At 70.8% G+C, this 55320-nt stretch carries 55 protein-coding genes, 3 tRNA genes and 1 pseudogene (2 of these 59 running past the window's edge); 34 read left to right on the plus strand and 25 right to left on the minus strand.

What is annotated here, in order from left to right:
- Positions 1–853, minus strand: the 5' portion of a protein-coding gene (locus ABZS69_RS25175; protein ID WP_355376886.1) for an MFS transporter. The gene continues 380 nt to the left of window position 1, outside the view; the window shows 853 of its 1233 coding nt (coding positions 1–853); it begins with the start codon at positions 851–853; the stop codon falls past the left edge of the window.
- Positions 854–885: 32 nt separating this feature from the next.
- Here ABZS69_RS25175 and ABZS69_RS25180 point away from each other — a divergent pair, with 32 nt between their 5' ends.
- The 3 genes from ABZS69_RS25180 (at position 886) to mihF (ending at position 3035) form a co-directional block, all read left to right on the plus strand.
- Entirely contained in the window at positions 886–2103 is a 1218-nt protein-coding gene (locus ABZS69_RS25180) for an ROK family protein (RefSeq protein WP_355376761.1), read from the plus strand.
- 118 nt (positions 2104–2221) lie between these two features.
- Positions 2222–2626 carry a heme-binding protein gene (locus ABZS69_RS25185; RefSeq protein WP_355376763.1) on the plus strand — a complete coding sequence of 135 codons (405 nt, stop codon included), beginning with the start codon at positions 2222–2224 and terminating at the stop codon, positions 2624–2626.
- Between the two features lie 103 nt (positions 2627–2729).
- Positions 2730–3035: an integration host factor, actinobacterial type gene (gene mihF / locus ABZS69_RS25190; protein WP_355376765.1), complete on the plus strand. Its 306-nt coding sequence runs from the start codon at positions 2730–2732 to the stop codon at positions 3033–3035.
- 97 nt (positions 3036–3132) lie between these two features.
- On the opposite strand, the gene ABZS69_RS25195 is transcribed toward mihF, so the two are convergent.
- Complete coding sequence (locus tag ABZS69_RS25195; RefSeq protein WP_355376767.1) at positions 3133–3780, minus strand: response regulator transcription factor; 648 nt, start codon at positions 3778–3780, stop codon at positions 3133–3135.
- Complete coding sequence (locus ABZS69_RS25200) at positions 3771–5018, minus strand: sensor domain-containing protein (RefSeq protein WP_355376769.1); 1248 nt, start codon at positions 5016–5018, stop codon at positions 3771–3773. The genes ABZS69_RS25195 and ABZS69_RS25200 overlap by 10 nt, the downstream gene beginning before the upstream one ends.
- Before the next feature lie 185 nt (positions 5019–5203).
- On the opposite strand from ABZS69_RS25200, the gene ABZS69_RS25205 reads away from it, so the two are divergent.
- From ABZS69_RS25205 to ABZS69_RS25215, 3 genes are read left to right on the plus strand one after another with little or no spacing between them, the layout of a single operon-like run.
- A complete protein-coding gene (locus ABZS69_RS25205; protein WP_355376770.1) occupies positions 5204–6469 on the plus strand; it encodes an acyltransferase in 1266 nt (421 codons plus the stop codon).
- 58 nt (positions 6470–6527) lie between these two features.
- Positions 6528–7025: an N-acetyltransferase family protein gene (locus tag ABZS69_RS25210; protein ID WP_355376771.1), complete on the plus strand. Its 498-nt coding sequence runs from the start codon at positions 6528–6530 to the stop codon at positions 7023–7025.
- Between the two features lie 41 nt (positions 7026–7066).
- The gene (locus ABZS69_RS25215; protein WP_355376887.1) at positions 7067–9574 is read left to right on the plus strand and encodes a DUF3516 domain-containing protein; all 2508 of its coding nucleotides are present in this window, start codon (positions 7067–7069) and stop codon (positions 9572–9574) included.
- Positions 9575–9757: 183 nt separating this feature from the next.
- Here the strand turns inward: ABZS69_RS25215 and ABZS69_RS25220 are convergent, their stop codons facing one another.
- A complete protein-coding gene (locus ABZS69_RS25220; protein WP_355376773.1) occupies positions 9758–10321 on the minus strand; it encodes a hypothetical protein in 564 nt (187 codons plus the stop codon).
- Between the two features lie 8 nt (positions 10322–10329).
- Here ABZS69_RS25220 and ABZS69_RS25225 point away from each other — a divergent pair, with 8 nt between their 5' ends.
- Positions 10330–10833, plus strand: coding sequence for a DUF2087 domain-containing protein (locus ABZS69_RS25225; RefSeq protein WP_355376775.1), 504 nt, complete (start codon positions 10330–10332; stop codon positions 10831–10833).
- A 7-nt stretch (positions 10834–10840) separates the two neighbouring features.
- Here the strand turns inward: ABZS69_RS25225 and ABZS69_RS25230 are convergent, their stop codons facing one another.
- From ABZS69_RS25230 to ABZS69_RS25260, 7 genes are all read right to left on the minus strand, one after another.
- Positions 10841–12430: a beta-N-acetylhexosaminidase gene (locus ABZS69_RS25230; RefSeq protein ID WP_355376889.1), complete on the minus strand. Its 1590-nt coding sequence runs from the start codon at positions 12428–12430 to the stop codon at positions 10841–10843.
- A gap of 104 nt (positions 12431–12534) precedes the next feature.
- Positions 12535–14484: an NPCBM/NEW2 domain-containing protein gene (locus ABZS69_RS25235; RefSeq protein WP_355376777.1), complete on the minus strand. Its 1950-nt coding sequence runs from the start codon at positions 14482–14484 to the stop codon at positions 12535–12537.
- Positions 14485–14494: 10 nt separating this feature from the next.
- On the minus strand, positions 14495–16039 hold the full coding sequence (locus tag ABZS69_RS25240; RefSeq protein ID WP_355376778.1) for an alkaline phosphatase D family protein: 1545 nt from the start codon (positions 16037–16039) through the stop codon (positions 14495–14497).
- 8 nt (positions 16040–16047) lie between these two features.
- On the minus strand, positions 16048–17349 hold the full coding sequence (locus ABZS69_RS25245) for a sugar ABC transporter substrate-binding protein (RefSeq protein ID WP_355376780.1): 1302 nt from the start codon (positions 17347–17349) through the stop codon (positions 16048–16050).
- Positions 17350–17363: 14 nt separating this feature from the next.
- Complete coding sequence (locus ABZS69_RS25250) at positions 17364–18173, minus strand: carbohydrate ABC transporter permease (RefSeq protein ID WP_355376782.1); 810 nt, start codon at positions 18171–18173, stop codon at positions 17364–17366.
- 16 nt (positions 18174–18189) lie between these two features.
- A complete protein-coding gene (locus ABZS69_RS25255) occupies positions 18190–19191 on the minus strand; it encodes a sugar ABC transporter permease (protein WP_355376784.1) in 1002 nt (333 codons plus the stop codon).
- Positions 19188–20489 carry a glycoside hydrolase family 36 protein gene (locus ABZS69_RS25260; protein WP_355376786.1) on the minus strand — a complete coding sequence of 434 codons (1302 nt, stop codon included), beginning with the start codon at positions 20487–20489 and terminating at the stop codon, positions 19188–19190. Before ABZS69_RS25260 ends, ABZS69_RS25255 begins: the two co-directional genes overlap by 4 nt.
- 173 nt (positions 20490–20662) lie before the next feature.
- Between ABZS69_RS25260 and ABZS69_RS25265 the strand changes: the two genes are divergently transcribed.
- A complete protein-coding gene (locus ABZS69_RS25265; RefSeq protein ID WP_355376787.1) occupies positions 20663–21817 on the plus strand; it encodes an ROK family protein in 1155 nt (384 codons plus the stop codon).
- Between the two features lie 37 nt (positions 21818–21854).
- Here the strand turns inward: ABZS69_RS25265 and ABZS69_RS25270 are convergent, their stop codons facing one another.
- Positions 21855–22769: an AraC family transcriptional regulator gene (locus ABZS69_RS25270; protein WP_355376789.1), complete on the minus strand. Its 915-nt coding sequence runs from the start codon at positions 22767–22769 to the stop codon at positions 21855–21857.
- A 56-nt stretch (positions 22770–22825) separates the two neighbouring features.
- Here ABZS69_RS25270 and ABZS69_RS25275 point away from each other — a divergent pair, with 56 nt between their 5' ends.
- Together ABZS69_RS25275 and ABZS69_RS25280 are read left to right on the plus strand one after the other, a co-directional pair.
- Entirely contained in the window at positions 22826–23605 is a 780-nt protein-coding gene (locus tag ABZS69_RS25275) for a phytanoyl-CoA dioxygenase family protein (RefSeq protein WP_355376791.1), read from the plus strand.
- 31 nt (positions 23606–23636) lie between these two features.
- Positions 23637–24710 carry an alpha/beta hydrolase gene (locus tag ABZS69_RS25280; protein ID WP_355376793.1) on the plus strand — a complete coding sequence of 358 codons (1074 nt, stop codon included), beginning with the start codon at positions 23637–23639 and terminating at the stop codon, positions 24708–24710.
- 8 nt (positions 24711–24718) lie between these two features.
- Here the strand turns inward: ABZS69_RS25280 and dusB are convergent, their stop codons facing one another.
- On the minus strand, positions 24719–25831 hold the full coding sequence (gene dusB / locus ABZS69_RS25285) for a tRNA dihydrouridine synthase DusB (protein ID WP_355376794.1): 1113 nt from the start codon (positions 25829–25831) through the stop codon (positions 24719–24721).
- A gap of 79 nt (positions 25832–25910) precedes the next feature.
- On the opposite strand from dusB, the gene ABZS69_RS25290 reads away from it, so the two are divergent.
- The 8 genes and pseudogenes from ABZS69_RS25290 to ABZS69_RS25325 all read left to right on the plus strand — a co-directional run bounded on the left by ABZS69_RS25290 (position 25911) and on the right by ABZS69_RS25325 (position 29433).
- Positions 25911–26546 carry an ACT domain-containing protein gene (locus ABZS69_RS25290; RefSeq protein ID WP_355376796.1) on the plus strand — a complete coding sequence of 212 codons (636 nt, stop codon included), beginning with the start codon at positions 25911–25913 and terminating at the stop codon, positions 26544–26546.
- A 63-nt stretch (positions 26547–26609) separates the two neighbouring features.
- Positions 26610–26681, plus strand: a tRNA-Gly gene (locus tag ABZS69_RS25295).
- A 15-nt stretch (positions 26682–26696) separates the two neighbouring features.
- Positions 26697–26767, plus strand: a tRNA-Cys gene (locus tag ABZS69_RS25300).
- A 4-nt stretch (positions 26768–26771) separates the two neighbouring features.
- Positions 26772–26846: transfer RNA gene (locus ABZS69_RS25305), tRNA-Val, on the plus strand.
- A 268-nt stretch (positions 26847–27114) separates the two neighbouring features.
- Positions 27115–27504, plus strand: a pseudogene (locus tag ABZS69_RS25310) (DUF6879 family protein); the annotation flags it as partial.
- Positions 27497–28339, plus strand: a complete 843-nt coding sequence (locus ABZS69_RS25315) for a helix-turn-helix transcriptional regulator (RefSeq protein ID WP_355376797.1) — start codon at positions 27497–27499, stop codon at positions 28337–28339. The pseudogene ABZS69_RS25310 and the gene ABZS69_RS25315, both read left to right, overlap by 8 nt.
- A gap of 90 nt (positions 28340–28429) precedes the next feature.
- A complete protein-coding gene (locus ABZS69_RS25320; RefSeq protein WP_355376799.1) occupies positions 28430–28615 on the plus strand; it encodes a hypothetical protein in 186 nt (61 codons plus the stop codon).
- A gap of 191 nt (positions 28616–28806) precedes the next feature.
- Positions 28807–29433 carry a hypothetical protein gene (locus tag ABZS69_RS25325; protein WP_355376801.1) on the plus strand — a complete coding sequence of 209 codons (627 nt, stop codon included), beginning with the start codon at positions 28807–28809 and terminating at the stop codon, positions 29431–29433.
- 219 nt (positions 29434–29652) lie between these two features.
- Here ABZS69_RS25325 and ABZS69_RS25330 read toward each other — a convergent pair whose 3' ends face one another.
- The 3 genes from ABZS69_RS25330 to ABZS69_RS25340 form a co-directional block, all read right to left on the minus strand.
- Positions 29653–30204 (minus strand): GNAT family N-acetyltransferase, encoded by a 552-nt coding sequence (locus tag ABZS69_RS25330; RefSeq protein ID WP_355376802.1) that lies wholly within the window; start codon positions 30202–30204, stop codon positions 29653–29655.
- A gap of 72 nt (positions 30205–30276) precedes the next feature.
- Positions 30277–30429, minus strand: a complete 153-nt coding sequence (locus ABZS69_RS25335) for a hypothetical protein (RefSeq protein ID WP_355376804.1) — start codon at positions 30427–30429, stop codon at positions 30277–30279.
- Between the two features lie 11 nt (positions 30430–30440).
- Positions 30441–31088, minus strand: coding sequence for an MOSC domain-containing protein (locus ABZS69_RS25340; RefSeq protein ID WP_355376806.1), 648 nt, complete (start codon positions 31086–31088; stop codon positions 30441–30443).
- A gap of 494 nt (positions 31089–31582) precedes the next feature.
- Between ABZS69_RS25340 and ABZS69_RS25345 the strand changes: the two genes are divergently transcribed.
- Entirely contained in the window at positions 31583–32566 is a 984-nt protein-coding gene (locus tag ABZS69_RS25345) for a LacI family DNA-binding transcriptional regulator (protein WP_355376890.1), read from the plus strand.
- Positions 32567–32579: 13 nt separating this feature from the next.
- Here ABZS69_RS25345 and ABZS69_RS25350 read toward each other — a convergent pair whose 3' ends face one another.
- Positions 32580–33401, minus strand: coding sequence for an NAD(P)H-binding protein (locus tag ABZS69_RS25350; RefSeq protein ID WP_355376807.1), 822 nt, complete (start codon positions 33399–33401; stop codon positions 32580–32582).
- 119 nt (positions 33402–33520) lie between these two features.
- On the opposite strand from ABZS69_RS25350, the gene ABZS69_RS25355 reads away from it, so the two are divergent.
- Complete coding sequence (locus ABZS69_RS25355; RefSeq protein ID WP_355376809.1) at positions 33521–33997, plus strand: MarR family transcriptional regulator; 477 nt, start codon at positions 33521–33523, stop codon at positions 33995–33997.
- A 90-nt stretch (positions 33998–34087) separates the two neighbouring features.
- Here ABZS69_RS25355 and ABZS69_RS25360 read toward each other — a convergent pair whose 3' ends face one another.
- Positions 34088–35584 carry an alpha-N-arabinofuranosidase gene (locus ABZS69_RS25360; protein ID WP_355376811.1) on the minus strand — a complete coding sequence of 499 codons (1497 nt, stop codon included), beginning with the start codon at positions 35582–35584 and terminating at the stop codon, positions 34088–34090.
- Between the two features lie 207 nt (positions 35585–35791).
- Between ABZS69_RS25360 and ABZS69_RS25365 the strand changes: the two genes are divergently transcribed.
- The 3 genes from ABZS69_RS25365 to ABZS69_RS25375 all read left to right on the plus strand — a co-directional run bounded on the left by ABZS69_RS25365 (position 35792) and on the right by ABZS69_RS25375 (position 38941).
- Positions 35792–37126, plus strand: coding sequence for an extracellular solute-binding protein (locus ABZS69_RS25365; protein ID WP_355376813.1), 1335 nt, complete (start codon positions 35792–35794; stop codon positions 37124–37126).
- Positions 37127–37190: 64 nt separating this feature from the next.
- A complete protein-coding gene (locus ABZS69_RS25370; RefSeq protein ID WP_355376815.1) occupies positions 37191–38111 on the plus strand; it encodes a sugar ABC transporter permease in 921 nt (306 codons plus the stop codon).
- Positions 38108–38941: a carbohydrate ABC transporter permease gene (locus ABZS69_RS25375; protein ID WP_355376817.1), complete on the plus strand. Its 834-nt coding sequence runs from the start codon at positions 38108–38110 to the stop codon at positions 38939–38941. Before ABZS69_RS25370 ends, ABZS69_RS25375 begins: the two co-directional genes overlap by 4 nt.
- On the opposite strand, the gene ABZS69_RS25380 is transcribed toward ABZS69_RS25375, so the two are convergent.
- The gene (locus ABZS69_RS25380; RefSeq protein WP_355376818.1) at positions 38935–40107 is read right to left on the minus strand and encodes a hypothetical protein; all 1173 of its coding nucleotides are present in this window, start codon (positions 40105–40107) and stop codon (positions 38935–38937) included. The genes ABZS69_RS25375 and ABZS69_RS25380 overlap by 7 nt on opposite strands.
- Positions 40108–40196: 89 nt before the next feature.
- Here ABZS69_RS25380 and ABZS69_RS25385 point away from each other — a divergent pair, with 89 nt between their 5' ends.
- The 4 genes from ABZS69_RS25385 to ABZS69_RS25400 all read left to right on the plus strand — a co-directional run bounded on the left by ABZS69_RS25385 (position 40197) and on the right by ABZS69_RS25400 (position 44426).
- Positions 40197–41042 (plus strand): sulfotransferase, encoded by an 846-nt coding sequence (locus ABZS69_RS25385; RefSeq protein ID WP_355376820.1) that lies wholly within the window; start codon positions 40197–40199, stop codon positions 41040–41042.
- On the plus strand, positions 41039–42229 hold the full coding sequence (locus ABZS69_RS25390; RefSeq protein ID WP_355376822.1) for a glycosyltransferase family 4 protein: 1191 nt from the start codon (positions 41039–41041) through the stop codon (positions 42227–42229). Before ABZS69_RS25385 ends, ABZS69_RS25390 begins: the two co-directional genes overlap by 4 nt.
- Before the next feature lie 97 nt (positions 42230–42326).
- A complete protein-coding gene (locus ABZS69_RS25395) occupies positions 42327–43208 on the plus strand; it encodes a D-alanyl-D-alanine carboxypeptidase family protein (protein WP_355376824.1) in 882 nt (293 codons plus the stop codon).
- A gap of 159 nt (positions 43209–43367) precedes the next feature.
- A complete protein-coding gene (locus ABZS69_RS25400; RefSeq protein WP_355376826.1) occupies positions 43368–44426 on the plus strand; it encodes an oxidoreductase in 1059 nt (352 codons plus the stop codon).
- 114 nt (positions 44427–44540) lie between these two features.
- On the opposite strand, the gene ABZS69_RS25405 is transcribed toward ABZS69_RS25400, so the two are convergent.
- On the minus strand, positions 44541–45170 hold the full coding sequence (locus ABZS69_RS25405) for an alpha-ketoglutarate-dependent dioxygenase AlkB (RefSeq protein ID WP_355376828.1): 630 nt from the start codon (positions 45168–45170) through the stop codon (positions 44541–44543).
- Positions 45171–45340: 170 nt separating this feature from the next.
- On the opposite strand from ABZS69_RS25405, the gene ABZS69_RS25410 reads away from it, so the two are divergent.
- The gene (locus ABZS69_RS25410) at positions 45341–46108 is read left to right on the plus strand and encodes a VOC family protein (RefSeq protein WP_355376830.1); all 768 of its coding nucleotides are present in this window, start codon (positions 45341–45343) and stop codon (positions 46106–46108) included.
- A gap of 99 nt (positions 46109–46207) precedes the next feature.
- On the plus strand, positions 46208–47500 hold the full coding sequence (locus tag ABZS69_RS25415) for an MFS transporter (protein WP_355376832.1): 1293 nt from the start codon (positions 46208–46210) through the stop codon (positions 47498–47500).
- Here ABZS69_RS25415 and ABZS69_RS25420 read toward each other — a convergent pair.
- From ABZS69_RS25420 to ABZS69_RS25440, 5 genes are all read right to left on the minus strand, one after another.
- Complete coding sequence (locus ABZS69_RS25420; protein WP_355376834.1) at positions 47483–48028, minus strand: CGNR zinc finger domain-containing protein; 546 nt, start codon at positions 48026–48028, stop codon at positions 47483–47485. The two genes, ABZS69_RS25415 and ABZS69_RS25420, sit on opposite strands and share 18 nt — an antisense overlap.
- Before the next feature lie 60 nt (positions 48029–48088).
- On the minus strand, positions 48089–49057 hold the full coding sequence (locus tag ABZS69_RS25425; RefSeq protein WP_355376836.1) for a hypothetical protein: 969 nt from the start codon (positions 49055–49057) through the stop codon (positions 48089–48091).
- A 5-nt stretch (positions 49058–49062) separates the two neighbouring features.
- On the minus strand, positions 49063–50064 hold the full coding sequence (locus ABZS69_RS25430; RefSeq protein WP_355376838.1) for a hypothetical protein: 1002 nt from the start codon (positions 50062–50064) through the stop codon (positions 49063–49065).
- 79 nt (positions 50065–50143) lie between these two features.
- Positions 50144–50518, minus strand: a complete 375-nt coding sequence (locus ABZS69_RS25435) for a DUF2203 domain-containing protein (protein ID WP_355376840.1) — start codon at positions 50516–50518, stop codon at positions 50144–50146.
- Between the two features lie 10 nt (positions 50519–50528).
- Positions 50529–51203, minus strand: coding sequence for a GntR family transcriptional regulator (locus tag ABZS69_RS25440; RefSeq protein ID WP_355376842.1), 675 nt, complete (start codon positions 51201–51203; stop codon positions 50529–50531).
- Positions 51204–51296: 93 nt separating this feature from the next.
- Here ABZS69_RS25440 and ABZS69_RS25445 point away from each other — a divergent pair, with 93 nt between their 5' ends.
- The 5 genes from ABZS69_RS25445 to ABZS69_RS25465 all read left to right on the plus strand — a co-directional run.
- Entirely contained in the window at positions 51297–52631 is a 1335-nt protein-coding gene (locus ABZS69_RS25445) for an MFS transporter (protein ID WP_355376843.1), read from the plus strand.
- A gap of 67 nt (positions 52632–52698) precedes the next feature.
- The gene (locus tag ABZS69_RS25450; protein WP_355376845.1) at positions 52699–53631 is read left to right on the plus strand and encodes an SPFH domain-containing protein; all 933 of its coding nucleotides are present in this window, start codon (positions 52699–52701) and stop codon (positions 53629–53631) included.
- A gap of 163 nt (positions 53632–53794) precedes the next feature.
- Positions 53795–54502, plus strand: coding sequence for a hypothetical protein (locus ABZS69_RS25455; protein ID WP_355376847.1), 708 nt, complete (start codon positions 53795–53797; stop codon positions 54500–54502).
- Positions 54503–54738: 236 nt separating this feature from the next.
- Positions 54739–54933: a hypothetical protein gene (locus ABZS69_RS25460; protein WP_355376849.1), complete on the plus strand. Its 195-nt coding sequence runs from the start codon at positions 54739–54741 to the stop codon at positions 54931–54933.
- Positions 54934–55020: 87 nt separating this feature from the next.
- Positions 55021–55320: the 5' portion of a hypothetical protein gene (locus ABZS69_RS25465; protein ID WP_355376851.1), read on the plus strand. 171 nt of this gene lie beyond the right edge of the window; the window shows 300 of its 471 coding nt (coding positions 1–300); the start codon lies at positions 55021–55023; its stop codon lies off the right edge, out of view.

Consider the following 55320-nt stretch of genomic DNA (forward strand, 5'->3'; position numbering starts at 1 on the left):
CCGCCGTGGCGAACAGGCCCGCGAGCTGGATGGTGCGGACCGAGCCGAGCCGGGCGCGGATGGGGTCGCCGAGCAGGCGGACGGTGGTCATGGCCACCGAGAAGATCGTGTACGCGAGCGGCGCCATGGCCGGGTCCGTCTCCAGCACCCAGCGGGCGTGCAGGGCGGCCCAGTCGATGGCGGCGCCCTCGCTCAGGTGCCCGGCGAAGGCGGCCAGGCCGAGCAGGGCGATCAGGCCCCAGGCCAGCGACGAGCCGGACGAGGCGCCGGTCTCGGAGGCGCTGGCGTGCGCGGGCGGGTCGGGGAGCAGGAGGCGGGCCGCCGGCAGGTACAGGAGGGGAACGACCAGCGCCGCCGCGATGAGCAGCCACTGGGCGTCCACGCCGGTCTGCAGCGCGAGCGAGGTGAGCCCGCCTCCGGCGGCCCCGCCCAGGCTCCACGTGCCGTGGAAGGCGGAGATGATCGGGCGGCCGTAGCGGCGTTCGACCTCGACGGAGTGGGCGTTCATGGCGACCTCGGTAACCCCCAGCCCCATCCCGAACAGCACCGCGAGCACCGCCAGAGCCCAGTACGAGGACGCGAGGGCGGGCCCGAGCAGGACCAGCCCCGAGAAGGGACCGGCGAACCAGCACACCCGGCGGCTGGACCACCGATCCACCAGCGGCCCCGCGACCAGCATCGACACCAGCGCGCCACCCGAGATCAGCAACAGGACGCTGCCCAGCCTGGCCGGGCCGAGGTCGAGCCGGTCGTTCAGGGACGGGAGCCCGGCGGCCCACAAGCCCATCACGAACCCGGCAAGGAAGAAGAATCCGAAAACTCCGGCACGAGCGCGTCTGGCGTCAATGAGCATTTTGTTCACGGCTAGAGCATAAACTGTGGTCCGTGATCGGTGCTACGACGAGTGGCGAGCTTCGCGCGCACAACCGGGTCCGGCTGCTGCGTGCCGTACACGACTGCGGGGCGACCCGCACCAGGTCGCAGCTGACCCGCGACCTTCGCCTCGCGCGGGGGACGGCGTCGGTGCTGGTGGCCGGGCTGGCGGAGGACGAGCTGCTGCACGAGGAACCCGCCAGGGAGCACGCGCGGGGACGCCCGACGCAGGTGCCGGGCCCGCATCCGCGCGGCCCGCTCGCCCTGGCCGTGGACGTACGGGAGGACGCCTGGGAGCTGGCGGCCTGCGAGCTCGGCGGCCGGACCGAGACGCTTGACCTGCGCCCGCACGACGGCACCCCCGAGGGCGTCCTACGGCCCCTGGGCGAGGCCGTCGCCGCGCACCGGCGCCGCCTCGGGCACCGGGTGGTGGGGCTCGGGGTGGCCTTCGCCGGACCCGTCCGGCACGGCGGCCTGGTGGACATCGCCCACCTGGGCTGGCGGTCCGTCGACGTCCCGCGCCTGCTCGGCCCGGACGTCCCGGCGCCCGTCGTGGGCAACGACACCGCCTTCGCGGCGCTGGCCGAGGCGCGCAGGGGGCGGCTGCAGGGCGTTCAGGTGGGCCTGCACCTGCACGTGGACTTCGACCTCGGCGGCGTCCTCGTCGTGGACGGGCGGCCGCTGGGCGGGGCGAGCGGCGCGGGGGCCGAGTTCGGCCACATGCCGCTGACCGGCGGCGACCGGCCCTGCCCGTGCGGCGCGGTGGGCTGCTGGAGCATGGACGTCGGCGCGAACGCCCTGCTCCGCCACGTCGGCCTCGCCCACGGCGGCGGCAGAGGGCGGGAGCAGGCCGAGCGGGTGCTGGCCACCAGCGAGGAGGCGGTCACGGCCACCGCCAGGTCGCTCGGACGCGGCATCGCGGCGCTCGTGAACGCCCACGACCCCGAGGTCGTGACCCTCTCCGGCCACGGCGTGGAGCTGCGCGAGCGCGCCGGGAAGGCGCTCCTGGCGGCCTGCGAGCCCGGCCTCATGGCCATCCGCCGCGACCGTCCGCCCCGGATCGAGGGCTCGGCGCTGGGCTGGCGGGGTGCGTTGGTGGGCGCGATGGAATCGGTGTTCGACGGCTTCCTCACGCCGGAGTGTGTCGAAATGTGGCGGGAAAACCGGCCTGACCAGGGTAGCGACACGCCCGAGCGGCAGAATGTGATGAATTCCACGCTGAAGGGGTGAAGCCGCTCCGGCCCGCACCCCTTCCGAGCCATGTTAGCGATCTTGCAGTGCCCGGCCAAGGGGCTGTACGCATGAGGGGGAAACCCGTCACGACCCGAGCGATCCGGGGGAAGCCCGCGTGAATCTCGAGCTCGCACTCCGCATGACCGAGGCCGCCGTCAGATGGGCGATCCGCGAAGGCGCGGTGATCTCCGTGGCGGTCGTCGACGAGGGCGGACATCTGGTGTCTTTCCAGCGTATGGAGGGTGCGGAGGTCGCCGGGCCGGGTCTCGCGCAGGGCAAGGCGTACACCTCTGTGGCCCTGCGCAGACCCACCGCCGAGCTGGCCGTGCGGACCGCTCCGGGAGGCGACCTGTATGGCCTGCCCAGGGATGGTTTCGTCTGCGTCGGAGGCGGCATCCCGCTCTGGGCGGACTACGGCGGGGGCGCGCGCGTGGTCGGCGGCATAGGGGTCAGCGGAGGCACGGTCACGCAGGACGTGGTGTGCGCGGAAGCCGCCGCGGAGGTCTGGCGGACACGTTGAGCGGCGCTTTTCGCAACACGAACCGCTGGTATCCGCCATGATTAGCCACTGCACCACGGGTTACAGAAGCCCGAACGTAAAACTCCCCGAGGAGAGAACAGAGATGGCACTTCCCACTCTCACCCCCGAGCAGCGTCAGGCGGCTCTGGCCAAGGCCGCCGAGGCGCGTGCGGCCCGCACCGCTCTGCTGGCCAAGGTCAAGGCCGGCGAGGTGACGTTCGCTCAGCTGCTCGAGCGCGACGACGACATCGCGAAGAAGATCAAGGTGTCGCAGGCCCTGCGCGCCGTCAAGGGCGTCGGTCCGGCCAAGGCCACCGCGCTGATGGAGGAGGCGGGCGTCGACGAGAAGCGCCGCCTCGGCGGCCTGGGCGCCCAGCAGCGTAAGAAGCTGGTCGACGCGCTCGGCTAAATCCCCCCGAGCGGCCAGGTCCGCGCGCGACGCCGCGCGGACCGGCCACCACCCCTCAACCAAGCAAGACAGCGACCGGACAAGACGGCGGGGACGGTCAGGAGCGCAGGTAGGTCAGGACGGCGAGCACCCGGCGATGCTGGTCGCTGTCCTCCGCGTAGAGGCCGAGCTTGTTGAAGATGCTCCTGATGTGTTTCTCCACGGCTCCGTCACTGATCACGAGCTGCCGTCCGATGGCCGGGTTGGACTTCCCCTCCGCCATCAGCCCGAGCACCTCGCGCTCCCGCGGCGTCAGCTGCGCCAGCGGATCGTCCTTACGTCTGCGTACCATCAACTGGGACACCACCTGCGGATCGAACACCGTGCCGCCCGCGGCCACTCGCCGCAGGCCCTCCAGGAACTCGTCCACGTCGACGACCCGGTCCTTCAGCAGGTAGCCCACCGCGCCCCTGGCGTCGGCGAGCAGATCGTCGGCGTAGGAGACCTCGACGTACTGCGAGAGGATCAGCACGGGCGCCCCTGGCACCCTGCGCCGCGCCTCGACGGCCGCCCTCAGCCCCTCGTCGGTGAACGACGGCGGCATGCGCACGTCGACCACCGACACGTCCGGCTTGTGCTCGGCGATCGCGCGCACGAGGGCGTCGCCGTCACCGACGGTCGCGACCACCTCGCAGCCGAACTCCTCCAGCAACCTGACCAGGCCCTCCCTGATCAGAACCGCGTCATCGGCCACGACTACCCGCACGGCACCTCCGCCACGATCACTGTCGGCCCGCCGTCCGGCGACTGCACGCTCAGCTCCCCGTCGATGGCGCGGAGCCGGTCGGCCAGCCCGGCGAGACCGTGTCCCTTGGCGACGTGTGCGCCGCCGACCCCATCATCCCCGATCGTTAGCATGAGGACGTCGCCGATGCGGGTCAGCTGGATCGCGCAGCTGGTGGCGCGGCTGTGTTTGGCGACGTTGGTGAGGGTCTCGGCGCAGACGAAGTAGAGGGCGTTCTCCACCGCGGCCTGGTAGCGCTCGACGGTCTGCACGTCGAGGTCGACGGGGACCGTGCAGCGCCCGGCCAGGGCGGCCAGCGCGGGCGCGAGGCCGCGGTCGGACAGGATGGGCGGGGCGATGCCGCGCGACAGCGCGCGCAGCTCGTCGAGCGTCTCGCGGGTGGCGGAGATGGCCGACTTGATCGTGGCCTGCGCCGCGTCGGGGTCCTTGGCCAGCTGCCGCTGCGCCCTGGACAGCTCCATGGCCAGCGAGACCAGCCGCTGCTGCGGCCCGTCGTGGATGTCGCGCTCCAGCTTGCGCAGCGCGTTGGCCTCGGCGGAGACGGCGGCGGCGCGGCCCTCGGCCAGGTCGTCGATGCGCTCCTGCAGCTCGGCCACGCCGGTCAGCAGCGCCCGGCCGAGCCCGGCGCGCAGCAGCGCGGCGCCGCGCACGGCGAACGGCAGGAACACCAGGAAGACCAGGCCGAGGCTGACGTAGAAGATCGAGTTGACGCCGTAGCCGTCGCCCAGGCCGAGCAGCTCGGGCAGCTCCACGTTTCCCGGGATCCGCGAGGTGACGATGCCGTACAGCGGATAGGTCAGGCCCACCAGGGGGAGCGCCCAGAACACCACCGTGAGCACGAACGACAGGATGGCGAACGGCAGGTTGAGGATGCCGTGCAGCAGGTCGAGCCAGGACTGCCCGCTGGTCAGCGGGTTGACGATCCGGCGGAACCGGCCCGCCCCGGGCGGCGCGGGCTTGTAGCGGGGCCGTACGGGCGGGCGATCGAGCACGTCGGACAGCCAGCCGCGCTCCGCGTCGGCGAAGCCCCGCGCGGCCATCAGATTGCCGGCCAGCAGCGGCACGCCCACCCACACGACCGCCGTGCCCACGCCGGCCGCGAAGCCGGCGATCATGATCACGAAGCCGATGACGGCCGTGGGGAAGCCGACGAGCGTGTAACGGGTGTCCAGGAGGACACGCCTGATCCGGGAGCGCATGTCCTTCACGGTATGGCCTGGCGTCGCGCGGCACGAGCGGGTGTACGGGTGTCTGGGGGTAGGGCCAGCCCTACCCCGGAGGGTCACGGGATCTCGACCACAAGACGGTGGCGAGCGGCAATGTGCGCGGGCACCCCCCGACGGGAGCCTTGAGCCATCAGTTCTGAGCGAATCGAGGCTCCCCCATGACCGTCCTGCTGGACCGCCCCACCGCCGCGCCACCCCGCACGGCAGGCGCCCGTACGGCGGTGCGGGACCCGTTCATCGATCTGCTGCGCGTCTTCGGCATGGCGCTCATCGTGTTCCAGCACTGGACGATCCCGGTGCTGACCTACGACGGCGGCCGGCTGACCACGGGGAACGCGCTGTCGACGCCCGGCGTGTGGGTGGTGACGTGGATCAGCCAGGTCATGCCGCTGGTGTTCTTCGCGGGCGGCGCGGCGAACGCGATCAGTTTCGCCCGGGCGGACAAGGGCGCGCAGCGGTGGCTGGCCACGAGGCTGCGCCGGCTGGCCTGGCCGCTGCTGCCGCTGGCGGCGGTGTGGATCCCGCTCCCCCATGTGCTGCTCTCGCTGGGGGTGCCGCCGCAGCCGCTGGAGACGGGCGCGCGGCTGACCGGGCAGCTCCTGTGGTTCCTGGCCGTCTACCTGATCGCCGTCACGGCCACCCCGTACGCGCTGCGCCTGCACGAGAGGTACGGCCTGCGCGTCCCCGCGGCGCTCGCGGCCGGGGCGCTGCTGACGGACGTGGCGCGTTTCTCGACCGGTTTCGAGGCGCTGGGCTACCTGAACATCGTGTTCGTCTGGCTGGCGGTGCACCAGCTCGGCTTCTTCTACGCCGAGGGCCGGCTGCCGCGGCCGTGGGCGCTGGCGATCGGCGGCTACGGGGTCGCGGCCCTGCTGGTGGCGTACGGCCCCTACCCGGGCAGCATGATCGGCCTGCCGGGCGCGGCGGTGTCGAACATGGCCCCGCCCACCCTCGCCATGCTGGCCGTCGGGGTCGGCCAGATCGGCCTGGTCACCCTGCTGCGGCCGTGGCTGCTGCGGCTGCGTACCGGCCGCCTGCTGGCCTGGGCCGGCCCCAGGATCATGACCGTCTACCTCTGGCACATGCCGGCCCTGTTCGCGGTGACCGGCGTCGTGGTGGTGCTGCTGGGGATCGACACGCCGCGGCCGGGCAGCGCGTTCTGGCTCGCCGGGTGGCCGCTCTGGTTCGGGCTGCTGTGCCTGGTGATGTGGCCGCTGCTGAAGGGGTTCCACCGGTTCGAGACGCCGCCCGCGCTGCCGTACGGGAAGGGTGGATGGGGCGGCACGCTCGCCTCGGTCGCGCTGATCGGCGGCGGGGTGCTGACGCTCACGGTGGGCGGGTTCGCGCCCGGCGGCGGGCCGTTCCTCGCGGTGCTCGCGCTGCTCGGCGGGCTGCTGCTGACGGTCCCGCGGGCGCGGGTGTGAGGCGCGGGTGAGGATCGCGAAACACCGCTGTCACACGCGGTTGCGGAGAATGTGACCCATGACGATTGTCCGAGCCCTTGCCGAGGCCGATCTCCCCGCCGTCGCCGACATCTACGCCCACTACGTGACCGGCAGCGTGGCCACGTTCGACGAGACGCCGCTCGGGCCGGACCAGTGGCGGGCCAAGGCGGACGGCATCGCGGGCGCGGGGCTGCCGTTCCTGGTGGCGGAGGTGGACGGCGCGATCGCCGGATACGCCTACGTCTCCCAGTACCGCCCCAAGCCCGCCTACCGGCACACGGTCGAGGACACGATCTACCTGGCGCCCGGCTTCACCGGACGGGGCATCGGAAAGCTGCTGCTCGGCGAGCTGATCAAGAAGACCGGCGAGACCCCCGCCCGCCAGCTGGTCGCGGTGATCGCCGACTCGGGCGACCCGGCCTCGACCAGGCTGCACAAGGCGTTCGGGTTCGAGGAGGCCGGGCGGCTGCGGGCGGTGGGATTCAAGCACGAACGCTGGATCGACACCGTGCTGCTTCAGCTCGACTTGCGATAAGGGGCCCTTACCGGTTCGACCACCCGGCAAACTTAGGCAGGATAGAGGGCGTGAGCCTACTCGTTGACCGCCTGCCCGAAGACATCGACGCCGACCCCGACGCCATCTTCGACGCGTTCGTCCAGTGGAACGCGGAGCGGGGGCTCACCCTCTATCCCGCCCAGGAGGAGGCGCTCATCGAGGTCGTCTCCGGCAGCAACCTGATCCTGGCGACGCCGACCGGCTCGGGCAAGTCGCTGGTCGCCGCGGGCGCCCACTTCGCGGCGCTGACGCGCGACCAGCGCACCTTCTACACCGCGCCGATCAAGGCGCTGGTGTCGGAGAAGTTCTTCGACCTGTGCGCCGTCTTCGGCACCGAGAACGTCGGCATGATGACCGGCGACGCCAGCGTCAACCCGGGCGCGCCGATCATCTGCTGCACGGCCGAGATCCTCGCGAACGTGGCGCTGCGCGACGGCGCCGGGGCCGACATCGGCCAGGTCGTCATGGACGAGTTCCACTTCTACGCCGAGCCCGACCGCGGGTGGGCGTGGCAGGTGCCGATCCTGGAGCTGCCCGACGTGCAGTTCATCCTCATGTCGGCCACGCTCGGTGACGTGTCGATGTTCGAGCGTGACCTGACCAGGCGTACCGGCCGGCCGACGTCCGTGGTCAAGCACGCCGAGCGCCCGGTTCCGCTGGTCTACTCCTACCGGATGACTCCCCTGCACGAGACGCTGGAGGAGATGCTCAAGACCGGGCAGGCGCCGGTCTACGTCGTGCACTTCACGCAGGCGGCGGCGATGGAGCGGGCACAGGCCCTGATGTCCATCAACATGGCGACGAAGGCCGAGAAGGAGGCCATCGCCGCGATGATCGGGGGCTTCCGGTTCACGACGCGGTTCGGGCGGGCGCTGTCGCGGCTGGTGCGCCACGGCATCGGCGTGCACCACGCCGGGATGCTGCCGAAATACCGGCGGCTGGTGGAGCGGCTGGCCCAGTCGGGGCTGCTGAAGGTCATCTGCGGCACCGACACCCTCGGCGTCGGCGTCAACGTGCCGATCAGGACGGTGCTGTTCACCGCACTGTCCAAGTACGACGGCAACAAGGTGCGGCGGCTGCGCGCCCGGGAGTTCCACCAGATCGCGGGCCGCGCGGGCCGGGCCGGGTTCGACACCATCGGCTACGTCGCCTGCCAGGCCCCCGAGCACGACATCGAGAACGCCAAGGCCCTGGCCAAGATCGGCGACGACCCCAAGCGGCGGCGCGGCTACGCGCGCAAGAAGCCGCCGGAGGGGTTCGTGGGCTGGAGCGAGGACACCTTCCAGAAGCTCCAGGAGGCCGAGCCGGAGCCGCTCAACTCCCGGTTCAAGGTCAGCAACGCGATGCTGCTCGCGGTCATCAACCGGCCCGGCGACTGCTTCCAGGCGATGAAGCACCTGCTGACCGACAACCACGAGGACCGCAAGTGGCAGCGGCGGCACATCAGCCAGGCCATCGCGATCTACCGGTCGCTGCTGGCGGGCGGCATCGTCGAGCAGTTCGCCGAGCCCGACGAGCAGGGCAGGCGGGCCAGGCTGACGATCGAGCTGCAGGAGGACTTCGCGCTCAACCAGGCGCTGTCCACGTTCGCGCTGGCCGCCTTCGACCTGCTCGACCGCGAGTCGCCGTCGTACGCGCTCGACATCGTCTCGATCGTCGAGTCCATCCTCGACGACCCGCGGCAGATCCTGTCGGCGCAGCTGAAGAAGGCGCGCGGCGAGGCGGTCGCGGAGATGAAGGCCGACGGCATCGAGTACGAAGAGCGCATGGAGCAGCTGGCCGAGGTCATGTACCCGATGCCGCTGGAGGACCTGCTGCTCGGGGCCTACGAGACCTACCGGCGCGGGCATCCGTGGGTGGGCGACTACACGGTCAGCCCCAAGTCCGTCATCCGCGACATGTTCGAGCGGGCGATGACGTTCGGCGACTACATCCAGTTCTACGAGCTGACCAGGTCCGAGGGCACGGTCCTGCGCTATCTGGCCGACGCCTACCGGACGCTGTCGCGCACGGTGCCCGAGCACCTCAAGACCGAGGATCTGGTCGATCTGATCGAGTGGCTCGGCGAGCTGGTCCGCCAGGTCGACTCCTCGCTGATCGACGAGTGGGAGAACCTCACCAACCCGGCCGAGGCGCTGGAGCAGAAGGACCAGCTGGAGACCAAGGTTCGCCCGGTCACGGCCAACCCTCGGGCCTTCCGCGTGCTGGTGCGCAACGCGATGTTCCGGCTGGTCGAGCTGTGCGCCATCGAGAAGGAGGAGGAGCTAGAGGAGCTGGCTCCCGACGTCGACTGGGGCGCGGCGCTGGACGCGTACTACGCCGACCACGAGGAGATCTTCACCGACGCCGACGCGCGCGGGCCCGCGCTGCTGCGGATCGAGGAGGAGAGCGGGCTCTGGAAGGTCCGGCAGACGATCAAGGATCCGGCCGGCGACGGCGACTGGGGCATCGACGCCCAGGTGGATCTGGCCGCCTCCGACGAGGAGGGGCGCGCGGTCCTGCACGTGACCGGCCTCAACCGGCTCTGAAGCAACCGGGAAGCTGCGCTGGGGCTGCCCCCGAAGCCCAATGCAGCCCCAGAAAATGACAAGCCGTGTGCCGGAACGGACTGGCAAGGGCGCCCCGGCACACGCCTGTCGGAGTTAAGTGTCCTCGGTGAAACGTCGGAGTCGTGTCATGACAATGTCCCAAGATCGAGACATTTCCCACGATCAGCAGTCGGCAATGGTGCAGACCTTGGCGAGCATGCGCTTGGTGTCCTTGGTCTGCTGCTTGAAGTCGGCTGTGGCGGGCTTGCCCCACTCGCCTGCCACGGTGTAAAGGATCAGGGCGTTCCCGCGGCGGGTCACGACGGCCCGCTCGCCGCCGACGGCGGCCTTCTTACCCTGATATGCCTGGCCGGTGATCTTCAGCCCCTCGTCGCCGAGGGCCACGGCGGCGGCGGAGAAGCGGTAGCCGGACCGCGAGCAGGCGCGTGCGGCGGCGCCCAGATCGCGCAGGGCCTTGCCCGCGGCCTCGGCCGAGACGTAGAGGATCACCTGCTCGGACTTGGCGTAGTCGGGCACCGCGGTATAGGTGAGCGTCCTGGCCTGGGCGCGGCCGGACCGGGCGAGCGTGGCCTTCTGGCACGGGTTCACGACCAGGGGGGCGGTCTTCTTGCCGCTGGCCGTCCAGCTCGTCTCGGGGTTGTCGTCCTTCGTGGCCGCGGCCTTCTCGTACAGCAGGAAGTTGTTCGGGATGGCGAGCGCGGCCGCGACTAAGAGCGCTGGGATCATACGACAAAATGGTAGGGGTGAACGACGAAGACCTCAGGCGCGTGCTCGGCCTGCTCTCCCAGGACGACACGTTACGGACCTTCGCCTCGCTGGTGCTGGGCGAGGCCGACGGCCTGTCCCCCAAGACGCTGCGCAAGCTGGCCGGCGGCGGCCTGGCGGTGTGTGACGAGAGCGGCAAGTGGCGGGCCGCGCCCGAGCGGTTCAGGGAGCTGCTGCGGGCGCGGGCCGAGCCGGCGGAGGCGCTGAGCGCCGACGAGCGGGTGCTGCGCACGTTCCTCGTGGACGGGCGGCTGACGACCATGGGCATGCGCCGCGACAAGCGGCTCGTGGTGCTGCGCTACATCGCCACGCTGTTCGAGCCGGGCGTGCGCTACCCGGAGAAGGACGTGAACGTGACGCTGCGCGCCTTCCACGACGACTACGCGGCGCTGCGCCGCTACCTGGTGGACGAGGACCTGCTGTCCAGGGAGGGCAACGTCTACTGGCGCAGCGGCGGGCACGTAGAGGTCTAGTGGAGGTCTAACGGCGCAGGTTGCTGGTCCAGGCGTCCAGCTTGGCCTGCCAGCGCTCCGGGTCCTCCGGCCGCCCCGGCACGCCGGGCCGGGTCTGCCAGGGCAGCGGCCCCTCGGCGTGCCGATACTCCACGCCGATCGCCTCCAGCCGGGGCAGGTGCGCGGCCAGCCGCCGGCGGAAGTCGGCCAGGTCGCGCTCGGGCGGGCTCCACACCGTCTCGGAGAAGGCCGAGAGCCGGGGGAAGGCCATGTAGTCCGCGTGCCGGGCGGAGTCGATCAGCTCCGTCCACAGGCAGCACTGCGCGCCCAGCACGCGGTCGGCCGCCGGCTCGCCGCGCAGGTCGGCGGGCACGGGCTCGAAGGCGTAGACGTCCTCCAGCGTCAGCACCGTCCCGAACGGGACCGGCTCCTCCTCCCCCGGCCCCTGCCGGTAGTCGAGGTAGAGGCTGGTGTTCGAGCAGTTGACCACGTCGTGGCCGCGCCGGGCGGCGGCCACCGCGCCCAGCTCGCCGCGCCACGACGCGACCACCGCGCCCGGCGCGAGGCCGCCCTCCAGGATCTCGTCCCAGCCGACGAGCCGGCGGCCGCGCGCCGTCAGGTAGGCGTCGAACTGGTGGATGAACCAGCTCTGCAGCTCCTCCTCGTCCCGCAGCCCCAGCTCGGCGATGCGCCGCTGCGCCGCGGGGCTGGCCTTCCACTGGTCCTTGCGGCACTCGTCGCCGCCCAGCACGATGTACGGGCTGGGGAACAGCTCCAGCACCTCGTCCAGCACGTCCTGGAAGAACTTGATCGTGCCGTCCTCGACGTTGAGCACGTTGTCGCCGACGCCCCAGCTCGTGCGCACCTCCAGGGGCGTGTCCAGGTTGCCCAGCTCCGGGTAGGCGGCGATGGCGGCCTGGGTGTGGCCGGGCAGGTCGATCTCGGGGACCACCGTCACGTGCCGGGCGGCGGCGTAGGCGACGATCTCCCTGATGTCGTCCTGGGTGTAGTAGCCGCCGTGCGGGCGGCCGTCCATGGGGCCGTTCCAGCCGGTCTGGCTCTCCTTGCGCCACGCGCCGGCCTCGGTCAGCCTTGGGTGGCGGCGGATCTCGACCCGCCAGCCCTGGTCGTCGGTGAGGTGCAGGTGCAGCACGTTCAGCTTGTGCAGGGCCAGCAGGTCGATGAAGCGGAGCACGTCCCGCTTGACCATGAAGTGCCGGGCGACGTCGAGGAGGCCGCCGCGCCAGCCGAACCTCGGCGCGTCCTCGACGTACGCGCCGGGCACCTCGAAGGGGCCGTCCCCGGCCTTCCTGAAGGCGGCGGGCGGCAGGAGCTGCCGGAACGTCTGCGCCCCGTAGAAGGCCCCGGCGGGCCCGCCCGCGACGATCTCCACCGTCGAGCCGACGGTCAGCCGGTACGCCTCAGGCGGCAGGTCGCCGAGCGCCAGGGTGATCGTTCCCGAGCCCCCCGGCAGCAGCTCGCCACCGGTCACGGGGGCGAGCTCACCGCGCAGCCAGGCGGCCACCTCGCCGAGCGCCGGGTCGGCGGCGAGCGAGGTCTCGCGGTCGAGGACGAACACCTCTGGCCTGGGCTCGTGCATGACGGGCTTGGGAACGATCAACAACGGTATGTCCTTTCCTAATAGGAAACCTGCACATCCAATGGCCGCCCCGCCGTGCTGCCCGGTTGCGACCGTAGCGGCCGTTCGTGGCAGATTTCCTATTAGTTGCAGGTGATGGCGGCGTCGGCGAAGTCGGCGTGGTCGGAGGTCGCGTTGTCGCCTCCGTTGGTCGCGACCAGCCGGACATATCTGGCGCCCTCGACGGACGCGGTGACCTTGCGGGCGGGCATGGAGCCGGTGAGCACGCCCGAGTGGGCGACCCGGCCCCCGTCGGCCCAGACCTCGAAGTCGGCCGAGCCCGCCGCGCCGACCTCGTCGTCGATCCCGGCCTGGAACTCGACGGTCGAGCAGCGCCCGGCGAGGTAGTACTCGATCTCGGCGGGCGCGTGGGCGCCGAGGCCCTTGGCGTACGTGACGCCCTCGATGGTGATCGGCCTGCCGTCGCCGGCCGCCTTGTCACCGTTGCTGGTGTCCTTCTCGACCGGGCCGAAGTAGTTCTTGGCGCTGGTCCAGGCCACGTCGCTGAGAGAGGTCCGCCCCGGGCCCGGCGCCGTGGCGACCGTCACGACGGCCACGGCGGTCTGACCCGTGCCCTGGGTGCCCTGGGTGAAGGTGAGCTCGTAGTTCCCCGGCGTCGCGCCGGCGGGCGGGGTGACGGCCCACTTCACGGTGAGCGTCTCGCCGCCGTCGAGCCGCCGCGCCCTGGTGGGCGTGCGCGCGGCGGCCTGCCACCCGTCCGGTACGCGGGCCGCGACCTCGACGTCGCGCAGCCCGGCGGTGGCCCCGGTGTTCGTGACCCGGGTGATGATCTCGCCGGGTTTGCCCGGCTCCAGCACCGACGGCCGGTCGTCGCCGAGGAACCTGGGCGGGTCGGCCTCGAACGTCACCAGCGGCGGCGCCTGCTCGCGGCTCTCGCTCACCCGGTAGAGCAGGGCCGCGTGCGCCGGGACCTGGGCCGAGAGGTCGCCCTTGGACGAGGCGACCGCGCCGCTCCACAGCTCCTCGACCCGGTAACGGGACCCGCCGAGTGACGTCGAGACGGTGGCCGCCCGGTCGCTCTCGTTGAACAGCGCGACGGCCCGATCGCCGCCGGCCAGCGGCTTGGACAGCACGTGGTACCAGCCGTCGCTCTTGACGAACGTGCCGTGGACGCCCAGCGGGTCCTGGTTCACGGCGACGACCTTGGGGTTGGCCACGACCGAGGGCGGCGCGGCGGCCGGGTCGGCCTGCAGGATCAGCGGCGCGGCGCCGACGGCCCAGAGGGTGAACTGGGCGCGGTACTCGGTCTCGGTCATCCCGCCGCGCCCGGCCTGGATCAGGTCGGGGTCGGCCCAACTGCCCGGGCCCGCGTACTCGGCCCTGAGCTGGTTGGTCTCCCAGATGTCCACCATCGTGGCGTAGGTGTCGGGGATGGGACGGTTGTAGACGTTCGTCCGCCAGGTGGTGGCGCCCGCGCCCTTGCCCCAGAGCCACGGCACGGTGCTGCCGTCCTCGTTGTTCATGGCGAACACGACGTCCGGGCCGAGGGCCTGGCGCATGCGCGGGTAGAGGGCCTGGGCGATCTGCTGGACGTTCTGGCCGGGGAAGTCGGCGGCGGGGATGTTGCACCAGTCGTACTTGACGTAGTCGACGCCCCAGCCCTTGAGCTGCTCGGCGTCGGCGGCCTCGCTCTTGTACGAGCCTGGGCCGCCGCCGGAGCACGCCTTGGTGCCCGCCGACAGGCTGAGCCCCAGCTTCATTCCCTTGCCGTGGACGTAGTCGGCGAGGGCATTGACGCCGCCGGGGAAGCGGGTGGCGTCCGGGGCCAGGGCTCCGCCCGAGCGCTGCGTGGCCAGCCAGCAGTCGTCGACGATGACGTACCGGTAGCCGAGCGGGACGAGGGGCACGAGGGCGTCGGCGGCCTTGCGTACCGACGACTCCGAGACCGAGCAGCCGAGCGAGCGGCTGCTCCAGCCCATCGGCGGGCCGGCCGCCGCTTCGGCGGCGCCGGCTAAGGGCACGAAGGGCGCGGCGAGGAGGGCCGCCGCGGCGGCGGCCGTGAGGATGCGCATGGGAGTCCTGTCAGGCGGGGTTGAGTCTGGCGGCGCCCGGCTCGATGACGAAGGAGCCGGAGGTGTAGGCGGGGGCGTACGGCTCGGTGACGCGCGACAGGGACCGGAAGTCGACCTTCATCTCCTGCTGCGTGAGCTTGGCGCGCACGTAGCCCCGGCGGCCGTTGAAGAACTTGACGTGCGGGTTCTCGTCCAGCAGGACCTGGGTGTTGGGATACTCGTCCAGGCCGTTGCCGGCGCTCGTCACCGAGGTGGTGACCAGCTCGACGGCCACGGACTTCGACCCCGGGTCCTGGAAGTCGCGCTTGACCTCGCCGGCCCAGTGGCTGTGCACGTCGCCGGTGAGCACGACGGCGTTGCGCTTGTAGGTGTCGATGGCGGCCGTCAGGCGGTTGCGGGAGGCGACGTAGCCGTCCCAGCCCTCGTTGGAGTAGCCCTTGCCCTCGCCGTTCGTCCAGTCCATCTCCATCAGGAAGACCTGCTGGCCGAGCAGGTCCCAGGTGGCGCGCGAGCCCTTCAGCTCGCCGTCCAGCCACGCCTCCTGGTCGCGGCCCAGGATCGTGCGGTTGGGCTCCAGGCGGTCGAGGCAGTCGGGGCCGACGGTGCCGCTCTTGCCGGTGCACGCGTACAGGTCGCGGTACTGGCGGGTGTCGAGCAGGTGCAGGTTGGCCACCGCGCCCCAGCGGATGCTGCGGTGGAGCTTGAGCGCCGGCCCGTTCGGCTTCTGGGCGCGGCGCAGCGGCATGTTCTCGTAGTACGCCTGGAAGGCGGCGGCCCGGCGGGCGAGGAACGGCGGGTCGGGCTGCTCGGGCACGTCTCCGGCCCAGGCGTTCTCGATGTCGTGGTCGTCCCACACCACGACCCAGGGGGCGATGGCGTGGGCCAGCTGCGACTCGGGGTCGGCCTTGTGCTGGGCGTGCCGTAACCGGTATCCGGCCAGGTCGAAGCACTCGCCGCCGGCCTGGTCGCGGACCGGGTACTTGTAGTCGCCGTACTCGTAGATGTAGTCGCCGAGGAAGGCGATGAGGTCGGGCTGGTCCTCGGCCATCCTGCGGTACGGCGTGAACCAGCCCACCTGGTAGTCGGCGCAGGAGGTGAACGACAGGTTCAGGGCACGGGTGCGGGCGCCGGGTGCGGGGGCGGTGAGGGTGCGGCCGACGGGGCTGAGCTCGCCCTCGGCCTTGAAGCGGTAGAAGTACTCCGCGCCCGGTTGGAGGCCGTCGAGCTCGACGTGCACGCTGTGGGCCGCGTCGGTGCGGGCGACCTCGGCACCGCTTCGTACGACGTGCCGGAAGTTCTCGTCCTTGGCGATCTGCCACTGGACCGGCACCGGGCGGTCGGGCATGCCGCCGAGGCCGTCGAGGGCGATCGGGTTCATGGCGAGCCGGGTCCACAGGACCACGCCGCCGGGCGTGGGGTCGCCCGAGGCGACGCCGAGCTGGAAGGGGTCGGAGAGAGGGGCGCGCCGGACGGCCGCGCGCACGGGTTCGGCACCCAGTGCGGCGGAAATGCCCAGGCTCGCGCCCCCGGCGAACAGAGAACGCCGGGTGATCATGGGGGTCCTCACTTGACGGTGGCGTTGCCTTCGGCCACGGCCTGGTCGGCGGCGGCCTTCGGGGTGAGCTTGCCGAGGTACATCTCGTTGAAGATCTGGTTGAGCTTGGTCTCGAAGCCGGTGAAGCCGGTGGTGACCGGCAGCGGGAAGGTCGAGCCCGTGGATTCCTGCTCGAAGGGCGTGACGTCGATCTTCTTGGCCTTCCAGTAGTCGACGTAGCCCTGGCTGAGGCCGTTGAGCGCGGGGAAGACGTAGCCGCCGTCAGCCATCATCTTCTGGGGCTCCTGGGTGCCGAGGTATTCGGCCAGCTTCATGGCCTCCTTGGGGTGCTTGCTCTTGGCGTAGACGGCCTCGGCCAGGCCGTTCAGGTTGACCGAGCGGCCCTGCGGCCCCTCTGGCATGGCCGCGACGCCCATCTCGAACGTGGCCTCCGGCGCCACGAACGGCAGCAGCGCGTTGTTGGCGGGGAACATCGCGACCTTGCCCGCCTTGAACATGTCGGTGATGTTGCCGGTGGGCGGGTTCGTCTGGGTGGCGGGCGGGGCGACGTGGTGCTTGTTGACCAGGTCCACGCCGAACTGCAGCGCCTCGACCGACGCCGGGTCGTTGAAGGCGTACTTGCCGAAGGGCTTGTCGACGAGCTTGCCGCCGTTCGAGCTGACCCAGTTCATCCACTGCGTCTGGTAGTGGTTCCAGGAGGCGAAGCCGTACGTCTTGACCTTGGCCGGGTCGAAGCCCGCGTCGCCGGGGTGCTTGCCGGCCTCGTCCACGGTGAGCTTGCGCGCGGTGTCGAGCAGGCTGCCGGTGCCGTCCTTGGCCCAGGTCAGCTTCTCGGGCATCTCGACGCCGGCCTGCTTGAACAGGTCCTTGTTGTAGAGCAGGCCGACGATGCCCCAGTCCTTCGGGACGCCGTACAGCTTGTTCTCGTAGGTGAAGGAGCCGACGACGGTCTGGTGGTACTTCGACGCATCCACCTGCACCGGCGACAGGACGCCCTTGGTGACGTACTCGGGGAACTGGGTGGGGGTCATCCAGAACACGTCCGGCGCGGTGCCCGCGACGACGTCGGCGGTGAGCTTCGTCCAGTACTGGTCGTACGGCAGCAGTTCGATGTTGACGTGGATGCCGGGGTTGGCCTTCTCGAAGGCGGCCATGACCTTCTCGTAGCCGACCTTCTGCTGGTCGTCCCAGAGCCGGTACGTCAACGTGACCTGGTCCGACCCGCCGCCGCCCGAGCCGGAGCCGCAGGAGGTGAGGGCGAGCAGGGCGGCGCCGAGCAGCGCCCAGCGAATCGGGGGGTTGCGCAACATTCGCTGACCTCTTCTTACTTGAGACCCGTGAGGACCACGGACCTGACGATGTGCTTCTGGAAGAAGACGAAGATGGCCACCATCGGCACCAGCGCGATCAGGCTGCCGGCCATCATGAGGTTGTAGTCGACGCCGATGCCCTGCCTGAGCGTGGCGATGGCCACCGTGATGACCTTGGTGTCGTCGCCGCTCGTGATGATCAGCGGCCAGAGGAAGCTGTTCCAGGACGAGATCACGGTGATGATCGCCAGCGTGCCGAGCGCCGGGCGGCAGAGCGGGAGCATGACGCGCAGGAGGATCGTCAGCGGGCCCGCCCCGTCGATCCGCGCCGCCTCCTCCAGGCCGGCGGGCAGGGTCTTGAAGAACTGCCGCATCAGGAAGATCCCGTACGGGGTGCCGAGCACGTACGGGGCGAGCAGGCCGTACCAGGTGTTGACCAGGTCGAGCTGCCGCATGATCAGGAACAGCGGGATCATGGTGACGGCGCTGGGCACCATCATCGTGGCCACGAACAGCCAGAACAGCGCGTCCCTGCCCCTGAACCGGAGCCGGGCGAACGCGTACGCGGCGAACGTGGTGAACACCAGCTGCCCGGCCGTCAGCAGCGCCGTCATCACGGCCGTGTTGAGCAGGTAGCGGGGGAAGTCGCCGGCCAGCATCTTCGCCAGGTTGTCCGTGGTCGGCGGCAGCCCCGGCAGCCACGGGGCGGTCTCGCTGAGCTGCCCCTGCGTCTTGAACGCGGTCAGGACCACGAGCAGATACGGAAACACGGACACGAACGCACCGATGGCGAGCACGGCGTACAGGAGGATTCGCTTGGCCACGGGTCTCTCAGCTCTCTCAGCTCAGGTCGTAGGTGGTGCGCTTGCCGAAGAACCTGACCTGCGCCGTCGTCACCAGGAAGATGATCACGAAGAGCAGCGTCGACAGCGTGGCCGCGTAGCCGAAGTCGAACTCCTTGAACGCGGTCTGGTAGATCCGGAAGTTGAGCACCTCGGTGGTGTGGCTGGGGCCGCCGTCCGTCATCGCGAACACCGTGTCGAACACCTGGAAGGCGCCGATCAGGTTCGTCACGCTGACGAAGAACATCGTGGGGTTGAGCAGCGGCAGCGTGACCCGCCAGAACCGCTGGGCCGAGGTCGCGCCGTCGGTCTCGGCCGCGTCGTGCAGCTCCTTCGGGATGCCCTGCAGGCCGGCCAGGAAGAACAGCATGTTGTAGCCGGTGTACTGCCAGATGCTGACCAGCGCGACGGCGGGCAGCGCCCATGTGGGGTCGGACAGCCAGTCGGGGCCGGTGACGCCGACCACCGCGAGCGCGCTGTTGATGGCGCCGTCACGGGGGTCGAAGATCCAGTTCCAGATCAGGGCGAGGACGATGGGCGTGGCCATCCACGGGACGACGAAGAGCGAGCGGTAGAACCTGACGCCCTTGATGCGCTGGTTGAGCAGCAGGGCCAGGGCCAGGGCCAGCACGGTCTGGAGCGGGATGCACAGCAGGACGTACGCGACCGTCACCCCGAGCGAGTGCCACGCCTGCCCGTCGCCCGCCAGCCGCCGGTAGTTGTCGAACCCGACGAACTCGGGGGACGAGAGCAGCTCCCAGTCGAAGAGGCTGAGGACGAGCACGATGAGCATCGGGAGCAGGAGGAACGCGATCACCCCGAGGAGGCTGGGGCCGACGAAGAGGTACGCGTACCAGCCGCTCCCCCGCCCGCGCCGCCTCCCGGCCACCTTGACCTCCGCCACCAGGCCCCTCCGCGCGGTGCGGCCGGTCACCCCGGGTCCGTCGCCGGCGGTGCGGCTCGTCACGCCGGGTCCGTCGCCGGCGGTGCGGCTGGTCACGACGGCTCCGTCGTCGTCGGCACCATGAGCCGCCTGGTCGTCTCCAGGCCCCAGTCGTCCAGCGCCGCGATCGGGTCGCTCGACCCGCGCAGGCCGCCCGTGGCGGCGAGGTGCGCGGCCCACTCCTCGCGCGCCTCCACCTCGGGGCGCAGGATGATGCAGTCGGGGTCGTTCACCCACCAGCGGGCGTGCAGGAACTCTCGGGCCGCGCCGGTGAGCCGGGCCCCGAGCTGGGACGGCTGGCTGATGTCGCCGGACCTGGGCTGCACGGTCGGCGCGATGTCCGGGCTGACCCGCATGATGTCCACCAGGCCGATGCTGGGCAGCATGGGCGCGCCGCACCCGTGCAGGGTCGCCTCCGCGCCGGCGCCCCGGCGGATCAGCTCCAGGCCGCGCCGGTACGCGGCGATCGGGTCGAGGTCCTCATGCCGCCCGCCCGCGAGGGCTCCCGCGTAGACGAAGTCGAGCTTGAAGTGGCTGATGCCCATGGCGCCGAACGTGCGGAAGACCTCGACGAGATGCTCGGCCGCCTCCGGGTGGGTGACGTCGAGCACGGCCAGCTCCTGGTCCCACATGCGCCCGGCGTACGCGCCCCGGACCAGCCAGTCGGGGTGCTCGCGGAAGATCCGGCTGCGGTGGCCGACGAGGAACGGCGCGGTCCAGATCCCGGCCCGCCGCCCGGCGCCGGTGACGGCGTCCACGGCCCGTGCCAGCGAGCCGAACTCCGGCCGCCCCTCCAGCCAGTCGCCGATCTCGGCCTCGTAGCCGTCGTCGATGAGGAACATGTCGGCGCCCAGGCCGAGGCGTTCGGACTGCCGGAGGTTCTCGATGACGTCGGCGTCGGTGACCTTGTCCCAGTAGCCGTACCAGGTGCACCACATGGGCGGGACGGCGGGGAACGTGCGCTTTCCCGCCATGGTGTCCGCCCAGTCGCGGAGGGCCTGGTCCAGGCCGCCTTCGGCGCGGTGGTGGCGTACCGGGCCGTCGGCGGAGACCACCAGGCGGTCGCCCTCCGCGCGCGCCCTGATCGAGGGCACCCGCAGGGGGCTCGGCGCGGACCAGAGCTCGACGGAGCCGTCGCCCGGCTCGACGGCGAGCAGCCCCTCGCCCTGGAACACCCCCGGGGGGATGGGGGTCTCGGGGCGGTAGGCGAGGATCTGGATGGTCTCGTCGGCGGGCCGGGGCGGGGCGTCCGTCAGGCGGTACGCGCCGGTGGGGCTCCACGACTGCCAGCCGTGCTCGAACACCCGCGCCTTGCCAGGGCCGCACCTGATCTCGCCGATGTCTTCGAACGACATCCTCAATCCTCTCGACTTACGAAGGAGCGCTTCATTAGTAGCACCGGCGCTCTCGCGGGGTCAATGACGGGTTTTTACTGAAATAACAGCAGATGGAGGCGGCGCGTACAGCCGTCGATCGCTGGCATAATCTCTGGTTACAGAGGAGACCTACTTAAGGACTGAGGACGGCGATGGCGGACGTTCGCGGCGGCGACCTGTCCCGGCTGCGGCAGCTCAACTCGCTGACGGCCATCCGGGAGCTGCGCAGGGCGGGGGCGCTCACCCTGTCGGCGCTCGCCGAGCGCACCGGCCTGTCCCGCCCGTCCATGAAGGAGGTCACCGACGAGCTCATGGGGCTGGGCTGGGTGGTGGAGGTGCCGCCGAGCCCCGGCACGATGGGCCGGCCGGCCCGCCGCTACCGCTTCCGCGCCGACAGCGGCTACCTGGTCGGGGTGGACATAGGGGGTCACAACATCCGCGCGGCCCTGTCCGACCTGGACGGCGAGATCCTCGCCGAGACCCGGCAGCCGGTGCTGCCCGAGGACTCCGTCGAGGAGCGCCTGGCCGCGATCGAACGCGCCGTCTCCGGCTGCCTGGCGCTCAGCCGTACGTCGGTCTCCGACCTGTGGCTGATCTCGGTGGGCACCGTCGGCGTGATCGACGTCGAGGGGCGCGTCATCTACTCGGCCGCCGTGCCGGCCTGGCGCGACCTCGACCTCGCGGGCAGGCTGCGCGAGATGTTCCCCTGCCAGATCCTCATCGAGAACGACAGCCGCCTGGCCGCCATGGCCGAGACCCGGCGCGGGGTGGCCAAGGGCGCCAAGGACGTGGTGTTCCTGCACGTCGGCCGGCGCATGGGAGCCGGGCTGATCATCGGCGGGAAGGTGCACCGGGGGTTCGGGGCGGCGGCCGGGGAGATCTCCATGCTGCCCGAGGCCCGCTGGTTCGACCCCGCCGAACACCTCAACACCTGCCCGTCCCTCCCCGAGGGCACCCCGCCCGAGGACGCGGCCGGGTGGACGCTGGCCGCCGCCCGCAACGGCGACCCGGTGGCGCTCGCCGCAGTGGAGCGGTACGTGGACGATCTGGCGGTGGGCACGGCCGCGATGGTGCTCATCCTGGACCCGCAGATGGTGGTGCTGGGGGGCGGCTTCTCCCGGTCGTCCGACGTGCTGCTGGAGCGGCTGCGGGTGCGCTTGGAGCGTACGTGCATGCGGATGCCGGAGGTGCGGGCCTCCACGCTGGGGGACGAGTGCGTGGTGGTGGGCGCCATCGACTACGCGGTCGACCACCTGGACGACCAGCTCTTCACCCCCGACAAGGGCCCCCTCCCCGTCACCCGCTGATCCCCCTCCACCCACGGCCCCGCACCGCGACCGGCGATCAGGGGTGGGTGCGGAGGCGGGCGCGGTAGTCGCGGGGCGGCAGGCCGTACTCGCGCCGGAAAGCCCGGCTGAAGTGGAACGGGCTGACAAAGCCGGACGCCGCCGCCACCTGCCCCACGTCCAGGTCCGTCACCTCCAGCAGGCTCGCCGCGTGCCGCACCCGAGCCTCCCGGACGGCCTGCATCGGGCTGCGCCCGGTCTCGGCGGTGAACAGGTGGGCGAAGCGGGACGGCGAGAGCGCGACGGCCCGCGCGAGTGAGGCGACCGAATGCGGCGCGCCGGGCTCGGCGGCGATGAGGGCGAGCACCCGGCGTACGCGCTCGTCGCCCTCCTCCGGCCGCCGCGCCCCCTCGGGCCGGGCGGAGGCGGTGGCCAGGACGAGCGCCTCCTCGACGGCCCCCAGCACCAGCTCCCGCGCCGGCCCCGCCACCACGACGGCGGGCACCCGCACCTCGGCGGCGCCCGCCCCCGAACCGGACGCCTCAGCGGGAGGAGCCGTGTCGGGCGGGGGCGCGTCCGGCACCCATCGGGCGTCCTGGAGCGCGCGCTCGAACGCCAGCCCCATCCGCCCATGCACGCCCGCCGGCACGCCCCCGACCAGATGGCACCCGTCCCCCCGGGCGAACGGCCCCAGCCAGGCCGTCCACGAGGGGCGGGGCTGGAAGTGCACCCACCAGAACCGCCACCGCTCCGCCCCCGGCAGCACCCGGTAGTACTGCGACACCCCGGACCCGAGCACCACCAGGTCCCCGGCCCGGGCCGCGAAAGACGCCCCACCCTGCTCCACGAGCCCCGCCCCCGCCTCCGTCCACAGCAGCAGCCAGCTCGGGGAGCCGGCGGGGCGGCGCGTGGCGTACCCGGGCGCCTTGTCGTAGTGGCCGACGATCGTCAGCTCGGCAGCAGGAACAGACATGTCCTCAGCGGTCACAGGCATACCGTTCCCCGATCCCGGTATCTAGCGTGGGAAACATGAGGCTCAACGACTTCCACGATCAGGGGTACGTGATCGTGCCCGGTCTCCTCGCTCCGGAGGAGGTGGCCGAGTTGCGCGACGAGTTCATGGCGCTGCACGCCAAGGGGCCGATCCCAGGTCACTTCTCCCCGCAGCCACAGGAACCCGGCCGGCCGTACGACATCCTTCGCGACTATCCACGGATCATGCACCCCCATCAGGTGAACGGTCTGGCCCTGCGGTATCTGCTCGACACCCGCATCGCCGCGATTCTCCGCGACATCCTAGGAGAGGAGCCGATAGCAGCCCAGAGCATGTTCTACTTCAAGCCGCCGGGCGCCAGGGGCCAGGCGCTGCATCAGGACAACTTCTACCTCCGGGTGGAGCCGGGCACGTGCGTGGCCGCGTGGGTGGCGCTCGACCGCGTGGACCGGGCGAACGGCGGCCTGGAGGTCGTGCCGGGGACGCATCTCATGGACCTGTTCTGCCCGGAGGAGGCGGACCAGGACATCTCCTTCACCAGGGAGTACGTGCCGCCGCCGCCCGGCCTGGCGAAGGTGCCGGTCGACATGGAGCCGGGGGACGTGCTGTTCTTCAACGGCAGCCTGGTGCACGGGTCGGAGCCGAACAGCACGGCCGACCGGTTCAGGCGCAGCTACATCTGCCATTACGTGGGGCGCTCGGCCGAGCGGATCGCCGAGTACTACCCGACGCTCACGATGTCGGGCGAGCCCGTCCGGCTGGAGGCGTCCGTCGGCGGCGGCCCCTGCGGCACCGAGGCCACCGGACCGCACTAGGTCACGAGCATCGAACCGTATGCTGTACGGTATGGCGTACGACATCGATGCGAGAGGACGAAGTGTGGACATGACGGCGAAGTGGCGGGCCGGGGTCGCGGGCATTGGCGTGATCGCGGCCCTGACGGCGGGGACGGGGGCCGCGGCGGCCTCCAGCTCCGGCTCCAAGCCCGGCTCCCCAGGCTGCGAGCAGGTCTCCGTGGCCGTGCCGCTCACCGCGGGCGGCCCGCTGGACCAGCGGGTGGCCGGCACCCTCTGCCGCCCCCGCGGCGGCGCCCGGGCGATCCAGATCCTGGTCCCCGGCGGCACGTACGACCGGACCTACTGGCTACGACGCGGCGGGGACGGGCCGTCGTTCGCCGAGACCATGGTCCGGGGCGGGTACGCCGTCCTGGCGATCGACCGGCTCGGGTCCGGCCGCAGCTCCTGGCCGTCCGGGACCGCCATGCGGCCGGACAGCCACCAGGCCTCGCTCCTCCAGGTGGTGCTCGCGGCCCGCCAGGGCAAGCTCGACGGGCAGCGATACCGGCGCGTGGTGGCCGTGGGCAACTCCGTCGGCTCCTCGATCATCCGCGGCGTCCAGATCCGCCATCCGGACGCGCTGGACGGCATCATCCTGACCGGCGAGTCCAGCACCCCGAACGAGCGCGCCTTCGAGGAGTTCGCCGGGGCGATCCACCCGGCCGCCCAGGACCCGCGCCTGGCCTCGCGCAAGCTGGACGAGGCGTACTACACCACCCGGCCCGGCACCCGCACCGACTGGTTCTACCACCGGCCGGGCGCGCGACCCGCGGTCATCTCACGCGACGAGGCGACCAAGGAACCGGACACCTTCCTGGAGTCCCTCCCGCCCGTCTCCGACAACCGCCTCATCCGCGTACCCACCATGATCATGGTCGGCCAGTACGACCGGCTGCTCTGCGGCGAGGGCGCCACGGACTGCACGAGCACGGCGGCGCTGCAGGCGCAGCAGAAGCGCTGGTACCCGAACACGCCCATGGAGGCGACGCTGATCCCCGGCACCGGTCACGTGCTCACCCTCCACCGCACCGCCCCGGCCTCGTCCGCCCAGGCCCTCGACTGGGTCCGGCGCAACATCCGCTGATCCCGCGGTCAACCGCCGGAGATGTCGGACTCCGCGTCTCCGTCGGGGACCACGCAGTCCCAGGGGTCGTCCAGCCAGCCGTCCGGCAGCAGCACCTTGGTCCGCTCCCCCGACTTCCCCCGGGGCGTGTCGGTGTTCGGCGGCCACGGCTGGTCGTGCTCCAGCTTCGCCAGCCCCTCGCGCAGCCCGTCGAGAGACTCGGCCGTGGCCAGCTCCCGCCGTAGCTCGCTCCCGACGGTGAACCCCTTCAGATACCACCCGACGTGCTTGCGGAAGTCGGCGACGGCGTAACGCTCGATGTCGAAGCACTCGGTCAGCCCTTCGGCGTGCCTGGCCATCACCTCGGCGACCTCGCCGAGCGTGGGCCGGGCCCGCTCGGGGCCGCCGTTGAACGCGTTCTCCAGATCCTTGAACAGCCACGGCCGCCCCAGGCACCCCCGCCCGACCACGACCCCGTCGCACCCCGTGCGCGCCACCATCCGCAGGGCGTCGTCGGCGCACCAGATGTCGCCGTTCCCCAGCACGGGGATCTCCGGCACGGCCTCCTTGAGCCGGGCGATGGCCTCCCAGTCGGCCACGCCCCCGTAGTGCTGCTTGGCCGTACGGGCGTGCAGCGCGATCGCCGCGACACCCTCCTCGGCCGCGATCCGCCCCGCGTCGAGATAGGTCAGGTGATCGTCGTCGATCCCCTTGCGCATCTTCATCGTGACGGGCAACGACCCCGCGCTGGCCACCGCCTCCCGCAGGATCCGCCGCAGCAGATTCCTCTTGTACGGCAGCGCGGACCCGCCCCCGCGCCTGGTCACCTTGGGCACGGGGCAGCCGAAGTTGAGGTCGACGTGGTCGGCCAGGTCCTCCTCGGCGATCATCTTGACCGCCCGGCCCACGATGCCGGGGTCCACCCCGTACAGCTGGATGCTCCTGGGCCGCTCCGACTCCGCGAACCTGATCATCCGCAGCGTCTTCGGATTGCGCTCGACCAGCGCGCGCGTCGTGATCATCTCGCAGACGAACAGCCCCGCGCCCTGCTCTCTGCACAGCACCCGGAACGGCGCGTTCGTGATGCCCGCCATCGGCGCCAGCACCACGGGCGGCCAAACCCCAATCGGCCCAATCTTCACTCCGTCAGTTGTAGCGCAGGTCAGGCCGTAACAGGTATTCGCAGATAGTCTGTTATTCGCATCTTCAGGGGAGGGATGGATGCTTCTTCGCGTACGCGTCGCGCTGCCCGACAAGCCGGGTTCACTCGCTCAGGTGACCAAGGCGCTGGGGGCGTCGGGGGCCGACATCACGCAGGTCACCGTGCTCGACCGGGGCGCCGGCACGGCCGTCGACGACATCACGGTCTTCTGCGCGGAGAGCACACCCCGGCAGTCGCTGGTCAAGAGCCTGGAGACGGTGGAGGGCGTGGCGGTCGAGGGCATCTGGACCACCAGGGAGGCGCCGGGCACGTACCCTGAGCTGGAGATCCTCAAGTACATCACCACGGCGGGCGACCGCGCTCTGACCACGCTCATCGACTCCCTCCCCGTCCTGTTCAGCGCCGACTGGGCCGCCACGACGGCCGGGCAGCGCGTCGTCTACGCCAGCTGGCGCGCCCCCAAGGACCTGGTCGTCCCGGAGGACACGCCGTCCCGCCCGACGGCCCTCACCTTCGAGGAGGGGCTGCACGTCATCCACGCCCCGCTGCCGCCCCTGGCCCTCGCCCTGCTCCTGGCCCGCTCGGAAGGCCCCGCCTTCCACCGCATCGAGGTCCACCGCCTCACCCGCATCCTGGAGATCTTCCTCAGCCTGCCCGCCACGGAGCGGAGCGTGGCACGCCAGCTCCGCAAGTAGCCGAACGCGGCCCAGCGGTCACCATCCGGTCGGCAGACGCGCTAGAGTTGTTCAGGCAGCAACGCGGAAGTGGCTCAGTGGTAGAGCATCACCTTGCCAAGGTGAGGGTCGCGGGTTCGAATCCCGTCTTCCGCTCGGCGAGATCGACTCGGTGGCGTGGCCGAGAGGCGAGGCAGCGGCCTGCAAAGCCGTCCACACGGGTTCAAATCCCGTCGCCACCTCACTGGACGATTAGCTCAGCGGGAGAGCGCTTCCCTGACACGGAAGAGGTCACTGGTTCAATCCCAGTATCGTCCACCAGGCTCCATAGCGGATCAGGTCTGACCTGGTCAAACAGGAGTTATAGCCCCAGCTCGCGGCACATGCCGGGAGTCTGGGGCTTCTTGTTGTTCGGGATTGATCATGGTTGTTGTCAGCACCGGTGCCGACATTGTGCTGACCCTGGGAGCGGCTTTGCGGCAAAGCTCTTGACGTCGGTCGGCATAACGCTGAACTTCCAGGTTGTGGATGAGAAATCCCTAGCAACTAGCTCGGACGGTCAGCCCATGCGGCTACGGTTCGTGGGCAGCCCGACGACCTCGCATGGATGAGCGGATGGCCGGACCTCATGAGGCACCACGCTGGACAGGGCCGAACCGTCCGGCGCGTTCGGGTGGTGTCACGCCCATTCTCCGACTACACCCGGTTCAGTATGTCCGTGGCTCGCCACAGCATCCCGGCCGGCGACCAGATCCACTACCTCGACCGCGTGGAGGCCGAACGACTCGGCCTCCCCTATTCCGATTGGTGGTTGTTCGACGACCAGCGCCTCGCACTGCTTCACCTGGACGAGGAAGATGTTCTCCATGGCGCAGAGATCATCACAGATCCGGAGATCATCGCGAGGCACCGCAAGTGGCGTGACGTTGCATGGCGTAGCGCGGTTCCCCTTGAGGAGTTCGTGAACCTCGGTGCGTGACATAGCCCGAGCCCGCCTTGCAATGGGGCAAGAGCTCAAAGAACTACGACTGGATGCACGGCTGACCGGGCGGCAGCTTGCCGCCCGCTTCGGCTGGCAGGCATCCAAAATTTCTAAGATCGAAGGCGGCAAGCAGACCCCGTCAGAGGACGACATTCGGGCCTGGTGCGAAGCGACCGGTCGGCCTGAGAAGGCGACCTCCCTCATCGTCTCACTCCGCGCCATGGAGACTCTCTACGGCGAATGGCGGCGGCAGCTCAGGCTTGGCACAGCGACCCGGCAGAAGTCCTGGGCTGAGATGGAAGCGGAAACCAAACACTTCCGAGTGTTCGAGGCGGTATTGATTCCCGGCCTCCTCCAGACCAGCGAATACGCACGGCTTCGCCTCTCCCAGGTGATCGCCTTCCACGGCATCCCGAACGATCTCGAAGACGGCCTGGCCACCCGGATGCGCCGTCAGGAGATCCTCTACGCGCGAGACAAGTCCTTCCACTTCGTCATCTTGGAAGCCGCTCTCCGTCTTGGCATGGCTCCCCCCGACATCATGCTCGATCAATTGGAGCGACTTATAGCCGTGTCGCTCATGCCGCGAGTCCGGCTCGGCATCGTGCCACTGAACGCCCAGCTACCCTTCGCACCCCAGCACGGGTTCTGGATCTTCGACGAGCGCGCAGTTCACGTTGAGACGGTGGCCGCAGAGCTGACACTGACGCTTCCCGAGGAAGTAGCGCAGTATGTGCGCCTGTTCGATTGGTTCGCCAAGGCGGCCCAGTACGGACAACAGGCACGGCAGATCATCACCAAGTCCATGGAGGCTCGCGCCGAAGGTGCTTGAGGTTCCCGCCCTGCTTCCATAGATGCGCTCATTCGAGCAATTCCGAGCAACTTCCTTGTTAGTGCTCGCTGTTGCTCTTAGCGTCGAGACATGGCCCGCAAACACAGAACATCATCGGCTGACGACCTGCTATGCCAGCCGATACCGGAGGAGGAGGCGGCAGCGCAGAACGCGGCCCTTGACCGGGTTCTGGAGCATCTGACGACCGCAGGCATCCATGCCCAACTGATCAAGCGGATTGCCGACCGATGCGCGATCAAGCGCTGGGGCGTGTAGGCGCCGGGAACGAGCCCTCGGCCGACAGGGTTGAAGTCGTACCGGCGTCCCTGCCCAGGCGCGTTGCCTTCCTGGTGGCGCAGAACGCGGCGGTTCCTCCGATGCCGAAGGGATGCCATGGCTCGGCGATCAGTCCTTAGCCCCGAGCATCAGCGCGGCGTGAACGATAGGTGCCCGCAAGGGGGTCCGTCGTGAGGGGGTACACCACCGTCCCGTACACGATCGCCTACGCCAACGAGCTGGTCGAGGATCCGATCGGCTTCGAGTGGCACAACGACGAACTCCGCTTGGCCTACCTCCATCATCCCCGGCGGAGCGACTGGATCAACGGCGTCCTGCGGGGTCGGTCGCTGGACCTGCGCGACAGGCCGGAAGCGCGCGGCTCCGAGCGCATGCGGAAGCTCAACGTCCTGCGCCAATGGAAGTGCATGGACGACCTGCTGTGCCAGGTGTGCGGCAAGCCCGCGACCGACTCGGATACGGGCCGGACCCCGTGGCTCCTCGTGGAGACGGTGTTCGAGGCCACGGGCACAGACTCCGGCCGGACGAACGCTCCACCGACCTGCTGGAGCTGCATCCCCAAGGCACTGCAAGAGTGCCCCATGCTCCAGGACAAGGCCACGCTCTGCACGGTGGAGACAGCCCTCAGCGCAGGCGTCCTGGCGGATCTGTACCGACCCATCACTCCCGACTTGCCCAGGCTCTGGAAGCACAACGTGTACGTGGCCTGGGACGCCATCCGATACCACCCGTTCGCGCTCGCTGCCGCCCAGGTGGTCGAGCTGCACGGCATGAGACCCATAGACGCCCGCAGCTAGGCGAGCCTGTCCTCCGCTTAGCCGGGGTGCCGGCAACCCCCGGCCAGACAGGTGGACGAGCCCCCCGCACACGGATTCCTGCCTGAGGATCGCGCTTCCCGCTTACGCGATCCGGCCGCCCTCTGGTCGGGGGTTTCTTTGTTTCTAGCGGTCCGCGTCGAGGTCTGGATGTGAGGTGAGATGCTGCCGATGGATCAGATCTTCACGGCTGAAGGCTCGCTACAAGGGCTGTTCCAGCCAATGCCGCATGTGCACGAGACCTGCGGCTTCGAAGAAGGCCAACGCGCGCTTGTTGAAGTCCCACACGTCGGTCAGAAGGCTGGTACAACCCGCCTCCTTGCCAGCCACGCGGATTGACTCGACCAAGGCTGTGCCTACTCCAGTACGCGCGATGGTGGGGTCTACTGCGATGTGTTCCACGAAGACAAAGCTCCGGGGACGCATAAGCGCGTCTCCTGGGCGCTTATGAATGGTGGCCGTGGCATAGCCGACAGGACGTTCCGGAGAGTCTGCGATGAACGCAAGAGCGTTCTCGCGCGCCAGGAAGGTGCTGAACAGGGACACCAGCTCCTCAGCCGATAAGGGCGCGCGGAAGATGTCAGGTCGCTCGTTGACGTGAGGGGCATGCACGAAGTCGTTCAGTTGCGCCAACGTGGCCGCGTCATCTGGCGTCGCAGGGCGGACCCTTACTGATTCCCTCATGGAGGGATAGTGGCCTTGATCCACACGTAGCGCCACCGGATATCTGCCGTTGTTGCGGCGCTTATTCATGCAGAAGCCCTCCGAGCGATCCCGGAGGGCATCTGATCTGGAGTTGCCGTGACGACAACCATCAGTCGGACGTTACGCCGCTACCTCAGGCGTCTGGAAGAGCGCCTCAGCGTTGCTCTTGGCGCGGCTCCTACGCGGCCTCTTGGCCGGGGTCGGCGTGCCCTCCTGCGGCACGCTGGCGGCGGCCTGGCTTGCCATCATGCCCTTGAGGATCTCCTGGAGCATCTCGGCGACCTTTATGCGGAGCGCCTGCGGATCGATTCTTTGTCTTCCGGCGGCAGTGCCTCGGCGACCAGCAGTCGTGGCAGCAACTCCGGTTCCAGGGTCATCGCGCGGAAGACGAGTGCGACAGTCACATCGTGCTCGGGCCGGTGCACGATCTGGACCGGGTCACCGGCGCGGATGTCGCCGGGCTCGATCACTCGCAGATACGCGCCCGGTCGTGCGGCCTGGGTGAAACGCTTGATCCAGCCGTCACGCTCCAGCCAGCCTTGGAAGGTCGCGCAAGGGATCCGCGGGCACGACACCTCCAGGACAACTTCCGGCCCGATCCGCCAGCGCTCACCGATCAGGGCGCCGTTGACGTCCAGGCCCAGGCTCGTGAGGTTCTCGCCGAAGACGCCGTTCGCGAGCGGCCTGCCCAACTCGGCCTGCCAGGTGTCGAGATCCTCGCGGGCGTACGCGTAGACGGCCTGGTGGACACCGCCATGATGCTTCACGTCGTGCACCCGATCGCCGGCGAGACCGACCTCCCCGGTGCCCTTCGGGCCAGGGGCCTTCACGGCGACCGGGCCGTCAACGGGCCGCTTGTCGATGCCCGTCGTGCTCACGCCCTTCCAAGGGTTGGGCCGGGGTCTGCCGATATTGACGGAGAGCAGCTTCATGCGCGTGACGGTACGACCCCCGTCCACACACTCGCGACTCATTTCGCCTGTCGGCCCAGGCTGAGCCTCGGATCGGTGGTTGGCGGCGAGCGTGTCGGGCGGAGGAGCGTGGTCCAGGGCCGGGGGAGCGCGAGGGGGCCGGCAAGCCCCTCGCCCGGGGCCGGGGCGAAGCCTCGGTCCCGGGAGCACAGCCCGAGCGTGAGCGAGGACCGTTCAGGGTGGGCTCCCACGGCCCACCGGGTAACCGGGCAACGGGCGGGGCCTTGGTGAGCGAAGCGAGCGGGGGTTTTGGGGGGTCGAAGGGGGCGCGAGCCCCCTGAGAGGCGCGGTCTGGAATCCCGGGCGCGAAGCGCTCCCATTGTGGAAGGCCATGCTTTTCTGGAGAGGGCCTGGGCGGTGATAATGGTCCGCGCGTTCGAGGTTGGTGGCTGTTAGCGTTATCGGCAAGGGGGTGAGCCTCCGTGAGATCCAGGAACGGCAGGCCTGCGGTGCTCATGGACGTCGCCGTGCTCGCCGGAGTTTCGGCCATGACCGTGTCACGCGTGCTCAACGCGCCGGATCGGGTGCGGGCCGAGACGAGGGCGCGCGTGCTGGCCGCCGTACAGGAGCTTGACTACCGGCCCAATCAGGCCGCGCGGCAGCTCGTCACCGGGCGGTCCGGGGTGCTCGGGGTGGTGAGCATCGACACCACCCTGTACGGGCCCGCCTCCACGCTCTACTGCATCGAGCAGGCCGCCAGGAACGCCGGGTTCAACGTGAGCATCGCCAGCCTGCCCTCGCTCAGCCGCAGGTCCATGGAGGAGGGCGTGGAACGGCTGCGCGACCAGGCCGTGGACGGCGTGATCATCGTCGCCCCGCACGAGTCGGCCGCCGACGGGCTGCGGCATCTGCCGGCCGAGATGCCCGTGGTCGCGGTCGACGCCGGGGACGACATCCCCGTGCCGGTCGCCAAGGTGGACCAGCGGACCGGGGCCGTCCGGGCCACCCGCCACCTGCTCAGCCTCGGCCACCGGACGGTGTGGCACGTGGCCGGGCCGGCCGACTGGCTCGACGCCAACGGGCGCATCGAGGGGTGGCGGAGCGTGCTGGAGTCCGCCGACCGGCCGGTGCCCGAGGTGCTGCGCGGCGACTGGAGCTCGCGTTCCGGCTATCAGCTCGGGCAGCAGCTGGCCCGGGATCCCGAGGTCACCGCCGTGTTCGTGGCCAACGACCAGATGGCGCTCGGCGTGCTGCGCGCCCTGCGTGAGGCCGGGCGGCGGGTGCCGGAGGACGTGAGCGTGGCCGGGTTCGACGACATCCCCGAGTCGGCCTATTTCTGGCCGCCGCTGACGACCGTACGGCAGGACTTCGGCGAGGTCGGCCGGCACGCCTTCCACCTGCTGCTGGACCGGATGGCGGGCGCCGAGGCCGACGCGCGGCGGCTGGTCGAGCCCGAGCTGGTCGTGCGGGAGAGCACCGCCCCCGCCCCGAAGCCGTAGCCGCAGGGATCGATCAGCCGGTGAAGGCCGCGGCGTGCTCCCGAGCCCAGTCGGCGAAGGGGCGGGCGGGGTGTCCGGTCAGCTCCTGAACGGTCCGCGTGATCTCGACGGGCCGGCCGTCGTTGGACTGCCACCAGTCCAGCAGCGGGTCGGCGTACGAGGCGGGGATGTACTCGGCCATCTCCTCCTTCCATTCCTCGCGGCTGAGGTGCTTGACGGGGATGTCACGGCCCGTCACCTCGGACAGGATGTCGATCTGCTGGGCGAAGGTGAGGGACTGCGGCCCGGTCAGGGTGTACGGACGGCCGCTCAGGGCGGGGTCGGTGAGCACGGCGAGCGCCGCCTCGGCGACGTCGGCCTCGTGGATCGGGTCGTTGTGGGAGCCGGGGTAGGGCAGGCCGACGGGCCGGCCGGACTTGACGGACCAGGCCCAGCCCAGCGTGTTGCCCGCGAAGGACCCGGGGCGCAGCGAGGTGGCGCGGACCGGGGAGGCCTCCAGGGCCCGCTCCACCTCCAGGTGCGACTTGGCGAGCAGGCTGCTGTCGGGGTCGGGGGTGAGGACGGCGGAGGAGGACAGCAGCACGATGTGCTCGACGCCGGCGCGGGCGGCCTCTTCGGCGAAGGCGCCCGCGCAGGACGGTTCGGCGTACAGGAAGACCGAGGTCACCCCCTTCAGCGCGGCGGGGAAGGTGGCCGGGTCGGTGAGGTCGCATTTGAGGGTCTGCGGGTCGTCGGGTCTTTTGGAGGCCGGGCGGGCGTCAAGCCCGCGGTCGCGCAGCAGGGTGAGGAGGCTCCGGGCGACGGAGCCGCGGCTGCCGGTGACGAGAACGGTCATGAGGGGGTGTTCCTTTCGCGCTGCCTTCCGCATGGGGCGGATAGAATGCATACGTGGCACGTACAGTGCGTCGCACACATATTGTGTGACGCACTTAAATTGAGGCATGAAGGGGCCGGATGTCAAACCGAGCCGAGTTGCTGGCGCGTGTCGTCACCGAGAGCCGGCGGCACTACGCCGCGTACGTGCTGTTCAACCAGGCGCTGGCCGACCATCTGGGCCTGCACCCCACCGACCTGCAGTGCGTTTCCCTGCTCGACCTGGAGTCCGGCCCGGTGAGCACCGGGGAGATCGGCGCGTTGACCGGCCTGACCCCCGGGTCCGCCTCCCGGCTGGTCGACCGGCTGGAGAAGGCGGGTTTCGTCGTACGGCAAGCCGACCCGAAAGACCGCAGACGTGCCCTGGTCGCGCTGGCGCCCGACGCCCGGGCCAGGATCGCGGCGGCCTGGGACGTCCCCGGGAACGCCTTCGGGGAAGTCCTCGACCGCTATGACGATGACGAGCTCGCGATCATCGCGGACTACCTCGGGCGTGCCATCGACGTGGGTCAGGAACAGGCGCGGCGGCTCGCCTCCGCCGGCCCGTCCCACGCCTGACCGATGGCCTGCTGATCGACGCAGGCCCGCACGAGGACGGCGCCGCCGAGCCCGGCTTACCGGGGCTCAGCGGCGCCGGTCCTGGTGGGGTCAGGGGCGGGCCAGGCGGATCACGTTCCACGAGACCGGGGGCAGGAGCACGCGCGCCGGATCCTGCTCCACGTCCGCGTTGGCCCGGGGCGCGATCCGGTCCGGGGCGTCGGCCGTGTTGCGGGCGTAGACGTCCGGGTCCGTGAGGGTCGTGGCCTCGACGATGCGCGCCCCGCCGAGCGCCCGGGTGTCGATCTCCAGGGAGAGCGGACCGTCGGTGGAGCGGTTGACGGCGAACAGCGTCGTGCCCTCCTCCGAGTGCGTGGCCACCGCGTGCAGCAGCGGCACCTCGCCGAACTGCGCCGTCTCGTACGTGGGCGACACCGGCTCCACCCGCAGCACGTCACCGGCCGCCAGCCGGGACGCCTGCGCGAACGGGTGGAAGGTGGTCTGGCGCCACGCCCGCCCGCCGGGCTCGGTCACGATGGGCGCGATGACGTTGACGAGCTGGGCCAGCGACGCGGACGTGACCCGGTCGCTGTTGCGCAGCAGGGTGATCAGCAGGCCGCCGAAGGCGACGGCGTCGGCCAGGTGGTAGTGGTCCTCCAGCAGCCGCGGCGCGACCGGCCAGTCGGCGGGCGGCGCGGCGTTCTGGAAGCGCGACAGGTACCAGACGTTCCACTCGTCGAAGGAGATGTCGATCCGCTTGCGCGACTTCAGCCGGGCGCCGACGGAGTCGGCGGTGGCCACGACCGAGCGGATGAAGTACTCCATGTCGGTCGAGCAGGCCAGGAAGCTGCCCAGGTCGCCGTCCTTCTCCTCGTAGTACGCGTGGCAGGAGATGTAGTCGACCACGTCGTACGCCTCCTCCAGCACCGTGGCCTCCCACGCGCCGAAGGTCGGCATGCTGGAGCCGGAGCTGCCGCAGGCGACCAGCTCCAGGCCGGGGTCCACCATGCGCATGGCGCGGGCGGTCTCGGCGGCGAGCCGGCCGTACTCGTGGGCGGTCTTGTGGCCGGTCTGCCAGGGGCCGTCCATCTCGTTGCCCAGGCACCACATCCTGATCCCGTGCGGCTCCTTGGAGCCGTTGGCGATGCGCTGGTCGGACAGCGCGGTACCGGACGGGTGGTTGCAGTACTCCAGCAGGTCGAGGGCCGCCTCGATGCCGCGGGTGCCGAGGTTGAGCGCCATCATGGGTTCGACGCCGGCCTTGCGGCACCAGCGGACGAACTCGTCGACGCCGACCTCGTTCGTCTCGGTGCTGTGCCAGGCCAGGTCGAGGCGGCGGGGCCGCTGGTCGACGGGGCCGACGCCGTCCTCCCACCGGTAGCCGGAGACGAAGTTGCCGCCCGGGTAGCGGACCGTGGACACCCCCAGCTCCCTGGTCAGGTCGAGAACGTCGCCGCGGAAGCCGTCCTCGTCGGCCGACGGGTGGCCCGGCTCGTAGATGCCGGTGTAGACGCAGCGCCCGAGGTGTTCGACGAACGTGCCGAAGGTGCGCCGCCGGACCGGGGCGACCTTGAATGCGGGATCGAGCGTGAGTTTGGCCTGGTGCACGGAGAGAGCTCCTGGGTTTCGCGGGCGTTACGTGATCCAGATTGTTAGCGATAACAAGCAGGCCGGTCAAGAGGGCGGACGACCAGGTGGGGCTGGTCAGGAGGGGGCTTGACACGTCGGGTGTTACCGCTAACACTCGGGTAACCCCAAGGAAACAAGCGGCCCCCGACCTCAGCGGAATGCGACAGCTCGCAGGAAGAGGCCACCGTGCAAGATCCCCCTCCCATCTCCCGCCGCCTGCTCCTCGGCGGAAGCCTCGCAATCGCCGGCGCCGCCGCCACCGGATGCGCCATCCCCGTCGGGTTCGGCTCGTCCCAGACCCGCGTCCAGTACTGGCACTTCCTCGGGGCGAGCGACGGGATCATCATGAACAAGATGGTCCAGGCGTTCGCCAAGGACAATCCGGACATCTTCGTCGAGGAGAACGTGCTCGCCTGGGGCGAGCCGTACTACACGAAGATCGCGATGGCCGGCTCCGGCGGCCGCTCCCCCGACCTGGCCACCTTCCACCTGGCCCGCCTGGCCGGGATCGGCGCGGGACAGATCCTCGACCCCATCGACGTGAAACTGCTGGAGGAGAACGGCCTGCGGGCCGCCGACTTCAGCCCGCCCATCTGGGAGCGTGCCCACCTCGACGGCGTGCTGTACGCGATCCCGTTCGACGCCCACCCAATGGTGCAGTACTACAACACCGACATCTGCGGGAAGGCCGGGCTGCTCGGCCCCGACGGCAGGCTCAAGCCCACGACGGGCGTGGACGAGCTGGTGGCGGCGCTGAACAAGGCCAAGGAGGTGATGGGCGGCAAGCCCCCGCTGACCTACGACGCGCTCGGCATCGGCACCGTGGGCCCCTGGCGCGTGTGGTACTCGCTCTACCCGCAGAGCGGCGGCACGCTGCTGTCGGACGACGGCACCAAGATCGCGATCGACGACGCCAAGGCCCTGGAGGTGCTCCGGTTCATGCGCCGGCTCGGGCAGGAGGGGCTGTGCGACCGGCGCACCGACTACGGGGCTTCGGTGGCCAACTTCACCAACGGCCAGGCCGCGTTCCTCTGGAACGGCGACTGGGAGACCACCGGCCTCAAGGAACGCAAGACGCCCTTCAGCATGACCCGTTTCCCCAACGTCTTCGGCTCGGGGGCGGCGCAGGCCGACTGCCACTCGTTCGTGCTGCCGCACCAGCGCGACCGCGACCCCGAGGTCGAGCGGGCCACGTACCGGTTCATCGCCTATCTGGTCAAGAACAGCGCGGACTGGGCGGTCGCCGGGCACGTGCCCGCGTACCTGCCGGCGCTGGAACAGCCCAAGTATCTGTCGCTGCAGCCGCAGTCGGAGTACCGCTCGGTCATCACCGACGTCGCGCTCGACCCGCAGGTGTGGTTCGCCGGGTCGGCGTCGCGGCTGTGGCTCGAGTTCGGGCAGGCGTTCTCCCCGGTCATCACCGGTGATCACACGCCGGAGGAGGGCCTGGCCGCGGCCAAGGCGGCGCTCAACCGGCTGCTGTCCGCCCCGGATCCCTTCCCCGCCGAGGAGCGCTCATGACCGAGCTTGCCGAGGTCGTCAGTGAACACAGCACCTTGGTCATGAGACCGACGAAGGAGGGCTCATGACCGCCACCGTCGCGGCCCCCGCGACCGCCGCCCCCGTCGCCAAGGTGAAGGTCCGGCGCGGCTGGACGCAGCACGGGCTGCTGTTCGTGGCGCCGTTCCTGCTGATCTACGTGGCCTTCCTGGTCTGGCCGACGGTGCTCGGCTTCCGGATGAGCCTGTCGAGCGTGAACATCGCGGGCGGCAACAACCATCTGGTCGGGTTCGCCAACTACGCCGAGGCGTTCGCCGACCCGCGCATGTGGCGCTCGCTGTGGAACACGCTGGTCTTCACCGTGCTGAGCACGATCCCGCTGGTGCTGCTCGGCCTCGGTTTCGCGCTGCTGGTGCACCACCTGCGGTTCGTGCAGTGGCTGTGGCGGCTGTCGTTCTTCGGGCCGTTCCTGCTGCCGTCCGCCGTCGTGTCGCTGCTGTGGCTGCAGATGATCTACCCGCCCGACTACGGCCTGCTCAACGGCACGCTCGGCACCAAGACGCTGTGGCTGGGCGACCCGTCGGTCGCCATGTGGTCGATGGTGCTGACCACGGTCTGGTGGACGGTCGGCTTCAACTTCCTGCTCTATCTGGCCGCGCTACAGTCGATCCCGCAGCACCTGTACGAGGCCGCCGCGATCGACGGCGCCTCGGCGTGGGACCGGCTGCGCTCGATCACCCTGCCGCTGCTCGGCCGCACGACCGCGCTCATCGTGGTGCTGCAGTTGCTGGCGTCGCTGAAGGTGTTCGACCAGATCTACCTGATGACCGCCGGCGGGCCGCAGGACTCCACCAGGCCGATCATCGAGTACGCCTACGACGTCGGCTTCACCGGTTACCGCACCGGCTACGCCTCGGCCATCTCGTACATCCTCTTCGTCCTGATCGTCATCGTGTCCCTGGGTCAGCTGCGGCTGTTCCGCAAGCGGGCGGAGGTCTCGTCATGACCAAGCGGTTCAGCTTCAGCCAGCTCGTCCTGCTGGTGGTCGCCCTGGCGCTGGCGGTCGTCTGGCTCGCGCCCATCGCCTGGGCGATCGCCACCTCACTCAAGCCGGAGACCGAGACCACGAAGGTCCCGCTGCAGTGGTTCGGCAGCGAGATCACCCTGGACTCGTACCGGCTGGTGCTGGGGACCGGCGGCATCGTCAAGTGGGCGATCAACTCGACCGTCACCGCGGTGATCGTCACGTTCCTGACCGTGCTGTTCTCGGCGATGGCGGCGTACGGGTTCGCGCGCACCCAGTTCAAGGGGCAGCGGGCGCTGCTGGCGGTGGTCCTGGCCGGGATCATGGTGCCGCCGCACGTGCTGATCGCGCCGCTGTTCGCGGAGATGGTGGCGCTCGGGCTGGTCGACACCTGGTGGGCGATCATCCTGCCGCAGGTGGCGGCGCCGCTGATCGTGTACGTGCTGTTCAAGTTCTTCCAGGACGTGCCGCCGGAGCTGGAACAGGCGGCCTTCGTGGACGGGGCCGGGCGCTGGCGGGTGTTCTTCACGATCGTGCTGCCGCTGTCGCGTCCCGTGCTGGCCGCCGTGTCGATCTTCACGTTCATCACGACCTGGAACAACTTCCTCTGGCCGTTCCTGGTCTCCACCGACCCGAACACGATGACGCTGCCCGTCGGCCTGGCCAACGTGGTGCAGGGGACCTTCGGGCTGCGGTACGCGCAGATCATGGCCTCGGTCGTGCTGGCCGGGCTGCCGCTGCTGGTGGTGTTCGTGCTCTTCCAGCGGCAGATCGTCCGCGGCGTGGCCCACACGGGCCTGGCCGGTCAGTGATCCCGCAGATGCTCTCTCAGGGCGTCCCGGTCGTCCGGGACGCCGTGGGCCCGCAGGACCTCCTTGAGGTTGAGCCAGCTCCACGCCTCGTCGCCCAGGTCCGCGATGGCCGTGAGTGCGCTCCGCCGTAGCTCCGGCGCGTCCTCGACGGCCTCCAGGAGGTCGCCCGCGATCGGGAAGACGTCCCGGGGCTCCGCGACGGCCAGGCGGGCGATGAGGGCCTCGGCCCTGGCCGGAGCCTCCCCCGGCAGGCGGCGCTTGGCGACGCGGGCGGCCAGCGTGGACAGGTCCCCCTCGGCGTACGGGAGCGAGGTGGTGCCGGTCGCGGTGAGGAGCCTGAGGACGCCGTCGCGGGCCGGGCGGGGCGCGTCCTCGCCGTGCAGGTTGACCAGCGCCAGCGCGGCGGCGTCGCGTACGAGGCCGTCGGCGTGGCCGAGACCGCGCTCGATCGCTTCTGCCTGCCAGGGAAGCAGCGAGAGCGCGAACATCGCCGTCGCCACCGGGACCGGGTCGGCGTCGGCGTCGGCCTCGGCGTCGGCCTCGACGAGGCCGGCCAGCGCGGGCCCGACGGTGTCCGCCTCCTCGGGGAACCAGCCCGCGAGGTACGCCGCGCACGTCCTGACGTGCGGATCCGGGTCGGTCAGGAGGGAGAGCGGCAGGTTCTGCCTGACGGCGTCGTAGGAGGCCAGCATGGCGGCGTCGAGCGAACGCTCCAGCCTGTAGTCGTACGTCCGGCGGACGTAGGCCCGGTCCCTGCGGACGGCCTCGTTCGACGCCTCGTCGACCCACTGCTGGAGGTGGGTGTCGGCCTCCTCCTTGCTCCTTGACTGCACGGCCGCGCTCTCCTCGCGCCACCGGGCGATGCCGACCCCTTCCGGCAGGTGGCCCTCCTCGTAGCCGAGGGCCAGTGAGGCGAGCAGCACGAGGATCAGCTCGCGGTCGGGCGTGGCCGGGTCGGCGGCCAGGCGGGCCAGGAACGGCACGGCGTGCGGGGTGGCCGAGAAGCGGGTGCCCTGGTGGAAAATGTTGCCGTAGAGCGCCGACAAAGCTTTCTGGCGCTCGCCCTCGTCCGCGGACGCGAGCGACCGAATCTGGCCGGGCACGTCCGTGGCCCGGCCGTAGGCGTGCTTCAGCTTCGCCCAGGAAACGCGATCGAGATCGTCCACTCGCGCGAGCGTAGCGGCAAATATGGGATTACGTCCGCCGTTTACCGTTGCCAGGGAATTGCCAGGAAGGGTGGGTAGTCTGCCTCGGCATGAACTGGCAGCGCAATATGAACAAAGCGCTGGTCAGGTTCACCGGATTCCAGATCGAACGTGTAGGAAAAGCGGCTCCTCCCGAGCCCGTTCCCGAGATCAGACCGCCCGCGGATCCGGTGACCGACCGGCTGCTCGAAGCCCCCGTGTTCCTCCTGTCCCCCGTGCGGTCCGGCTCGACGCTCCTGCGCGCGATTCTGAACGCCCACTCCGCCCTCCACGCCCCCCATGAGCTGCACGTACGCCGCCTCCGGGTGCAGTTCGACACGAACCTGGCGGCCAAGGCGATGTCGGCGCTCGGCCACAACCAGGCCGACCTGGAGCATCTGCTGTGGGACCGCGTCCTGCACCGTGAGCTGGTCCGCAGCGGCAAACGGTTCATCGTGGACAAGACACCCGCGAACGCCTTCGCCTACCAGCGCATCGCGGCCTGCTGGCCCGACGCGCGCTTCGTCTTCCTGCTCCGCCACCCCGCCTCGATCGCCGCGTCCTGGCACGAGGCCAGCCCCGACAGACGCACCCCAGAGGAGGCCGCGCTGGACGCGCTGCGGTACATGAAGGCCGTGCAGCGGGCCAGGTCCGCCCTGCCCGGCCTGACCGTCAAGTACGAGGAGCTGAGCGCCGACCCGGAGAAGGCGACCCGCGCGATCTGCGAGTTCCTGGGCCTGGAGTGGGAGCCGCGGATGCTCGCGTACGGCGAGCAGTCCGTCCTGGAGAAGGGCCTCGGGGACTGGCGCGACAAGATCCGGACCGGCAGCGTGCAACCCGCGCGCGAGCTGCCCACCGAGGACCAGGTCCCGGACGTGCTGAAACCCATGTGCCGGACCTGGGGGTACCTGACGTGAAGATCCGCTACCTCATGCTGCACGCGTACGGCATGGGCGGGACCATCCGCACCGTCGTCAACCAGGCCAACGCGATGGCCGCCGCGGGCCACGACGTCGGGCTGGTCAGCCTGGTGCGGCGGCGCGACACCCCGCAGTTCGCGCTCGACCCGCGGGTCGGGATCACCACGCTGGTGGACCAGCGCGACGGCAGGCAGCCGGACACGATCGGGCGCAGGGCCTGGCGCAAGGTACGCGGCAAGCTCGTGCCGCGGGGCGAGTTCGCGGCCGACTACTTCACCGAGCGGGTGGAGTGGGCGGCGATGGAGTACGTCTCCGGCCTGCGCGACGGCATCCTCGTGACCACCAGGCCCGCGCTGAACCTGATCGCCGCCCGCCGCGCCGCCAAGGGCGTCGTCAAGGTCGCCCAGGAGCACATGAACCTGTCGGCGTACCCCGACACCATCCGCAAGGAGATCGCCCGCTACTACGACCGGTTCGACGCGATCACCGTGCTGACGCGGACCAACCGGCTGGAGTACCAGCGCCTGCTGCCCTCGACCCCCATCGTGCAGATCCCCAACGCGGTCCATCAGGCCGACCAGGAACGTTCCCAACAGGCCGATCCCATCGTGGTCGCGGCCGGGCGGCTGGTGCCGCAGAAGGGGTTCGACCTGCTCATTCCGGCCTTCGCGCAGGTGGTGCGGGAGCACCCCGAATGGCGGCTGCGCATCTTCGGCACCGGGCCCCGCAAGGGCCAGTTGGAGGGGCTCATCGAGGAGTTCGGGCTGGGCGAGCACGTGTCGCTGCTCGGGCGTACCGATCGGCTGGACAAGGAGCTGGCGGCCGCGTCCGTGTACGCGCTGAGCTCGCGGTTCGAGGGCCTGCCGATGGTGATGATCGAGGCCATGACGCACGCGCTGCCCGTGGTGGCCTACGACTGCCCGACCGGGCCCCGGGACGTGCTGACTGACGGGGTGGACGGCGTGCTCGTGCCGCCGCGGGACGTGGACGCGCTGGCCGCCGCGCTGATCCAGGTCCTCGGGGACCGGGAGCTGCGGGTGCGGATGGGGAAGGCCGCGCACAAAGCGTCGCGTGCGTACGCGCCGGAATTGGTGATGCCATTGTGGGAGGATTTGTTCTCGGAGTTGCTGGCGGGTGAGCGCGTGGCCGACAACTTCTGGGTATCCGGGAAAAGATTTACCTGACGGATTCCTTCGGCGTAGGCGGGCTTTCCGCGCCCTTTGTCACGAAATGTCGGTCGTTTCGGCAAAAGCAGCCCAAAGGGCGCGGCAATCTGGAGCGATGCGTATCCGGAAAGCTCACCTGACCGCTGCGGCAGGTGCCCTGGCCCTGGTCACGGGGCTCACCGCACCCGCACACGCCACCACTCCCACCGCTGGGCCCGTCCACGCCGTTCAGCAGGACACCCCCGCGGTGTACGGCAGCGCCGCCTACCTGATGGACGCCTCGTCCGGCAGGACGCTGTTCAGCAAGAACGCCGACGACCGGCTCCCGATCGCCAGCGTCACCAAGATGATGACCGCGTACGTCGTACTGAAGACCGCCAAGCCCACGGACGTGGTGCAGGTCCAGCGGGCGGACGTCCGCTACGCCGAGGACGGCGGCGGCACCACCGCCGACCTGCAGCCCGGCGACCGCCTCACCGTCGGCGAGCTCCTGTACGGCCTGATGCTCCCCTCCGGCGCGGACGCCGCCCACGCGCTCGCCCGCACCTACGGGCCCGGCGTCGGCGGCTTCGTCGGCAAGATGAACGCGACGGCGCGCGAGCTGGGCATGAAGGACACCCAGTACGTCAACGCCGACGGCCTGCCCACGCCGCGCGGGGACGGCTACTCCACCGCCCGCGACCAGAGCGTGCTGGCGGCCAAGGCGGTGCAGGTTCCGCTGATCAAGGAAGTGGCCGGGACCCGCTACCACACGCTGGACGCCACCTCCGAGCACGGCTCGTACAGCTGGCGCAACACCAACAAGCTGCTCGGGACGCCCGGCGCGATCGGGCTGAAGACCGGGTTCACGCGGGCGGCCGGGTTCACGCTGGCCTTCGCGGGCGAGAAGCGCGGCCACACGCTGGTGGGCGTGCTGCTCGGCGAGTCGGTCTCCAGCCGCCGTTTCGACACGGCCGAGGCCCTGCTGTCGTGGGGCGCGGCCCGCGAGTCGGCCTGACCCGGCCCGTTCCCACCGGCGGCCCTGTCGCCGCCGGTGCCGGCACACCGGCCTGACCCGGCCCATTCCCACCCGCGGCCGGTGTCGGGACGCCGGCCTGATCCGGAGCCCGGGCGAACACCATGGACGGTGTTGATCCTTTGGACTAGTTTGCCCGACATGAAGCTTCGAATCGCGTTGAGTGCGCTGTCAGCGGCCGCCGCCGTACTCGCCGCCCCGGCCCCCGCCCACGCCGGGACCCCCAAGCTCGGCTGGGAGCTCAAGGAGACCGGGGTGACCGCGCGCCTGCGCGGCCTGTCACCCGTCAGCCGGGACGTGGTGTGGGCCTCCGGCTCGGGCGGCACCGTGCTGAGAACCGTGGACGGCGGGCGGAGCTGGCAGAACGTCTCCCCGCCCGACACCGCCGCGCTCCAGTTCCGCGACATCGAGGCGTTCGACGAGCGCGGGGCCGTGGCGCTGTCGATCGGCGAGGGCACGGACTCGCGCGTCTACCGGACGGAGGACGGCGGGCGTACGTGGACGGAGACGTTCAGGAACGACGAGCCCCGGGCGTTCTACGACTGCCTGGCCTTCTTCGACCGGCGGCACGGGCTGGCCATGAGCGACCCGGTGGACGGTAGGTTCCGAATCCTGGCCACGGACGACGGCGGGCGGAGCTGGCGGGTCCTGCCGTCCGACGGGATGCCGGAGGCGCTGCCGGGCGAGGCCGGGTTCGCGGCGAGCGGGCAGTGCCTGGTCACCGCGGGCGGCCGGGACGCCTGGCTGGCCAGTGGCGGGGCGGAGCGGTCACGGGTGTTCCACTCGCGCGACCGCGGGCGCACCTGGACGGTTTCCGACACCCCGATCCCCGCGGGCGACCCGGCGCGCGGCGTCTTCGGCCTGGCCTTCCGCGACCGCCACCACGGCCTCGCGGTCGGCGGCGACTACCGCCCCGACCAGCCCTCCCCCAGCGCGGGCGCCCTCACCCGGGACGGGGCCACCACCTGGCAACCCGCCACCACCCCGCCGCCCGCCTACCGCTCCGGGGTGACCTGGCTCCCCCACCTGCCGTCCGCGGCCATCGCCGTGGGCCCTTCCGGCAGCGACGTGACGTGGTCTGGCGGGCGCGCCTGGGTGACCTTCGACAACGGCTCGTTCGACACGGTGTCCTGCACCCGCGACCTCACCTGCTGGGCCGCCGGCGAACAGGGCCGCCTCGCCCGCCTCACCCTGCACTGACCCACCCACCCCGCACCCTCCGCCCGCGACGTGCACGCCGCAGGAGTGGTTAGCGGACGCGGGCCCGGGTGACGGCCGCCGCCCACAGCGCGGGCAGCGCCGGCGCCGGACGGGTCAGCGGACGCCGTGGGGGCGGAATTGGATGCTGATGCGGGGCCCCGTGGGGCGGGATGTCTTCGGGATCGCGTGCTCCCACGTACGCTGGCAGCTCCCGCCCATCACGATCAGATCCCCATGCCCCAGGTCCCGCCGGATGGACGCCCCGCCCCCGCGCGGCCGGAGCAGGAGCGGGCGGGGCGTGCCGACCGAGACGATCGCCACCATGGTGTCCTCGGTGCTCCCGCGCCCGATCGTGTCGCCGTGCCAGGCCACGCTGTCGCGGCCGTCGCGGTAGAAGCAGAGCCCGGCCGTGCGGAACGGCTCCCCCAACTCCTCCCCGTAATGATCGTCGAGGGCCCGCCGGCAGTCCTCCAGCACCGGGTCAGGCAGGGTCTCACCCTCGTCGTAGAACTTCAGCAGCCGCGGCACGTCCACCACCCGGTCGTACATGCGCCGCCGCTCCGCCCGCCAAGGCACCGTCTCCGCCAGCCGCTCGAACAGGGTGTCGGCGCCCGCGAGCCAGCCCGGCCGCAGGTCGATCCAGGCGCCGTGGTCGAGGCGCGTCCTGCGGACCGTGTCGCCGAGCGGCCCGACCCCGAGCTCCTCGCCGAGCCCGAGCAGAGATGCTTGGAACGAGGCTGTCATACGGTCGAGTGTATGCCTTTGTTCAAACATTCATTCGACTGGGGTGTTGGCTCGCCTTTGCCGGCGGGTCGTGCGAGGCTGGCAAGCGCCGGATACGAGTGGCATCGCCCTCAGCCCGCACCGCGAGGTGAAGAGGCCACCCATCGCTTCGTCACACGAAGGAGCAGGCCATGCTCACCACCGACTACCTACCGGGCGCCCCCTGCTGGATCGAGGTTCACACCCCTGACGCGGAGGCGGCGGACGCCTTCTACACGGGGCTGTTCGGCTGGCAGTCCGGCACGCTGGGCCCCGAGTTCATGGACTACCGGTTCTGCCAGGTCGACGGCAAGACGGTCGCCGGGATCAGCCAGGTGACGGGGGACGAGTGGCGCCCGGCGTGGGTGACGTACTTCCAGGTGCCCGACTGCGACGTGATCGCCAAGACGATCGAGCAGGCGGGCGGCACGGTGCTCTTCCCGCCCAGCGACGTCGAGGGCCAGGGCCGCATGGCGATCTTCGCCGACCCCGCGGGGGCCGTGTTCGCGGCGTGGCAGCCGGGCCGGACCAAGGGCCTCGACCTGGTCACCGAGCCGGGTTCGCTCGGCTGGGTCGAGCTCTACACCCCCGACCCCGCCGCCATCCGGGCCTTCTACCAGGCGGTCTTCGGCTGGCGCATCGAGGACATGCCGATGGGTGACCTGTCCTACCCCGTCATCTCGCCCGCCGAAGGCGGTGAGACGTCGGCTATTGCCGGGATCGTCCAGCTCCAGCCCGGCGACACCCCGCACTGGCTGCCGTACTTCGAGGTGCCCGACTGCGACGCCACGGCGGCCGTGGCGCAGCGGCTCGGCGGCACGCTGGAGGCTCCCGCGACGGACGTGGAGGGGGTCGGCCGCATGGCCTTCCTCATCGACCCGCACGGCGCCCGCTTCGCGGCCATCACCAGCACGGGCTGAACCAGCACGGGCTGAGCCCACCGCAGGCCCGGGCCGCGCGGCCCGGGCCTTCTCGTGCGCGCGGCCACCACCCCCGCACCGTGCTGTAACGTCTTTGTCATGTTAGCCCGTTACATGGCCGGTGCGGTGGCCGCGCGCACCGGAGACGAGATGTCCGGGCCCGCGCTCCTGGTCGCCGGGCTGGCCGTCACCGGATCTCCCCTGACGGCGTCGTGGCTGCTGGCCGGGCTGACCGTCTCGGCCGCGGCCGGAGGGCCGCTGCTCGGGGTGCTCCTCGACCGGGCGCGGCGACCGGGGCGGTTGCTCGCGTGCTGCCTGCTCGGGTACACGGCCGGGCTCCTGGTGGTCCTGTACGGGCTGGGCCGGGTACCGGACGCGGCCCTGATCGGGGTGGCGGTCGTGGCCGGGCTCCTGGGACCCGCGCTCACCGGCGGCTGGACGGCGCAGCTGCCCCGGGTGGCCGGTCCCGAACACCTGAGCAGGGCCAACGCGCTCGACTCCATGAGCTACAACGTGGCCGGGCTGGTCGGCCCAGCCGTGGTGGGCGTGGTGGCGACCGCGAGCGGAGGCACCGCGACGGTGCTGGTGTGCGCCGGACTGCTCGTCGCCGCGCTACCCGCCGCCTGGAGCCTGCCCGACGTACGTGCTCGCCCCGCCGCCGACCCCGATTCACCGACCGCCACACGTGCTCACTCCGCCGACCCCGGCTCACCGACCGCGGAACGTGCTCACCCTGCCGCGCCCGATTCGCCCGCTGGATCTCGGGTGGGCGGGAGCCGTCATGGGGTCTGGGCGGAGTTGGTCGAGGGGTTCGCCGTCATCGGGCGGAACGTGCCGTTGCGGCGGGCGACGGCCGGGTCCGCGATCTCGTGCTCCGGCCTGGCCATGCTGGTCGTGTCCGCGCCCGTCCTCGGCGCCGAGCTCACCGGCGAGAGCGGCCACGGCGCGCTGCTGCTGGCCGTCCTCGCCGCCTCCGGGCTGGTCGCGAACGCGGTGATCGCCGCGTGGGGCCGGGTGCGGCGGTGGGACCGCGTCCTGGTCTGGGGGACGGCGTTGCTCGGCACGGGGATGGCGCTGGCGGCCGGGGCCGGGGCGTTCTGGGCGGCGGCGGTCGCCGCGGTGGTGGCGGGAGCTGGCGTGGGGCCGCAGCTCACCGCGTTGTTCTCGGTACGGCACCGCGAGGCGCCGGCCCGCCTGCGCAGCCAGGTGTTCACCACCGGGGCCAGCCTGAAGATCACCTCGTTCGCGATCGGGTCGGCGCTGGCCGGGCCGCTGGCGGCGTACTCGGCGAGTTCGGCCCTGCTGGCGGGTGCGGCGCTCCAGGCCGCCGCCGTGGCCGTGCTCACAGCCGAGGGCCGCGATACAGCCGAGGGCTCAGCCCGTGGTGGGTGATGAGGTGCGGGAGCGGTGGGCGGCGACGCGTTCGCGGGTGGCGCAGCGCGTGCTGCAGTAGCGCCGCGGGCTGCCGCCCCCGAAGTCCAGGTACGGCCGCCCGCAGCCCCGCGCGGCGCACAGCCCGCCGGGGATCCGCTGGTGGTCGGCGAGCAGCACCGCCAGCGCCATCGCCGACGACGCCAGGAACCACTCCCCCCACGGCGCGTCGTCCCCGCTGTCGACGTGCACGTGCCAGCTCGTCGTGCCCCCGTGGCTGGTGAGTCTGGGCGGCCGGGCCGACCCGGCGAGCACCCTGTTGAGGAGGTCGGCCGCCTCGTCGGCGGTGGCCGCGCCCAGGACCTCGCGGAGCCGCTCCGCCGACGCCCGCATCGCCGTCACATCCGCCTCGCCGAGGTCGAGGTCCCCGGTCTCGCCGTGGTCGCGCAGGACCCGCGACACCGAGTCGACGGACGGCCGTTCGTACAGCAGCGCCACGCACAGGTCGACGGCCCTGGCGGCCATCGCCTTGGTCGAGTGAACCTCCACCTCGAGAAGGTTATGCCAGCGCGCGCCCGGGAAAGCCCTGCGGACCTTCCCGGCCCCGCGTCAGCCGCCGCACGCCGCGAAGACGAACATGTCCTTCAGCATCCGGTACCGGTCCCGGACCTTGACCGCGCCCGTCTCGGTGTCGATCTGGACGATGGTCATCTTGTTGCCGCCGTCCAGGTACTGGACCAGGTGGAGGGTCACCTGGGTGTCCCCCGTCCAGTCGACCATGTCGACGTCGCCGGCCGGCAGCTTGATCTTCTTGCGGTCGACGACCTGGTCGGCCTGCATGTCGTACAGGACGAGCTGCGGCTTCTTCCCTGCCACGACCGCCGCGATCGTGCGGCCGTCGGCGGACAGCGCCTGCGGCGCGTTCGACGACACGACCTGCGGCGGCGTGCCGTGTACGAGCTGCTCGCCCGTGTCGCTGTAGACGGCCAGGTCGGTGACGCCCTCGTCGCCGTCGTCGCTGGTGAGCACCTCGTCCCCGTCGCCGCTGAAGCCCAGCACCGACAGGTTGCCCGGCACGGAGCCGAGCCGGGCACCGCTGGAGGTGTCGAACACGCGCGTGCTCTGGGGCTTCTCGGTGGCGATGACGACGGCCAGCCGGGCGCCGTCGTCGGACAGGAGCAGGGTGAAGGTGTTCTGGTCCACCCGGGGCAGCGCGTCCTTGGCGAACAGCTTGACGCCGCCCCCGATCGTGCGCACGGCCAGTCTGCCGGACTTGGTGAGGTACGCGACCCGCTGCCCGTTGCCGCTGACCGCGATGGGCGCCGCCGCGTACTCGAGCTTCCTGCCCTTCGCGTCGAGCGCGACCGTCTGGGCGTCACGCAGGGCGCTCTGCCCGCCGTCGTGCATGACGAGCCGCCAGTCGCCGCACGGCTTGGCCTCCTCCGACTTCCCGCAGCTCTTGAGGGAGGCGTAGCGGATGCTGTCGTGCCCCTGATGCGCGTGCGGCTCCGCGTAAGCGACGCCCCCCGGCACCGCGACCACGGCCGCCGCGAGAACCGCGAAGATCTTGGCCTTCATGTCGTTCACTCCCCCGCCTTCACGTAGGCGTACCTGGTCTTGCTGATCGTGTATCTGCCGGTCTGCCGAACCGCGCCGGACTCGGGATCGACGGTGAGCTCCCGTATCACCGCCGTCTCCCCGACCTCGTCCTTCTCCACCGTGCCGTGGAGCACGCCGTCCGGGCTCCACCACGCGAGGTACGGCGGCACGCCGGGCGCGAGCGGCAGGTCCGCGCCGCCGGACAGCTGCCCGGTCTCCAGGTCGTAGGTCCGCACCGTGGGCCGCTTCTTCTTGTCGGCGTTGCCCGCGGTGAACACGGCCACCGTCCGGCCGTCGGGGGCCAGGGCGAGGGTGGGGGCGTTCGCGACGAGCTGGGGCGGCGTCTGCTTGATCGAGCCGCCGCCGAGCCGGTGGGCGCTCAGGCGGACGGTGTTGTCGCTCAGGTTGCGCCTGGTCAGCACCTCGTCGCCGTCGCCGCTGAACCCGGCCATCAGCTCCCCGCGGGGCAGCGTCGTGATCTTGCCGGTCGCGACCGTGATCACCTTGACGGGCAGGCGTACGGGCTCGTCGCCGTAGTCGATCACGACGGTGTCGCCCTTGGGAGACAGGTAGACGCCGATGTCGGAGGTGCCGACGCCCTTGGGCACGGCCGCCTTGGGCAGCGTCCTGGCCGGGCCGCCCGCGACCGGCTGGACGACCAGGCGGTGGTCGCGCTTGCGCTCGTAGGCCATCACGCGGCCGTCGGCGCTGATGGCGAACGTGAGGGTGTCCTGGACCTCGTGACCCTTGGCGTCGACCTGCGAGATGGCCGCGCCGGGCACGGCGACCCTCCGGCCGTCGCGCATGATCAGCTGCCAGTGGCCGCAGGGGTGGTCGGTGTCGTCCTTCTTGTCGGTGCAGGCCTTGACCCAGGCGGCCTGGGCCACCGGGGAGTCTGACTGGGCGTGGGCGGCTCCGGGTGTGAGCCCCAGCCCGCCGATGACCGCCGACGCCAGCAGGGCCGCGGTCGCTGAGGGATGCCTCATCGGTGTGATCCTTTCGCTCACCCCGTTTAGACACCCGCTTGCCGGGCGCGGTTGGTCACAGATCGGCCACGACCACGGCTCAGTCCTGCCCGGGGCCCAGGGGGCGGCGGCCCGCGAAGCCCAGCTCCGTCCGGTGGTACCAGGCGAGCTCCCGCTCGCCCTCGATCCAGCACAGCCGCACCGACACTCCGTCGATCACGGCGGGAAAGTCGACCAGCACCGGCGCGATGCCCTTGACCTCGATGCCCCGCTCGCTCCACCCGCTGAGGATCTCCTCGATGCGGGCCTGCAGCCCCTTGATCTCCGGGAGGCCGCCGAGCGGGGATCTCCCCTCGGTCCGCCGGTCGAAGTCGATCTCGGCCAGGTCGGCGCGGGCGGCGATCAGCTCGCGGGCGTCCTCCAGGACGCCGGGAAGCAGCTCGCGGGCCTCGGCAACGGTGAAGATCTGGTCCATACCCCAGACGTTACGGCTCGTACGCCTCGATGAGCAGCCGTTCGGCGTGGTCGAGGTAGTCGTCGAGGTACGCGGCGGCCTTGTCCGGCTTCCCCGACTCCAGCAGCCCGAGCAGGGTGCGGTTGCGGTCGACGAACGGCTCGTGGAAGGCCCGCGGGTTCTCCATCACGTGGAAGACCAGCCGCAGCTCGGCCAGGAGCTGGCGCATGGCCTCGTCGATCCTGGGGCTCTCGTTCAGCGAGACGAGCGCCTGGTGGAAGCGGATGTTGGCGGTGCCGACGCCCTGCCAGTCGTCCTGCTCGGCGGCGCGCTCGGCGTCGAGCACGGCCTCCTTGATCACGGCCAGCGCCTCGGGGGCCGGGCCGCGCCGTACGGCCGCCCCTTCGAGCACGCGGCGCACGCGGTAGAGGTCGGCGACGTCCTCGGCGGACGGGAGGCAGACGAACACGCCCCTGTTGAGCCGATGGTCGAGCAGCCGCTCGTGGCCGAGCAGCCGGAACGCCTCGCGCAGCGTGTTGCGCGAGACCCCGAGCCCCTCGGAGATCGCCTCCTCCGACAGCCGCTGCCCCGGACGGAAGAAGCCCTCGCTGATGCGGTCGCGCAGGATGTCGGCCACCCGCTCCGCGGTGCTGCTGCGGCCCAGCCGGGGACGGTCCTGAGAGAGATCGGCAACCACGTTATCCACATTTGACAGCGAATCATGGAGCAAACCTCTTGTCGAATTGTTCAACGATTCTTATGTTGAAGAGGACCCCCTAGACGAACAAGGAGCGATCGAATGACAGGCTCCGCGCAACAGACCCGGCGGGTGATCCTCGCCAGCCTGATCGGAACGTCGCTGGAGTGGTACGACTTCTTCCTCTACACCACGGCGGCGACCCTGGTCTTCCCCAAGCTGTTCTTCCCCGCCCTCGACCCGTTCAACGCGACACTGGCGTCGCTGACCACCAACGCCGTGGCGTTCGTGGCCCGGCCGCTCGGCGGCATCGTGTTCGGCCACTTCGGCGACCGGGCGGGACGCAAGACCGTGCTGGTGGTGACGCTCCTGGTGATGGGCGTCTCGACGTTCCTCATCGGCGTGCTGCCCGGCTACGCGAGCGTCGGCGTGCTGGCGCCGATCCTGCTGGCGACGCTCCGGTTCGTGCAGGGCCTGGGGCTCGGCGGCGAGTGGGGCGGCGCGGTGATCATGTCCCTGGAGCACGGTGACGGGCGGCGGCGCGGCTTCAACGCGAGCTGGCCGCAGGTCGGCGTGCCCGCCGGGTACGTGCTGGCCACCGGGCTCCTCACGCTCCTGTCGTTCACGCTCTCCGACGCGGCGTTCCTGTCGTGGGGCTGGCGGGTGCCGTTCCTGCTGTCGGGCGTGCTGGTGTTCGTGGGCCTGTGGGTGCGGCTGAGGGTCAGCGAGTCGCCACTGTTCGCCGAGGTCGAGGAGCAGGGCGCCAAGGCGGAGCTGCCGCTGCTCGAAGTGCTGCGCACGCACCCGCGGGCCCTGCTGTCCGCCTTCACCGCGCGGATCGGGGTGGACGTGGCCTTCTACACGTTCACCGCGTTCATCATCGTCTACCTCACCACGGTGCTGAAGCTGCCGCGTTCGTACGCGCTCAACGCGGTGCTGATCGGGTCGGCGCTGCAGCTAGCGCTGATCCCGCTGGCCGGCGCGCTGTCGGACCGGTTCGGGCGGCGGCCGGTCTACTTCGCGGGCGTGGTGGCCGCGGCGGTGTGGGCGTTCGCGTTCTTCCCGCTCCTGGACACCATGTCGTTCCCGCTGATCGCGCTGGCCGCCGTCGTCGCGCTCGTCACCCACGCCGCCATGTACGGGCCGCAGGCGGCCTTCATCGCCGAGCTGTTCAGCACGCGGCTGCGCTACAGCGGCGCCTCGATGGGCTACCAGCTGGCCGGCATCGTCGGCGGCGCCCTGGCCCCGATCATCGCCCTCAGCCTGTTCGACACGTACAAGACCACGGTCGCGGTGTCGATCTACGTGGTGATCTCCCTGGCGGTCACGGCCCTGGGCCTGGCCATCGCCCCGGAGACCCGCGACCTCGACCTGGCCGCCAAGCCGGAGCCCAAGGCCAAGGCCTCCCTCCCGGGCCAGGTGGGACCGTTCGCCTGAGCCGGACGAATGCCGCGAGAAGCCGCGGGCGGCGGCTGCCAACGCCGCCCGCGCGGAAGGGACCGGAGTGAGAATCGCACTGATCGTCGTCGCCGCGCTCATCGCCGTCCCCCTGCTCATCGGGGGCCTGGGGGGCCTGGAGCGCACGGGCGGCGGCGAGGTGGCCGTCATCCGAGACGGCGGCCCCCTCGACGACAACAAGGTGCGCCAGGTGATCGACCCCGGCTCCGGCCTGACCTGGACCGGCATGTGGTCGTCCACGCACCTCTACCCGGCGCAGCAGCGCTTCTACACGATCACCGCCGACCCCAAGCGGGCCACGACGCTCGGCGTGGACGTGGTGACGGTGCCCAGCAGCGACGGCGTGAACCTCGGCATCGAAGGCACCCTCTACTTCACGCTCAACCTGGACCACGGGACGCTGAAGACGTTCGACGACAAGTACGGCACCCGCACCTTCCGCGCCCAGGACGACCGCTCGCTCTACGCGTGGGACGGCGACGACGGCTGGTCCGCGTTCTTCGGCCAGGCCGTCCGGCCCGTGATCGACAACGCGCTGCGCGGCCAGATCGGCGCCATGCGCTGCGCCGAGCTCGTGCCGTCGTGCTCGCTGCTGGAGAGCTCCACGCTCAGGCCGAAGGACAGCAACGCCAACATCATCAAGGTCCAGAACGCGGTCAACGCCTCGCTGGCCCGCGACCTGCCGGCCACGCTCGGCGGCGACTTCCTCACCGGGCTGCGCTTCACGCTGGCCAAGGTGACGCTGCCGGGTGAGGTGCAGCAGGCCGTGGACCGCTCGCTGGCCGCCACGGCGGCCGTCTCCGAGGCCGAGGCGAAGGTCGCCCAGGCCAAGGCGGAGGCGGAGGCGAACGAGGCCAGGCAGGACGGTTACGACAAATGCCCGGCGTGCGCGGAGATCGACAAGCTCAAATCGCTGCCGCAGGGCATCACCGTGTACGCCCCCGGAAATCCACAGTCTGTCGTGGTGCCGTCACGGTAGTCAGGGGGTGGTTGACTCGTTTTGCGCAGAGAGTCTGGGTTGTGACGGAATCGCCACCTATTCACAGAACAACCTCCACCCAAGACGCATAAACTGCGCGGCTGTGAGCCTGCCTGTACGTGAACGTTCCCCCCGGCCGGGCGGCGGTCGCCACCGCCGTCCCGTGCCCACGTCCCTGCCGCCGGACGCCCCCATGCTCGTGCTCGCCACCCCCGGCGCCACGTCCGGCGTGGCCGAGGAGATCGCGGCCGTGGTACGCGTCGACCACCCGCAGATCGAGGTGCGGCTGGCGAGCGTCACCGACCTGGCGGACTCCCTGCCCTCCGGCCGCGAAGCCGTCATCGTGCCCCTGCTCACGTGGGACGACCCGGTCGTCCTGGCGGAGATCGGCAAGGCGGTCGCGGCCAGCGGCAGCGGCGCCGTCGTCACCGAGGCGCTCGGCCCGCACCCGCTGCTGGCCGAGGCCCTGCACATCAGGCTCGCCGAGCGCGGCCTGGCCAGGGCCGACCGCGTGCGCCTGCTGAACGTCTCCAGCCCGGTGGACGCCGTCATCCTCGCCACGGTGGGCGGGGAGCGTGCGGTGCACGCCGCGCAGCCCACGGCGGTGCTCCTGGCCTCCAGGCTCACCATGCCGGTCGTCTCGGCCTCGCTCGACAGCGACCCCAGCATCGCGATGGCCGCCCAGCGGCTGCGCGCGGCGGGCGCCGAGCGCCTGGCCATCGCACCCTGCATGATCGGCCACGAGGCGCCCACGGGCATCGTCGAGCAGGCCGCCGGATCGGTCAACGCCGGGCACGCGGAACCGCTCGGCGCCCACAGCTCCGTGGCCGAACTCGTCGCGCGGGCTTATGGGAGCCAACTGGCCACTTGACAAGGGCTTGTAGAGATCGCGGGGCGGGTGTACATCGGCGAACGGCTCGGCCTTCGTGACGTCACGGAGGCCGACGTGGCCGCGCTGCACGCCATGTACGGCGACGCCGCGGCCACGCAGCATATGCCGTTCGCGCCCCCCGTTCCACAACTCGCGGCGTCTGCGCCGCGGGTTCCCGCCGAAGGCGGGACGGGAGTCCTCGCCGTTCACGGCGGGGTGCAGGTCAACGTCTGCGAATGCGGCGGGTGGTGTACAACGGCGAGCGGCTCGGCCTTCGTGACGTCACGGAGGCCGATGTGGCCGCCCAGCTCGCGATGCTGACCGCCGGGATGGTGGAGGAAGGCCGCATCCGGCACCATGTGCACACGCCCGCCGGATGGCGCGACTCGATCGTGCATTCGGCGCTGCAGGACGAGTGGACCGAACGCTAGACCCGTCCGTGGCGGGCGGGGTGTGGCGCGGACCGGGATTGTCGGTCGCGGGTCCTACGATGAGCCTCCTCACGGAGGGATAGTCCTATGCTCGACGCGCTGATCGTGCCCCTGTTCGTCACCACGGACCTGCCGCCCGAGTCGGAGCTGGCCGAGTTCGGGGAGTTGCTCGCCGAGACGGCGCGCGTGCTCCGCCGCGAGGGCGACGGCTACGAAGGCGACAGCTACGAGGCGTTCCTGGCGGGCAAGGTGTTCTGGCTGGACCGTCCCGTGCTGCCCGAGCAGCGCCCGGCGGGCGAGGCGGAGCTGCGCTTCGCGGGCATGCTGGGCCACCTCGCCGCCTCCGGCCCCGGCCACACCTCGCGTGACGTCGTCGGCGACGTGCGC

It is taken from the genome of Nonomuraea sp. NPDC005650, from assembly GCF_040605375.1.
GTDB lineage: Bacteria > Actinomycetota > Actinomycetes > Streptosporangiales > Streptosporangiaceae > Nonomuraea.

Excerpts from the sequence above, each read along its gene's own strand:
- mihF (WP_355376765.1), top strand. The coding sequence starts at position 2,730 with ATGGCACTTCCCACTCTCACCCCCGAGCAGCGTCAGGCGGCTCTGGCC.
- ABZS69_RS25200 (WP_355376769.1), bottom strand. The coding sequence starts at position 5,018 with ATGCGCTCCCGGATCAGGCGTGTCCTCCTGGACACCCGTTACACGCTC.
- ABZS69_RS25205 (WP_355376770.1), top strand. The coding sequence starts at position 5,204 with ATGACCGTCCTGCTGGACCGCCCCACCGCCGCGCCACCCCGCACGGCA.
- ABZS69_RS25210 (WP_355376771.1), top strand. The coding sequence starts at position 6,528 with ATGACGATTGTCCGAGCCCTTGCCGAGGCCGATCTCCCCGCCGTCGCC.
- ABZS69_RS25220 (WP_355376773.1), bottom strand. The coding sequence starts at position 10,321 with ATGATCCCAGCGCTCTTAGTCGCGGCCGCGCTCGCCATCCCGAACAAC.
- ABZS69_RS25225 (WP_355376775.1), top strand. The coding sequence starts at position 10,330 with ATGGTAGGGGTGAACGACGAAGACCTCAGGCGCGTGCTCGGCCTGCTC.
- ABZS69_RS25235 (WP_355376777.1), bottom strand. The coding sequence starts at position 14,484 with ATGCGCATCCTCACGGCCGCCGCCGCGGCGGCCCTCCTCGCCGCGCCC.
- ABZS69_RS25240 (WP_355376778.1), bottom strand. The coding sequence starts at position 16,039 with ATGATCACCCGGCGTTCTCTGTTCGCCGGGGGCGCGAGCCTGGGCATT.
- ABZS69_RS25245 (WP_355376780.1), bottom strand. The coding sequence starts at position 17,349 with ATGTTGCGCAACCCCCCGATTCGCTGGGCGCTGCTCGGCGCCGCCCTG.
- ABZS69_RS25260 (WP_355376786.1), bottom strand. The coding sequence starts at position 20,489 with ATGTCGTTCGAAGACATCGGCGAGATCAGGTGCGGCCCTGGCAAGGCG.
- ABZS69_RS25265 (WP_355376787.1), top strand. The coding sequence starts at position 20,663 with ATGGCGGACGTTCGCGGCGGCGACCTGTCCCGGCTGCGGCAGCTCAAC.
- ABZS69_RS25270 (WP_355376789.1), bottom strand. The coding sequence starts at position 22,769 with ATGTCTGTTCCTGCTGCCGAGCTGACGATCGTCGGCCACTACGACAAG.
- ABZS69_RS25275 (WP_355376791.1), top strand. The coding sequence starts at position 22,826 with ATGAGGCTCAACGACTTCCACGATCAGGGGTACGTGATCGTGCCCGGT.
- ABZS69_RS25280 (WP_355376793.1), top strand. The coding sequence starts at position 23,637 with ATGGCGTACGACATCGATGCGAGAGGACGAAGTGTGGACATGACGGCG.
- ABZS69_RS25290 (WP_355376796.1), top strand. The coding sequence starts at position 25,911 with ATGCTTCTTCGCGTACGCGTCGCGCTGCCCGACAAGCCGGGTTCACTC.
- ABZS69_RS25320 (WP_355376799.1), top strand. The coding sequence starts at position 28,430 with ATGGCCCGCAAACACAGAACATCATCGGCTGACGACCTGCTATGCCAG.
- ABZS69_RS25330 (WP_355376802.1), bottom strand. The coding sequence starts at position 30,204 with ATGAATAAGCGCCGCAACAACGGCAGATATCCGGTGGCGCTACGTGTG.
- ABZS69_RS25335 (WP_355376804.1), bottom strand. The coding sequence starts at position 30,429 with ATGCTCCAGGAGATCCTCAAGGGCATGATGGCAAGCCAGGCCGCCGCC.
- ABZS69_RS25340 (WP_355376806.1), bottom strand. The coding sequence starts at position 31,088 with ATGAAGCTGCTCTCCGTCAATATCGGCAGACCCCGGCCCAACCCTTGG.
- ABZS69_RS25345 (WP_355376890.1), top strand. The coding sequence starts at position 31,583 with ATGGACGTCGCCGTGCTCGCCGGAGTTTCGGCCATGACCGTGTCACGC.
- ABZS69_RS25350 (WP_355376807.1), bottom strand. The coding sequence starts at position 33,401 with ATGACCGTTCTCGTCACCGGCAGCCGCGGCTCCGTCGCCCGGAGCCTC.
- ABZS69_RS25355 (WP_355376809.1), top strand. The coding sequence starts at position 33,521 with ATGTCAAACCGAGCCGAGTTGCTGGCGCGTGTCGTCACCGAGAGCCGG.
- ABZS69_RS25370 (WP_355376815.1), top strand. The coding sequence starts at position 37,191 with ATGACCGCCACCGTCGCGGCCCCCGCGACCGCCGCCCCCGTCGCCAAG.
- ABZS69_RS25375 (WP_355376817.1), top strand. The coding sequence starts at position 38,108 with ATGACCAAGCGGTTCAGCTTCAGCCAGCTCGTCCTGCTGGTGGTCGCC.
- ABZS69_RS25385 (WP_355376820.1), top strand. The coding sequence starts at position 40,197 with ATGAACTGGCAGCGCAATATGAACAAAGCGCTGGTCAGGTTCACCGGA.
- ABZS69_RS25395 (WP_355376824.1), top strand. The coding sequence starts at position 42,327 with ATGCGTATCCGGAAAGCTCACCTGACCGCTGCGGCAGGTGCCCTGGCC.
- ABZS69_RS25400 (WP_355376826.1), top strand. The coding sequence starts at position 43,368 with ATGAAGCTTCGAATCGCGTTGAGTGCGCTGTCAGCGGCCGCCGCCGTA.
- ABZS69_RS25405 (WP_355376828.1), bottom strand. The coding sequence starts at position 45,170 with ATGACAGCCTCGTTCCAAGCATCTCTGCTCGGGCTCGGCGAGGAGCTC.
- ABZS69_RS25410 (WP_355376830.1), top strand. The coding sequence starts at position 45,341 with ATGCTCACCACCGACTACCTACCGGGCGCCCCCTGCTGGATCGAGGTT.
- ABZS69_RS25415 (WP_355376832.1), top strand. The coding sequence starts at position 46,208 with ATGTTAGCCCGTTACATGGCCGGTGCGGTGGCCGCGCGCACCGGAGAC.
- ABZS69_RS25425 (WP_355376836.1), bottom strand. The coding sequence starts at position 49,057 with ATGAAGGCCAAGATCTTCGCGGTTCTCGCGGCGGCCGTGGTCGCGGTG.
- ABZS69_RS25430 (WP_355376838.1), bottom strand. The coding sequence starts at position 50,064 with ATGAGGCATCCCTCAGCGACCGCGGCCCTGCTGGCGTCGGCGGTCATC.
- ABZS69_RS25435 (WP_355376840.1), bottom strand. The coding sequence starts at position 50,518 with ATGGACCAGATCTTCACCGTTGCCGAGGCCCGCGAGCTGCTTCCCGGC.
- ABZS69_RS25445 (WP_355376843.1), top strand. The coding sequence starts at position 51,297 with ATGACAGGCTCCGCGCAACAGACCCGGCGGGTGATCCTCGCCAGCCTG.
- ABZS69_RS25460 (WP_355376849.1), top strand. The coding sequence starts at position 54,739 with ATGCGGCGGGTGGTGTACAACGGCGAGCGGCTCGGCCTTCGTGACGTC.